Source organism: Phyllobacterium sp. (assembly GCF_037994405.1).
Lineage (GTDB): Bacteria > Pseudomonadota > Alphaproteobacteria > Rhizobiales > Rhizobiaceae > Phyllobacterium.
Genome location: NZ_JBBNAN010000291.1, coordinates 1 through 45,379, shown reverse-complemented (window position 1 = coordinate 45,379; position 45,379 = coordinate 1). Strand labels below are relative to the sequence as shown.

Below are 45,379 nucleotides of genomic sequence, written 5' to 3'. Positions count from 1 at the left end.
TCCACAAAATCCCGCCAACTGATCCAACACCTCCAAACCTCGTTTATCCTAACCGCGTCCTTGTCCTATGGGAACTGCTTCCGGAGCCATTCGAACTGGGGAGAGGATCGGCGCTTCGATGACCGCCCGTCTTCCCACCACCATTCAATGGCCACAAGCGAAAGCGGGCGTGGCGAAGGAAGAGGCTAATATCCACACCGGCGAGGTTGATCCAGCATCAAAGCTTGACTTCGCGCTTGGCTGTGGGCACATCGCGCGGCAGATTGGCAATTATAAAGCAACAATTGGAGGCATCTCCCATGTCCATTGCATTCACCTTTCCGGGTCAGGGAAGCCAGGCCGTTGGCATGGGCAAGGCTTTGGCGGATAATTTTGCCGAAGCGCGCGCGGTTTTCGACGAGGTGGATGATGCACTCGGCGAAAAGCTGTCTTCGATCATCTGGGAAGGTCCGGAAGAAACACTGACCCTGACCGCCAACGCCCAGCCGGCGCTGATGGCAGTGTCCATAGCGGTTATTCGGGTGCTTGAGTCCAAGGGCGTTTCCCTGAAGGACAAGGTTGCTTTTGTTGCGGGCCATTCGCTTGGCGAATACTCAGCGCTGTGTGCGGCCGGCACCTTTTCGCTTTGCGACACGGCGCGCCTCTTGCGCATCCGCGGCAATGCCATGCAGAAGGCAGTTCCGGCGGGGGAGGGTGCGATGGCCGCAATCATTGGTCTTGAGCATGAGGATGTCGAAGCCATTTGCGCCGAAGCATCAAAACAGGGTCCTGTTCAGATCGCCAATGACAATGGCGGCGGCCAGCTGGTAATTTCCGGTGCAAAGGCGCCTGTCGAGGCAGCCGCGGCGCTTGCATCGGCCAGGGGCGCAAAGCGCGCCATCATGCTGCCAGTGTCTGCTCCCTTCCATTCGGCTCTGATGGAGCCGGCCGCTGAAGCGATGCGCGCGGCACTGGCAAATGTTGTCAAGAATGACCCCGTTGTCCCGCTCATCGCCAATGTCCGGGCCACTCCGGTGAAATCCGCTGACAAGATTGCCGCTCTGCTGGTCGAACAGGTGACAGGACAGGTTCGCTGGCGCGAAACTGTCGAATGGTTTGGTGCAAATGGCGTGACCACGCTCTACGAGATCGGCGCCGGCAAGGTGCTGACCGGCCTCGCGCGCCGTATTAATAAGGACATTTCGGGAGTCGCTGTAAGCACCCCTGAAGACATCGATGCGGCCGTAGCTGCCCTGAACGCTTGAAAAGGAACGCCCAATGTTTGATCTCACAGGCCGCAAGGCTCTTATCACAGGTGCGACAGGTGGAATTGGCGAGGCGATTGCCCGCGCGCTTCATGCTCAGGGCGCGATCGTTGGCCTGCATGGTACTCGCGTTGAAAAACTCGAGGCTCTCGCGACGGAGCTTGGAGATCGGGTCAAGATTTTTCCGGCCAATTTATCCGACCGGGATGAGGTCAAGGCCCTTGGCGAGAAAGCCGAAGCTGATTTGGAAGGCGTCGAAATCCTCGTCAATAATGCCGGGATCACCAAGGATGGCCTATTCGTGCGTATGAGCGATGCCGACTGGGACAACGTGCTGGAGGTGAATCTGACCGCTGTTTTCCGCCTGACCCGCGAACTCACCCATCCGATGATGCGCCGCCGCTACGGCCGTATCATCAATATCACCTCGGTGGTTGGCGTAACGGGCAATCCTGGCCAGACCAATTACGTTGCGTCAAAGGCTGGGCTTATTGGCTTCTCCAAGTCGCTTGCGCAGGAAATCGCCAGCCGCAATGTCACTGTCAACTGTGTTGCGCCCGGTTTCATCGAATCGGCCATGACCGACAAGCTCAACGACAAGCAGAAAGAAGCCATCATGTCGGCTATTCCGATGCGCCGCATGGGGACTGGCGCCGAGGTCGCATCGTCGGTTGTTTACCTTGCCAGCAGCGAGGCTGCCTACGTCACTGGCCAGACAATTCACGTCAATGGCGGCATGGCAATGATCTGACGCCGATTTCGCCGGGTGCATGCCTGCGCCCGGCCGTATCGGTGGGTATCCGCGTCAATCACATTTATGAGATTGAGGCCGCGAATAAAGCGTGATAAGTCGCGCACCAGTCTGGGCGATCAAACCGATTTGATGCCCTTTCAATTCCGCAAGGAAAGAGCCGCGAGGATGGGTGTTTAAGCTGTTAAACAGGGTGAAACGACCATCTTATTGCTTGATTAGAGTCATCCGTGCCGCTAACCAAGGCATTGAGAAAAACAACAGGTTGAGGTTTCCACATGAGTGATACTGCAGAACGCGTCAAGAAAATCGTTATTGAACATCTGGGCGTTGATGCCGAGAAAGTCACCGATGGTGCAAGCTTCATCGATGATCTGGGCGCCGACAGCCTTGATACTGTCGAGCTCGTGATGGCTTTCGAAGAAGAGTTCGGCGTTGAAATCCCGGACGATGCTGCTGAGACGATTCTGACAGTCGGCGATGCCGTCAAGTTCATCGACAAGGCATCTGCCTGATTTTCGTTCGGCTCGCCATAGCATGGATCGTGATATAAGGTGCTCTGCCTTGCTCATTCATGCATGGGGCCGGAAACAATCATGTTGCAAATGACATTGAAGGATCGGCCATGAGGCGCGTTGTCATAACCGGCCTTGGGCTGGTGTCTCCTCTTGCATCCGGTGTTGAGCTCACCTGGTCACGGCTTTTGGCTGGCCAGAGTGGCGCCCGCCGCGTGACGGAATTCGAAGTCGATGATCTGCCTTGCAAAATTGCTTGCCGGATTCCGGTAGGCGATGGCGCCGATGGCACGTTCAATCCGGACCATTGGATGGAGCCCAAGGAGCAGCGCAAGGTTGATCCGTTCATCATCTACGCCGTTGCAGCTGCCGATCAGGCGCTTGCGGATGCCAAATGGGCGCCGGAAAGCGATGAGGACCAGATTCGTACCGGCGTTCTGATCGGTTCCGGTATTGGCGGTCTCGAAGGCATTGTCGAAGCTGGCTATACGCTGCGCGACAAAGGTCCGCGGCGTATCTCTCCCTTCTTCATTCCTGGCCGTCTGATCAATCTGGCTTCCGGCCAGGTCTCCATCAAGCATAAGCTGCGTGGCCCGAACCACGCAGTCGTTACCGCTTGCTCGACCGGTGCACATGCCATTGGTGATGCGTCGCGGTTGATCGCCTTCGGCGACGCCGACGTGATGGTGGCTGGCGGTACGGAATCGCCGGTGAGCCGCATCTCGCTGGCCGGCTTTGCTGCCTGCAAGGCCTTGTCCACTGCACGCAATGACGATCCAACCACGGCGTCTCGTCCCTATGACGAGGACCGTGACGGTTTCGTGATGGGCGAGGGCGCCGGTGTTGTCGTGCTTGAAGAACTGGAACATGCTCTGGCACGCGGGGCGAAGATCTATGCCGAAGTGATTGGCTACGGCCTTTCCGGTGACGCCTATCACATCACAGCACCCTCGGAAGACGGCGAAGGCGCACAGCGTTGCATGGAAATGGCCCTGAAGCGCGCCGGCATTACGCCGTCGGACGTCGACTACATCAACTCGCACGGCACATCGACGATGGCCGACACCATCGAACTCGGTGCGGTTGAACGCGTCGTCGGCGATGCGGCTTCGAAAATCTCGATGTCGTCCACCAAGTCGTCAATCGGTCATCTTCTGGGTGCGGCCGGTTCGACCGAAGCGGTGTTCTGCGTTCTGGCGATCCGCGACAATATCGCACCGGCAACGATCAATCTGGACAAGCCGTCCAGGGAAACCAAGATCGACCTCGTTCCGCATAAGCCGCGGGAACGCAAGATCGATATCGCGCTGTCCAATTCCTTTGGTTTTGGCGGCACCAACGCCTCGCTGGTGCTGCGGCGTTATCAACAGTAGATTGATCTGTGGCGGAAGCGCTTTCGCGCTTTCGCCATATTCTCAATCGATTCTACCGGCAATCCGACCGGATAAAGGTCTCGAGGTGCTTGCGTGAGTTCAGATCAACAATCTGGAGAGACAAACGGTTCAGCCGCTGGCAACGTGCCGGAGCGCAAGCCGATTGTTCCGCAATCGGCGTCGGAAGCATTGCGTCCAGAACCCGGTACACCGCCACCCGCGCCGAAAAAGCGTTCGCGCCGTGCGCGTAGCCAAACCGTTGTCTTTGCAAATTTCATGCTGTCTCTTGTCGTGCTGGTGGTGCTGGCAGCCGCTGCCGCCGTCTATTTCGGCAAGGTAGCGTTCAATGCGCCGGGACCAACGGATGTCACCACCAACTACGTCGTCAAGAGTGGCACCGGGATCGTTGAAATCGCCGATGGGCTCGAGCGGCGCGGTATCATTTCCGACGCGCGTGTGTTCAAGTACGGCGTCCAGGCCTATGGCTATCAGCGTGATATGAAGGCTGGCGAATATGAAATCAAAGCGCACGCGTCCATGCGCGATATCATGGATCTGTTGCGTAGCGGCAAATCGGTCCTCCATTCGCTGACAATTCCGGAAGGCCTGACCGTCGAACAGATTTTCCAGCGCATTCGCGAGGACGATGTGCTGACAGGTGAGCTGCCAGCCAGCTTGCCGAGCGAAGGCTCACTTTTCGCCAATACGCTCCGGTTCTCCCGTGGTACCACACGCGAAGAAATCGTTAAGAAGATGCAGGCCGATCAGAAGAAACTGGTCGAGGATATATGGGAACGCCGGGATCCCAGCATTCCACTGAAGACGATTGACGAGTTCGTCACCCTGGCTTCCATTGTCGAGAAGGAAACGGGCAAGGCGGATGAGCGTCCGCGCGTTGCCGCTGTGTTCATCAACCGGCTTAACAAGAAGATGCGGCTCCAGTCGGATCCAACAATCGTCTACGGGCTGTTTGGTGGCAAAGGTAAACCCTCTGACCGGTCAATTCTGAAATCCGATCTGGAAAAGCCGACCCCTTACAACACATACACGGTAAATGGTCTGCCGCCGGGCCCGATTGCGAATCCCGGCCGCGATGCACTGGAGGCAGTTGCGCATCCATCGCAGACGAAGGATCTCTATTTTGTCGCTGACGGGACCGGCGGACATGTGTTTGCTGAGACGCTGGACGAACACAATGATAATGTGAAACGCTGGCGTGAAGTCGAGAAGAACCGTCTGGACGAGGCGGCCAAGGCGGCAACCGGCGACAAGAATGCCTTGCCGGAAGCGGATAGCGGCAACTAGAACTGAAAAGGCCTGATCGAGATCAGGCTTTTGTGGGTTGTGGGGGAAAAATGTCTTTGCAAAGCATGACGGGATTTGCCCGTCACCTCCGAAATAGCGCCGGTGCGCAGATCTCGTGGGAAATCAAATCAGTCAACGGCAAAGGCCTGGACGTCCGGTTTCGCTTGCCTCCAGGATTGGAGGCCATTGAGCAGAAAGCGCGTAACCTGTTTAGCCAGCATTTCAAGCGCGGCAATTTCCAGGCGGCGCTGACCGTCGATCGTAGCGCCGGAGCCGCCAAGGCGCTCGTCAACGAACCGCTGTTGAAGGAACTGGCCGGCATCGCGGCACATTTGCGAGAAGAATATGGCCTTGCTGCGTCAACGCCCGAGGGGCTGATGGCGCTCCGCGGTGTCCTTGAGGTGCCGCAGGAGATTATTGCACCTGAGCATCACGCTGAGCTCGAAACGGCAGCTGTGGCGGTTCTGGATGAGACACTTATCCAGTTGGCGCACAATCGCCAGGTCGAGGGCAAGGCCCTTGGTGAGATTTTGAGGGTGCAGATCACGACCATAGAGATGCTGGTGCAACAGGCAAGGCTCGACCCCAGCCGCTCGCTCGATGCTGTTCGAGCCCGTCTTTCCGCCCAGGTCGCACTTCTCCTCGATGCTGCCCCGGCACTCGATGAGGCTCGCCTGCACATGGAAGCGGCGTTTTTGGCGACCAAAGCCGATATCCAGGAAGAGCTCGACCGTCTGGAAATGCACGTCGCGTCCGCCCGAGCGCTCCTCGATGAAGGAAATGGCGTCGGTCGCAAGCTCGACTTTTTGACACAGGAATTCAACCGCGAGGCAAATACGCTCTGTTCCAAGGCTAACGCGGCCTCAATCACGTCGATTGGGCTTGACCTGAAGGCGGTTGTGGACCAATTGCGCGAGCAAATACAGAATCTGGAGTAACCATGCCTAACAGCATTAAGAGACGCGGTCTCATGCTCGTCCTGTCGTCTCCGTCCGGCGCGGGAAAGTCGACGATTGCCCGACTGTTGCTGAATGATAAGGAGAAGCTCGAGTTAGCTCTGTCGATCAGCGTGACGACACGTCCGCGGCGCGCCAGCGAGATCGATGGTGTGCACTATCATTTCATTTCGGTCCGCGAATTCGAACGGCTGCGCGACAGCGATGAACTGATCGAATGGGCGGAAGTTCATGGCAATTTCTACGGCACACCGCGTGAAGCAGCGGAGAATGCGCTCGCTGACGGCCAGGACATGCTTTTCGACATTGACTGGCAGGGCGCGCAGCAATTGCAGGACAAGATGAAAGGCGATGTCGTCAGCATTTTCATCCTGCCTCCATCCATGGCCGACCTGAAGCAGCGGCTGCATCGGCGCGCCGAGGATACCCCGGAAGTGATCGACATGCGTTTGCGCAATGCCCGCAATGAAATCGAGCGTTGGCGTTCCTATGACTATGTCATCGTCAATGAAGATCTGAACCGGGCCTATCATCAGGTCCAGTCGATCGTCACCGCTGAGCGTCTGCGCCGTGACCGATGCCCCGGTCTGTTCGACTTTGTCAGCAATCTTCTCGATGAAAGGCTGGATTAAAAATTAGACCGCGTTGGCGAGCGCGACGAACTCGTCGATGGACAGCGTTTCGGCGCGGCGGGTGGGATCAATCCCCACCTTCGCCAGCAATGCTTCGCCGCCCAGCGGCTTGATGCTCTGGCGCAGCATCTTGCGCCTCTGGCCGAAGGCGGCCTGAGTAACCCGTCCAAGCGTTGCGGCATCGCAGGGCGGTGGAGCATTACGCGGGATCAGGTGAACGACGGACGAAGTAACTTTCGGCGGTGGGGTAAAGGCCTGTGGCGGTACGTCGAAAGTGATTTTTGCTTCCGTGCGCCAGCCAGCGAGGACACCCAGACGGCCATAGGCATCGGAGCCCGGCCGCGCAACTATGCGCTCTGCCACTTCGCGCTGGAACATCAGCGTCAGCGACGCATAGAAAGGTGGCCATGGCTCGCTGAGCAGCCAGCCGATGAGCAATTGTGTGCCGACATTATAGGGAAGATTGGCCACTATCTTCACCTTGCTGCCGTTTGCAAGCTGCGCGAAATCAATTTCCAGTGCGTCACCGGCGATCACGCGGAGCCTGCCTGGGTAGTAGTCCGCAATCTCCTGCAGCGCTGCCAGACAGCGCTCATCGCGCTCTATGGCTACGACGCTGGCACCTTGCGCCAGTAAGGCACGCGTAAGGCCACCCGGCCCAGGGCCCACCTCGATAACGGTCTGGCCCTGCAAATCGCCAGACTGGCGTGCAATCTTGGCCGTGAGGTTGAGGTCCAGCAGGAAATTCTGGCCAAGTGATTTCTTGGCCATCAAATCATGACGCTCGATGACTTCGCGCAGCGGTGGAAGGCTGTCGATGCTCATGCAGCCGGGCGCTTCTGCTGCTTTTGATGTGAGGCAAGCTCGTCGGCAAGACGCAGGGCCGCGATCAGACTATCGGGCCTCGCTTGGCCAGTGCCTGCGATGTCGAAGGCAGTGCCATGATCCGGAGATGTACGCACAAAGGGCAGACCAAGGGTAACATTGACACTGTCATCGAAACCAAGGGTCTTTACCGGAATCAAGGCCTGGTCATGATACATGCAGATAGCGGCATCATAGCCAGCCCGCGCAGCCGCGTGGAACATGGTGTCGGCTGGAAGGGGACCACGCGCGTCGATACCTTCCGCACGCAGGGTCTCGACCGCTGGACGCACGATGCGCTCATCTTCCATGCCCATCGTTCCATCCTCACCGGCATGGGGGTTGAGCCCGGCAATGGCAAGCCGCGGAGCTGCAATACCGAACTGGTCCTTCAACGCGAGCGCCGTGATGCGGGAAACTGTCAGGATAGATTGAGTGTCGAGAACGGCAGGAACCTTGCTCAAGGCAATATGGATTGTGACGGGAACAGCTCGAAGCAGCGGTCCCGCAAGCATCATGACGGGGGTCACTTCATACCCGAGGTGTTTGCTCGCGAGATGTGCCAGGAATTCCGTGTGCCCCGGATAGGTGAAACCAGCCTCGTAGAGTGGTTTCTTGGCGATAGGGCAGGTGACAACGGCTCGTGCCCGTGAAGAAAGTGTGAGGGATACTGCCGTTTCGATGGCTTCAACTGTCCCGGCTGCGTTGTCCACGCTTGGAATGCCAGGCAGGTCCGATTGGCGATTCTTGAGCGGAACGATCGGCAGGGCGCGCCGAAATACGTCCGTTGCCAATTCCGGTGTTGTAATTTCCAGGGGAATGTCCAAGCCGAGGCGCGCTGCGCGCGAGGCCATCAAATCAGGATCAGCCAGGAGAAAAAATGCGGCAAGGTGCATATCTTCACGCCGTGACCACGCGGAAATGGCAATCTCCGGACCAATTCCGGACGGATCTCCGGAGCTAACGGCGAGTGCGGAATTCATACGCAAGCAATCCAATCATTCGTTGACGATTTTCGCCTTGCTGCGCAGTTCATCGAGATACTTCTTGTCGACAGCTTCTGCTGTTGCGTCCTTCTTGCCGCCTCCCGCAGCGGCTGCATCTTCCTGCGAAAAGACCATGCGGGCAACACGGTCATCGGATACCTGCCGGGTCGCGCAAACACCTAGAAACTCGACACCTTTGTCCGTATCCTGTATCGCGGTTGCCTGGCCGACTGGTGTCGACGTCACCTGCTTCGACCATTCCGGCGGCAATTCCTGCTCGATGAACTTGCCAAGATCACGCACAGTAACGTCCAATGTGCCCTTGGCTATGTCGCGTGTGGTGTTGCAGCCATTGAACTTTGCGCGCATGGCGCTGGCTTCGCCGCGGCGCTTCGCAAGGATGCCGCGATTATTGGCTGGTACAACGAAAATCACCTGTTGCAGCTGATATTCGGTCGAAACGGGCTTCTTACCCCCGTCTTTGAGCATGCGTTGCACAGCATCCTGTTCGCTCACCTTTACGCCGCCCTGCGAGCGATTGCGAGTGGCCAGTGCACGCCCCCAGCTCATCTGGATACGGATATATTCTTTGAAATGTCCAGGCGTTACGCCTGCCTTCTCCAAGACGCCGTTGAGCTGGTCAAGCGTCATCTTGTTGTTGGACGCAAAGCGAGCAAATGCATCGTTCACTTCGCTGTCAGGAACAAGCAGATTGAGACGCTTCAGTTCCTGACGTTTGAGTGCCTCGGTCGTCAGTTCGTCGCGAGCTTCCTGGACAAGATTGCCCTTCTTGCGTTGCAGCTTCAGAAAAGCTGCACGCCGCGTAATATCAAAGTCAGTGATGGGGTTCCCATTGACGACAATCTTGATCTCGCTCGCTGCGGCAGGCAATGTTGCGCCAGCTGTCACAGCAGAGCTCAAGGCGGTAGCTATCGCCGCTGCAAGAATATGCTTCCTCACCATCATTTCTCACTATGTCCGATCGTTAATCCATCCGTTGCGAATGGATTGTAGTTTTATTGTTGGGTGTGCGTTTCCACTCTATTGTCGCTTTACTAAGGCAAAAGCATGACTAGCCGCAAGGGCGGCCAGTTCAAACAAAGCGATTAGATGCCGCCAATATCGACCGGCTTGCCAAATTCCCACAGGGTCCGGAATGAAATATTGAAGCCGAACTTGGTGGTCTTTTCGCCTTCGCCGCCACCAACGGTGACCGGCTGCTCCTGTTGATAGTACATCATATACGTGAAGCACTCATCGTCATAGGCCAGCGCAGCCGTGCGCTTTACAAGCGTATCGGAGACCATGTCGTAGGTTCCAGAGCCAAGAAGACGCCAATTCGGCGTCAGCTTGGCCGAGCCGCCGACAGTGATTTCCTGCCTGTCGTCAGAGAAACCATAGGTAGGTTGGGCGGCAATGAAAGCGTATTTTAGGAACAGCGCTCCATACTTGCCGGAGGTTGTGCTCGCGACTTCCGCGCGTTGGACTTCAAATGTATCCTTGTCAAAGCGGCCACCCGTTGTCAGCGTGAATGTGTCTCGCGTGGCGCCGATCATCGCAACATAGTCAGACCGGGCCGATTCCAGGCCGGATTCAGCGCCGGCATTGACGAAGTCAGGTGTCGCAAAGGAATTCAAGCCACCAAGCTGAAACGACTGTCCGGCAACACCATTGAGAGACCAGCCATTGTTGAACGTGCCCGAGTAGCGAAGACCGAGATTGGCGCGGGTACCGCCTTCGACACGATCGTACCCGGAGTACTTGTCACGATCGAACAGGCTCGACGCATCGAATACGAAGCTCTGCGCGTCCTCGTTCGGCATTTCTCCTGCATAGGGTTCATTGTTGCGAACGAAGAGCTGCGCCGTCGGCTCCAGCACGTGGGTAGCACTCGTGGATGAAAACAGGATTGGCCACTTCGTTTCCAGCCCGGCCGTCGCCATCGCCCGGAACGCTTCTGAACGCGTAACGCCGATCGAATTCGAATCGACGTACATTCCATCACCCCGCAGCGCGAGAAGAGGCGTTATCACCAGTCCGTTGTCAGAGATAAATGTACGCTTCCACTCCGCTTCGCCAGTAATACGACCATCATTGCCCTCAACGCCGGACAAATAGCCGCTGCGCGTCAGACCGGTTGGAGCGGTGCCGTCTTCTCTTTCACGGTGCAAATTCTGCAGATTGACATCGAAATTCAGTTCACCCCCCGCGACGGATTGCGTTGGAGTGTAAGCATAATCGAGGCTAGGGAGAACCCATGGCTGTTTCGGTTCGTACGCACTGGAACTGGAATTATCCACGCTTTCCTGAACATGAAAGTGGTAGAACCGAAGGTCGAAGTAATTCCGGTCATGGAGACCGGTCAAATAGATCTGATCTGTCACATAGTAATTCGAATAGTCCTCAATGCCATATCGATAGGCAAAGGCCTTGTCGGTCTGCGCCATGACATCCCAGCCGTATGACCAGCGCGGATTGATTTGAAAAGCGCCCCGCGTGCCGATCATGCCGCGATTCTTGGTCTCATCTTCGGGCTCGCCAGCAAACACACCAGGGTCCTGCTGGCTGATACCTGCGAGCTTGATGCTGTACGCACCATTGGCCAACCGGTGACGCCATTCAGCTTCGCCGAGGAATCCTTGCTTGGTGTAGTAGGTCCCGGTTGTCGTCAAATCGTAATTCGGTGCCAAAGCCCAGAAATAGGGGACGCTGACGCCAGAGCCAAGCTCACTCTCGTGCTCGTAGCCCGGCATCAGGAAGCCACTCTTGCGCTTCACGGTCGGATCAGCGATCTCGAATGCCGGCAAGAATGCCAGAGGCATTCCGAACATTTCAAAGCGGCCGCGTTCAAAGCGGATGGTCTTCTTCTTACCGTTCCAGACGATCTTCTGGGCGCGAACCTGCCACAGCGGGGCACGATCCGGTTTGGCGCGGCAGGGCTCGCAGGCCGTATAGATACCGTTATTGAACGTCGTCAGCTCGCCGCCGATGCGCTCGGCACTTTCAGCCGCAAAGCGGGTATTGTCTGCGGCTTCCACGCGCAGTGCATTGACGAAGCCTTCACGGAAATCATCGGTGATATCGAGATTGTCCGCATAGATCCGGTTGCCGTCCTTTTCGACGAGTTCAACCTTGCCCATCGCTTTCAGACGACCGGTCTTCTGATCATAGGTGACCTGGCGCGCAACCAGCCTGTTTCCATCATAGTCGATCTGCACGCCGCCAACCGCAGAGATGGTCTTGGCGTTGATGTCATAGACGAGTTCATCCGATTCCAGCAGCAATTGTGCGTTTGGATTCGTCTGAATATTGCCAACGAGCGCATCGCCCGTCTGGGAATAGGCTGGGAGCGAAATCCCGCCCGCAAGGCATAGCACCGCCGTTCCGCACGCAAGGCGTGCGAACCACGTCGGCAACACCGAGCGCGTTACATTCAATCCCACTCTAACCATCCTCCTTGTGCAACAGAAAGGAGACCCCAAAGAATGTTGCAATCAACACGGGTGTCCATGCGGCGATGAAAGGCGGGACGAATCCCGCATTGCCAAACGCCTTGACCACAACAGTGACGACATAAAGCACGAAGCCTGCGAGGACGCCACCCAGAATCATCGTCCCCGATTGTCCAAAACGAACAAATTTCAAAGAAACGGTTGCAGCGATTAGAGTCATCGCCATCAGGAGAGCCGGCAAAGCCAATAAAGACTGGAAATGCATGTCAAAAGCGTTGGCTGGATAGCCAAAAGAGCGAGCTGCGGCAATTTTGTTACGCAGTTCAAAAAAAGGAATTGTCTCAGGTCGAGCGAGGCTTTCTTCAACGAATTCAGGGCGAAGATGGGTCGCAATTTGCACACTGTCCTCAGAAACAGGCGTCTGCCCCAACACAAATTTCGTCACATTGTTCAATTGCCAGAAGCCATCCTGAAGATCGGCAGTCTTTGCATCCAGCCGTTCGAGAATGTCCTGATTCTTGTCGAGCCGAATGAACGTGGCGTCGACGAGTCGCAACCCGCGGTTGACGATCGATTTGGCGCCGATGATGGTCTCGCCATCTTCCGTTTTCTGCCGCAACCAGGGCACACGATCAGCCGAAACGTCATTGGCTTTCCCGGCGCGCCAGGTCGCCTTTATCTGCTCACTCTTTTCAAAGCCGTAGGCGGCAAGTGGATTGACGATCAGCACAGCAGCGAGCCCAAACAGAAAAGCGCCGGTACAGGCCGGCAGAAGAAACTGCCAGGCCGAAACGCCTACCGAACGGGCAACAACCAGCTCATATTTCCGGTTGAGCGAAATCAGTGTCGCCATGGCTGCAAACAGGGCAATGAACGGGAACACCTGTTGCATGATGTATGGGACACGCATTGCCGAAAGGCCGAACGCCTGGATGGCGGAATAATCCGGCAAGGCCGACAATTGTCCCGACAATTCTGTGAAGTCGAGGATCAAGGCAAGAGCAAAACTGCCGAGGAGGAAATACGTCGTGATCGTGACATACCGCAGGAAGAAATAGCGTCCGAGGGTCCAGCCGATCATTACCGATGTCCTCCGCGTTTGCGGCCGAACAATCTTGCTCCAGCGCTGGCGAAAGCTGCTTGTTGTGCCGCAAATGTATCTCGAACCCAGTTACTCCATTTGACCGGCACACCGATCTGGCGATTGGTTACAAGCGCGTAAATTGCCGAGAGTCCCCCGAGAATCGGGAACGCATAGAGCAAGGGGATCATGGAGGCATTCTTGTCGCTGCTTTGGCCGGTCGAATATCCGAGCCAGAAGAGGATCAGGCTGAGAGTGATCGCCGTGAACGACGCGGATATCCGGGCCTCACGATGCGAGCGCGAATCGGCAGCCGCTGCCAGTGAAATCAAGGCAAAAACGATGGGATACATCCAGTCTGTCAGGCGCTTGGCAAGTTCGGACCTGAACCGCAGGGGGTTTTGCTGAAATAGCTTGTCATTGGGATCCGGGCTCAACAGGTAGTCGAGCGGCCGGTCCTTGGCAAAGATACTGGGTTCACCGTCGTCGGCGGGTGCCAACGCTGCGAGGTCGAGCGCATAGGTGTTGAACTTGATGATGGAAACACCGCCCGTCTGCACATCGCGGCGATCGACTTCGCCATCCTTCATGATCAGCAGGTTTTTGCTGCCCGTATCAACGACCAGGGCGTCCTTGGCGTAATAGATGAGATCGGTTGCCTTGTCGCGCGAATCGGAAAGGAACATGCCTTGTATCGCGCCATTTGCGTCGCGATTCTCGATCTGAAGATACAGGTCCGTGTCGATCTTCGTAAATACGCCTTGCTGAACCACCAGGTCGATGACGTCGGCACGCGCATCGGCCATCATCTGACGCATGTTTATCTGCGAATATGGAACAATAAAGTTGGCGATCAGGAAGGATGCGATGGCGATGACAACCGCAAAGAGCAGGACGGGCCGGATCACTGCCGAACGCGGCGCTCCGGCTGCGTTGATCACCACCAGTTCCGAGTCCTGATTCATCGTGGAAAGCGTCTGGGTCACCGCGATGACAAGCGCGAACGGCATGACGACAGGGAAGGCAGCCGGAAGCAGATTGGAGCTGAATTTCAGGAAATAGAAAAAGCTCTGGCCGCTCGTGGTGAGGAAGTTGATGCGTCCAAGCAGATTGACGATCCACGTGATTCCGACTGCGGAAAGCAGCACGGCAAAAAACATGACGACGATCCGTCGCAAGATGTATATCTCAATCAGGCGCATGTCATGTTTCGCAAAAGAGTTCCGCCACTTTGTTCGACCAGCCGCTCACGAATGCCCGACCGTTCAATTTATGCCATGGGATCCATGGCATTATTTTGCCGCACTATGGGACGAACCCGTTATATGTTCACTCTAGTCAGGCTTGGCTAAAAATAGGCGAAGAAAGCTGGTTAACAAGGCCTTAGCCTGCCCCTTCGTCGTTAACCCTTCCATTCATCAAATCTGATGATTGGGAAAGTCACATTTTCGTTCATCTGGAGATATCATGTCCAAACGCCCATCCATCAGTTTCGCAAAATTCGCTGCCGTTGAGAATGGCACTGCAATCTTGCTTGTAGCCACTGAAGGCAAAGCCGCTGCAGAAGCCGAATCTGTTATCGGACAGGCGTTGCTGTCGCGTATCATTGATGTCGCGGATTTCAAGGGAAAATTGGCGGCAAGCGTTTCGACGATTGCGCCAGCCGGCACGGAACTGGAACGCGTGGTGCTCGTGGGTACCGGAGATCCGGCAAAGCTGAAGGCCGATGACTGGCTGAAGATTGGTGGCGCGGCGCTCTCAAAGATTGGCAAAGCCAAGCACGTCTTCGTGATTCTCGCTTTGCGTGACACAGAGATTTCAGCTGCAAACGCGGCCGAATTTGCCCTTGGCATGCTGTTGCGCTCCTACACATTCGACAAGTACAAGACGAAACAGGGCAAGGACGACGGCGAGAAACAGGAAAAGTTCGCCGCCAATATCACAATCCAGGTTGCCGATCCTCAAGCGGCCAAGAAAGCCTTCGGGCACGCCGAAGCCGTGGCAGAGGGCGTCATTCTCGCGCGCGATCTGGTCAACGAGCCAGCCAATATACTCGGACCTGTCGAATTTGCCCAACGCGTCGAGGAACTGAAGAAACTCGACGTAAAGGTTGAAATCCTTACCGAAAAGGACATGAAGAAACTCGGCATGGGCTCGCTTCTCGGCGTCGCCCAGGGCTCTGCGCGCCCGGCTCGTCTTGCCATCATGGAATGGCACGGCGGGAAGGGCAAAGACAAGCCGATCGCCTTTGTCGGCAAGGGCGTCACATTCGATTCCGGCGGTATCTCGATCAAGCCTGCCGCGGGCATGGATGAAATGAAGGGTGACATGGGCGGCGCTGCAGCCGTCACTGGTCTCATGCATGCGCTCGCCTCCCGCAAGGCCAAGGTCAATGCCGTTGGTGTCATTGGCATCGTTGAGAACATGATCAATGGCGACGCGCAGCGCCCCGGCGATGTTGTCACTTCCATGTCGGGTCAGACTATCGAAGTGCTCAATACCGACGCCGAAGGGCGGCTGGTTCTTGCCGACGCCCTTTACTATTGCAACGACCGCTTTCAGCCGAAGTTCATGGTCAATCTCGCAACGTTGACCGGTGCAATCATGGTGGCGCTCGGAGTCTATAACGCCGGGCTCTTTTCAAATGACGACACGCTCGCCGAACAGCTCTTCGACGCGGGGCAGGCTACGGGTGAAAAGCTGTGGCGCATGCCGCTCGGCGATGAATATGACAAGCTGATCGATACCAAGAACGCCGACATGAAGAACATTGGCGGCCGTCATGGCGGCGCGATCATCGCTGCACAGTTCCTGAAGCGGTTCGTCGGTGACACGCCGTGGGCACACCTCGACGTTGCAGGCACCGCCATCGGCGCGCCGGCAACTGAATATAGCCAGTCCTGGGCGTCGGGCTTCGGCGTCCGGCTGCTCGACCGGCTGGTTCGGGACAATTTCGAAGGATAGCTCGGTGGAGGTCAAACTCTACGGAACCGAGGAAAGCGTCTACACGCGCATGGTGCGGCTCACCCTCCTGGCGAAGAAAATTGCCTTCGCGCTGATTGAAGCCGATCCGTTTGATGGAGGCGCTTTGCCGGAGGATTACGATCTCCGGCATCCCTTCAAAAGAATTCCGGCCATTGAAATCGATGGAGTGCGTCTTTACGAGACTGATGCCATCGTCCACTACATCGATGCTGCAATTGAGAACCCAAAACTGACGCCATCCGCCATCGAAGATGCTGCTCGCATGCGTCAGGTTATGCGGATCGTTGACAATTATGCCTATCGACCGCTGGTCTGGGGGATTTATGTTCCAGTCTGGTGGCGCGACGGGCTGGAGCCGGCACAAAACGACATCGAGAAATCCCGTCATGCTTTGGGTGTGCTTGAGGATTTCGTTGATTCGTCGCCTGAAGCCTGTTTCAAGGATTGGACCCTGGCCACTTTTTATCTCGCCAGCGTGTTTGGCGCTGCTGACAGCGTAGCGCAGGGATCGGCACTTATTGACGAACGGTCCAGCTTGCGCGATTGGTGGAACGGCTTTCGAACGCAGCCAATCATGGTGCAGACCAAATCGAAACATACGAAATTCTGACCTTAGGCGACCATGACCGAAATCCTCTTCTACCATCTGACCGAATCGACGCTGGAAAACGCGCTGCCTGGTCTGGTCGAACGCTCGCTGGGGCTTCAGTGGAAAGTGGTCATTCAAACGGGTTCGGAAGAGCGGCGTGACAGTCTCGACAACCATCTGTGGACTTGGTCCGACGCCTCCTTTCTCGCCCACGCCACAGATCAGGAGCCATATCCCGAGGAACAACCCATCATTCTGACGACAGGCAGCGGCAATCCAAATGGTGCAACCGTGCGCTTCCTGGTCGACGGTGCCTCGCCGCAGAATGTCGAATCCTACGAGCGGCTGGTGCTGATGTTCGATGGCCACGACCAGCAGCAACTCGAACAGGCGAGGGCGCAATGGAAACTGTTGAAAGCGCAAGGCCACACGCTGACTTACTGGCAGCAGAACGCCGAAGGGCGTTGGGAAAAGAAGGCTTGAGAGATCGCTGATGCGCCGCTTGCTGTTACTTCTTTTGGTTGCGGGAATAGCGCTCGCAATTGGGTATCCATGGATTACTGGAAATCTCTCCGGCGAGGAAATTGGTTCCTGGCGGGTTTATGACCGCCCGGATTCCTATAAGCCGGTGACGGTCGCGCTGATGGCCGAAGACGCGCCAGTGCGTGCGTTCGTGGACATGCAACCCTTGCAGAATTTCATCCCTGCCGAAGGTCGTATGGCTCTGACATCAGTCGTGACGCGTCAGGGCAAGGACGTTCTCGTCAAGACATTGAATTTTGCGAATGCCAAGGCGGCCAACAGGGGCTCGCCACAAGGGCCGCTCGTCTATCGCGACAGCATCGGCGATATCGATCCCGTCCAGACCGGCGAATACATGTTTACGATCGGCCCCGGGGACATCGACGGGCTAAAGGTGGCCCAGGTCGATCTTGTCTTGCGCAAAGACGTCATGGCAATCGACCGGCGTGCGATACCTGCAGGCGTTGCCTTGATTATCGTGAGCATTTTCGGCCTTATCCGCTTGCGCCGGAATCGCAAGGACGATGCAAGTGATACGCCCCCACCACCAAAATGGGGAAGATGATGGCGGATCACGCGGGGAGTTTTCCGACGATCCTTACGGAACGATTGCGCCTGCGCCAGTTCGAGTTGAAGGACGATACCGGTTTGCACGCTTGCCTCGGCAATGAAGAACTGGTGCGCTATTGGGATTTTTCGGCCTGCGAGAACATTCAGGAAACCCGGCGCTGGGTGCGTGTTCTGGCCAAGACGACATCACCATACGAATCGATCGCCTGGGCCGTAGCGGACGCGGAAACGGACGAGTGCATCGGCATGGTCAATTATCATCACCGCGAAGCCCGCAATCGCAGGCTGGAAATCGGCTATATCCTCAATGCGAAATGGCATGGGCACGGCCTGATGACCGAGGCCGTACAAGCCCTGTTGGCCCATTGCGTTGATAATCTGAAAACACGCCGCATCGCCGCGATCATTCACCCTGAAAACGCGCCGTCCATCCGCCTGGTGACGCGCCTCGGATTCGAATGTGAAGGCGGACCGCTGCGCGACTACTGGCGTGTCGGCAATAGCTACATGAGCCCGATGCTCTACAGTTTTATCGCCAGCTGACGGTCGTCTCTCGTCTTCTTGGTAATGCGATAGGCACAGCGCCGTGCGCCTTTCAGAATATGCTCGAACCGCTCTATTTCCACATTTGGCCCTAGTGCTGTCTGAAATACATCGAGCTCCGAGCGGCACAGTTTCTGGCAGGCCTTGGCGGCGACGCAGATCGGGCAGTGGTTCTCGATCAGGATAAATGCACCGTTCTCATCGCGTTTGGCTTCGGCCATGTAGCCTTCTGCAGATCGAATTTCGGCTAGACGCTCAACTTTGGCCTCAACGGAGCCAATTGGTTCGAGCGCGGCGCGGTATTGATTCAGCGTTGTCATTTCCCGGTGGGAAATAAGGCGATCAAGCCCGGCATCGCCGAACACGGCAGAGACCGATGCCAATAGGTCGGCGGTCAATCCAGCGTGATTGTCGGGAAACTGGGCGTTTCCGCTACCGGTCAAATGCCACAATCGCTTTGGTCGGCCCACGCTCTCGCGGCTGTCTTCGAAATCGACGAGGCCATCCTCGTGCAGCCGCCCCAGCATCTGCCGTACCGCCACAGGGGTGATGCCGAGTCGTTCAGCCAGCGCAGCTGCAGTCTGTGGTCCAGCAACCTTGAGCGAATAGAGCATGCGATTTGTGGTTCGATCCTGCATGGTCGTAAGATAGCAAGAAAAATTAAAATAGCTATTGCTTGTTTTATTAAGGGGAATATAAAAACAGAAAACTTGTTAAATTGAGGAAATGCCATGCGTGACGCGACGGAAACTAGCGGTACCAGCTGGTCGGAACTCTTGAATCCACGTTATTCCGCAGCGACAACCACGCTATGCCTCGGCGTGGCGCTGTTCGCCTTCAATGGCTTCCTTGTCTCCACGTCGCTTCCGACGGCGGTTCGCGAGATTGGTGGCTTGGAACTCATTTCCTGGGCATTTACCCTTTATCTCGTCCTGTCGATTGTCGGCGGGGCCAGCGGTGCATTGCTCAAGGCGCGGCTCGGCGCGAGGACGGCATTGGTCGGCTCTGCGCTGGTATTCCTTGCCGGAACGCTCATAGCGGCATTTGCCTCGTCCATGACGGAAGTCCTGGTCGGCCGCGCGCTGCAGGGCCTGGGCGAGGGAATCATCGCCGCCACCTGTTATGCACTCATTCCCGAGCTTTTTCCCTCGCGTCTCGTGGCCAAGGTATTTGGCGCTGAAGCTGTCGTTTGGGCGGTCGCAGCCTTTGGCGGGCCGCTGGTGTCCGGGCTACTTACCGAACATTTTTCATGGCGCGCAGCGTTCCTCGTCAATGTGCCTCTCGCGCTGATCTTCATCGCTCTGGTCTTTCGCATCGTTCCGAAATTTTCAGGTGAGGTTGCGCGACTGTCAGTGCCGTTCCTCCGGCTGGCGGCTATCGGTTGCGGCATCATGCTGGTTGCGCTCGCCAGCATCATGCAGACGCTTGCGATCGAGCTGCTGTTCGTCCTTGGCGCGGCGGTCGTGCTAGCCTCGGTCATTGGCGTTGACCGGCGCAGCCGCTCACCACTCTTCCCGTCCGATGCCTTCGCGCTGAATTCCACGGTTGGTATTGGCCTTTGGATTGTCCTGCTTATGCCAGTCGCGCAGGCTTCAACCTCGGTCTATCTGGTCATGACGCTGCAAGACCTTTGGGGTTATGGTCCGACCAGGGCGGGTGCCTTCAACGCTACCTTCGCCATTGCATGGAGCACCTGCGCGATCTTTGTCGCCAATATTCAGGAGCAACGCTACCGCACCTGGTTGATCCGGCTGGGACCGACACTGCTCGTCACCGGCCTTGCCGTCATCGTCTTTGGCTTCTCGATCGATGTTCCGCTGGTCGTGATGCTGGGCCAGATATGCATCGGCACCGGCTTTGGCGTCAGCTGGGGCTTCCTCAGTCAAACCGTCATGGAGTCCGCGCGCAGTGGTGAGCGCGATCGTGCTTCGGCGCTGCTGCCGACGCTGCAGTCCGCCGGTTACGCGATCGGCGCCGCAGTCGCCGGGCTGGTTGCCAATGCCGCAGGCTATCCGGAGGCGACGACGCCAGATGCCCTGCGTGATGCAACGATTGCGATCTTCGTCGTCTCGACGGTCATCGGCCTTGCTGCACTTGTGGCAGGATATGCCTTGCCAATTGGCAAGAAAAATCTGCTGGCGATCGAAATGCAGAAACAGCTATAGATTGCCGATGGCAATTGATGAACGCAATTTGAAGGCCGATCCTGCAATCGTCAGGACATGGGTCAAGGGATGGGCGCTGACACGGCAGGTGGCGGCGCCCGTTTTCGAGAATGGGGGCTACCGTGTCGAAGTCGGTCTCCCGGATCAGAAGCGACGGCATGTATTCCCGGCCTATTCCGACCTTGTTCGCCAGCATGCCGAGGAGATCTCTGAGCCGTTTGTCTTCCTGAAAGTCTGCGCGCCGCCAGAACTTGTCCAGCCCAATCTGCCGCCGCATTGGCGTATTGAGGCGCCGGGCTTCATGATGTCGCTATCGGGAACAATGCCTGGCGGGATGGCCGCGTTGCCGGACGGGTACACGTTTGTGCATCAGGATTTTGGTCGCATGACCCTCGTGAATGTCCTTGACCGGGAGGGCGAGGTTGCCGCAACGGGACGGATCGCTTTCCCGGGTGAATTTGCCGTCTATGACCGGATCCGAACGCACGAAGGTCATCGCCGCAAGGGGCTTGGACGAACGCTTATGAAGCGGCTGGAAGTGCTTTCACACGAAAAGGGCATCGACCGCGCCGCGCTGGTGGCAACCCCGGATGGCCGGGCACTGTACGAGACGCTCGGCTGGCAGTTGCATTCGCTTTATACGACCGCCATCATTCCGGCCATCGCCGCCTGAGCCGCTGCTGGCGCTATTGCGCCAGCTCAGCCATCGCTTCTTCATATTCACTGGAAAGCGTCAGCCATTCTTCTTCAGCGCGAGCGAGCGAGGATTTGGCATAGCCGATTTCCTTGCCGATCTGCGTCGCCTTGGCTGGCTCGCGCGTATAGATGACCGGATCGGCAAGCTGCGTCTGCAGCGTATCGATCTTCTTCTGGAAGCGGTGCACCTGCGCCTCGGCTTCCTGGATCTTCTTCTGCAGCGGCTTCAATGCCTCGCGCTTCTGGGCGGCAAGCTTGCGCTGCTCGGCTTTCGTCAGCTTCTGGCCTTCATCGGCAACAACCTTGCCGTTGCCGGCGCGTTCTGCCTTCGCATCGGCCAGAACCAGTGAGCGATAGGCGTCGAGATCCCCGTCATAGGGTGCAACGCCACCATCGCGCACCAGCCAGAGCCGGTCCATCGTCGCCTCGATGAGGTGCCTGTCGTGCGCGATCAGGATGACAGCGCCGTTGAAATCGTTGAGTGCATACATCAGCGCTTCGCGGCTATCGATATCGAGATGGTTGGTCGGCTCGTCAAGGATCAGCAGGTTGGGTCCATGGAAGGTGGCGAGGCCCATCAGCAGGCGCGCCTTTTCACCGCCTGACAAGTCTTTCGCCGCCGTATTCATCTTGACTGTGGCAAGACCCATCCGCGCAACGCGTGCACGCACCTTGGCTTCCGGCGCGTCTGGCATCAATTTGCGCACGTGCTCGATCGCATTGTCTTCCGGAATCAGGTCGTCGAGCTGGTGCTGGGCGAAGAACGAGATCTTCAGATTAGGTGCCACCGTCATTCGGCCATTCTGCAAGGGCAGGCGTCCGCCGATCAGCTTGGCCAGCGTCGACTTGCCGTTGCCGTTCGAGCCGAGCAGGGCGATCCGGTCATCCGCATCGATGCGCAGATTAAGATGCCTCAACACCGGCTTGCCTGGCGTATATCCAACTTCACCGCTTTCGATCGCAATGATCGGCGATGCCACCACCTTTTCCGGCTCCGGAAAATGGAACGGCTGCACGTGATCTTCGATGACCGCGGAAATTGGCTTCAGCTTCTGCAACGCCTTGAGGCGAGACTGCGCCTGCTTGGCCTTGGATGCCTTTGCCCGGAAGCGTTCAACGAAAGCTTCCATATGTTTGCGCTGCGCTTCCTGCTTGGTGCGCTGCTTCTGCTGCAATTCCAGCGCTTCGCTGCGCAACCGCTCGAACTGGTCATAATTGCCCTGCCAGAGCGTCAGCTTTGTCTGGTCAAGATGAATGATCGAGTTGACCGCCGAGTTCAGGAGATCGCGGTCGTGGCTGATGAGGATGACCGTATGCGGATAACGCCGCACATAATCTTCGAGCCACAGCGTGCCTTCGAGATCGAGATAGTTTGTCGGCTCGTCAAGGAGGAGTAGGTCGGGTTCGGAAAAGAGAACCGCAGCGAGGGCCACGCGCATGCGCCAGCCGCCCGAGAAGGAAGAGGCCGGGCGCTTCTGCGCTTCCGCGTCGAAGCCCAGACCGGAAAGGATCGCGCCCGCGCGTGCTTCCGCCGAATGCGCGTCGATATCGGCAAGGCGAATGTGAATATCAGCGATACGGTGCGGGTCCGTCGCCGTCTCGGCTTCCGCCAGCAGCGCCGTACGCTCGGCATCGGCGGCAAGCACGATTTCGATCAGGGAATCCTCGGTGCCCGGCGCTTCCTGCGCCACTTGTCCGATGCGGACGTTCTTCGGCAGGAAGAAATCGCCGGTCTCCGCGTGCAACTCGCCGGTGATCACCTTGAAGAGGGTTGATTTACCCGCGCCATTACGCCCGACCAGGCCCGCCTTCGTGCCGGATGGCAGGTTCAGGCTGGCGTGATCGATCAGCAGGCGGCCGGCCATACGCACGGATATGTCGTCAAGAATAAGCATGGCCGCGCTTTTGCACGGGAAATGCCTTTTCCGCAAGACGGTCGTGTTGCAGATATGTGCCGTCAGCCTTGGAAAATGACCTCAGGAGTAAGGCCGGCCCTCTTCAGTCCTTTGAAACTGGATAAGATCAAATGAGGGCGCAGATTTTCCGAGCGCGGTCAAAATAGCGTGAGCCTGGCCCCGATGGTGGGTCTGGTGGTTGAAAAGATGCGCAAGCGCCGGCGCGAGCCGCTGGCTGATCGTCCTCATATCGCTGATCGTCGTATAGGTGAAGCGTCCGGCTATTGCCGAACTGTCCAGCCCGTTGATCCAGTCGATAATGCGGGTATCCTCTTTCGCGCGTGCAGCCGTCAACTCCTCCAATCGATGGAAAAGGATCGCGTCGAGTGCCCTCGGTGCTTCGCCTTCGCCGGTGAAGCGGTAGAGCCAGATGCGGTCGGTAACCAGCAGATGGTTCAGCGTACCATGCAGCGACGAAAAGAACGCGTGCATGTCGCGCCGGTATTCGTCGTCGTTGAGCGCGGCCGCCGCCGCATATAGCCGTTCGTTCGCCCAGCGATTATAGGCCGCAAACATGCGAAAATGCTGTTCCATCACATTGACTTTCTGTCGATAAGAGTCAGTCTTGCTGACATATTATCTGAAGGAGGACGCCAATCCATGGGAATCATTCTGCACGAACTGGTTGGAGCTGACAAAGGCCGTCCTTTCAGCCCGCATTGCTGGAAAACTGTCATGTCATTGGCACACAAAGGGCTGCCATTTGACCGCAACACCGTCTCCTTCAAGGATATACCGCAGTTGGAGAACGGTTATTCCGCCAAGGTGCCGATCATTCGCGACGGTGACAAGGTCGTCGCGGATTCCTTTGAGATCGCGCTCTATTTGGAAGATCATTACCCGGACCGGCCATCGCTGTTCAAGGGTGAGGGCGGGCGCGCCATGGCCCGTTTCGTCGAGGGCTGGTCGCAGATGACCATCCACCCCTATATGAATGTCGTGATCCTCATGCCGGTCCACGATTTGCTCGATGAGCCAAACCAGGCCTATTTCCGCGAAAGCCGCGAGAAAATCTTCGGCCGCAAACTCGAGGACGTTGCTGGCGAGCGCGATGCGAAACGTAACGCCTTTACCAGAAGCCTCGAGCCCATGCGCAAAATGTTCCTGTCGCAGCCGTTTATCGGTGGGGAAGGGCCGTTGTTTAGTGATTATATTGTCTTCGGCGCATTTCAGTGGGCACGGGTTTTAACGCCATACAAGTTGCTGGATGACGGCGATCCGGTGCTCGACTGGTTCGAACGCTGCCTGGATCTGCACGGCGGTGTAGCGCGCCAGATCGGTGCTGCTGCGGCATAGACATGGATTGATAAGGGTGCTGTTGCTAACCCCTGCCCAAAAAGGGGGAGCGTTAGAAGCGGCGCAACCTTGATGTCCATCAGGGCGGATTGGCAAAAGGTCTATTGGCAAATGAGCCGCCTGCCGCTATAGAGCCGCCACCATTCCCCCTAATGACAAGGTTTCATTCCATGGCAATTGAACGCACTTTTTCGATGATCAAGCCCGACGCGACCCGCCGCAATCTCACCGGTGCCATCACCCAGAAGTTTGAAGAGGCCGGCCTTCGCATCGTTGCTTCCAAGCGCGTCTGGATGAGCCGCCGCGAAGCCGAAGGCTTCTACGCTGTGCACAAGGAACGTCCATTCTTCGGCGAGCTGGTCGAATCCATGTCCTCGGGTCCGACGATTGTTCAGGTCCTCGAAGGCGAGAACGCCATTGCCCGCAACCGCGAAATCATGGGCGCGACCAATCCGGCCAATGCTGACGAAGGCACGATCCGCAAGAATTTTGCTCTCTCGATCGGCGAGAACTCGGTTCACGGCTCTGACGCCCCTGAGACCGCTTCAGAAGAAATCGCTTACTGGTTCTCCGGTACCGAAATCGTCGGTTGATCCAATACAAACAAGAATGAGAAAAGCCGGGCAAATGCCCGGCTTTTTTATTGCTTGAGGTATTATCGTTCACTTCTCGCGGGACAAGCGCGCAACGATGCTTCCGGCCTCATCGCGCAGGAACAGTTTTCCGGTATCAGCTTCGACTGTATAGGAACGCGCGCGCTCCAGCGCCGACAAGAATTTCTGTTCCTGATCCATCACGGCGGGGGCGCACATCATGCGTGTTGCCGCCGCCGGTTTGAACGTGATCTTTGACCCCGCAATCGTGGCTTTGGTCGTAAAGCGGTTGCATCCGCCGGAGCCGCTTGCCGATCCGTCAGCCTTGATCAGCAGCGTGGTCTGCGCATAGTCGATCACGCCGCCGCTATTGATATCTTCGGCGATCCAGTTCACATCAAGGATTTTGCTGGCCGGTTCGACACTGCCAGCGGAAAATGACAACACCAGCAATACGAGCACGGCCGCGAAGCCGATAATTAGAGAGCCTATTGCGATACGGTTCATTTGGTCTTCTGCCAGCGCTTGAGCGCTTCCTCGTCTTTTGCCTTTGCCTCGACCCAGCCGCTATCCTCGCCGTTGACGAGGTGCTGTTTTTTCCAGAAAGGTGCGGCGTTTTTGAGGTAGTCCATCAGGAATGAGGCTGCCTCGAAGGCCGCCTGTCGGTGCGCGGAGGCTGCGACGACGAGGACGATATTTTCGCCGGGTTTGATGAAGCCGTGGCGATGAACGACGGTAAGTCCCGTCAACGTCCAGCGGTTCAGAACCTCTTCGGCGATCCGGCCGATTTCAGCCTCGGCCATCCCAGGATAATGTTCGATTTCCAGCGCCGCCAGCGTGCCAGCTTCGTCGCGGCAGAGGCCGCTGAATGTCACGACCGCGCCAATACCGCGGCGGTCCTTGGTCATGCGAGCTATTTCGGCAGCAGTATCAAAATCACCGCTCTGGATAAGGATGAGCGGTTTGACCGTGGTCATGACTCATCCCCCGGTCATGGGCGGAAAGAGAGCAATCTCGTGGGCGCCCTTGATCGGTGCATCATGATCCACATGTTCCTGATTGATCGCGACGCGGATCACATCCTGATATTCGAACGCGGCTTCATATTCTTCGCCGCGCGTTTTCAGATGTGCCAGCAGGTCGCCGACCGTCACGATCGAGGGTTCAAGGTCAATATATTCCTCACCCTTGCCGATCCGCTCACGCACCCATGCGAAATAGACGAGTTTGGTCATTTTAGAGCCCTTTCCGGCCATATCGGCCGTATTCTGTTTCCCGGCTGGCGAGACAATCCGCGCGGAAGGTGGCGAGGCCGATGCGGAACATCGGACGAAGCCGCCCGACAAAGCGGGTGTCCGTCAGCCGGAAACCCGAAGGGACGAGGCCTGTTGCGCCAATTCCAGCGCAAAGCCACTCGCCCGCACCAAAAGTGCGGGTTTTCCTGTCTTTGCTTGGTCTTGTCACAACATGCCTCCGTCAGAATAGGTCAATATGGCTGGAAAGGGCTCTCAGTCCACCACATGTTTCAGTCCGGCCCGGAAATAATCCCAGCCAGTGTACAGCGTTATCAGCGCCGCAATCCACAAAAGAATGATGCCGGATACTGTCACGATAGGAACGATCTCGTCGCCGGCGGGTCCCAGCAACAGAAATGCGATCGCAATCATCTGGATCGTCGTCTTCCATTTGGCGAGGCGGCTCACCGGCACGCTCACCTTGAGCTCGGCCAGATACTCGCGCAGGCCAGAAACCAGGATTTCGCGGCAAAGGATAATGATTGCAGCCCAAAGGGTCCAGCCGGCAATCGTCCCGTCCGCCGCCAGGAGCAACAGGCAGGCCGAGACCAGCAGTTTGTCGGCTATCGGATCCAGCATGCGGCCGATCGTCGATGTCTGCTTCCAGATGCGAGCCAGATAGCCGTCAAAGAAGTCGGTGATACTGGCGATCAGGAAGATCGCGACCGCACCCCAGCGGGCTGCATCGCTTGATTGCAGGCGGCCTTCGAGAAAGAAGCACAGGACCACAAGGGGAACCGCGATAATGCGTGCATAGGTCAGGATATTCGGCAGTGAGTAGGCGTTGTTTCTGGACATGTTTCCAACCGTTCAAATCAGTGCCGATCAAAGGGGCTCGACCGCCAAACGTCAAGCTCATCATCACGAAGTCAGGCGCATTTATGTCTGTTGAAGGCGCTATGTCCGGAAATGGTCGCGAATTGTTATCGCCATCGCTTCAGATATACCGTCGACCTTCATCAAATCTTCGACAGCGGCGCGTGAAACTGCCTTTGCCGTGCCGAATTGGTGCAGCAGGGCACGCTTGCGCGATGGGCCGATTCCCGCGATTTCATCCAGCGGGTTCTTGACCATTTCCTTCTTGCGTTTGGCTCTGTGCGTGCCAATGGCAAAGCGGTGCGCCTCGTCGCGCAGTCGCTGCAGGAAATAAAGGACCGGATCACGCGGCGGCAGAGTGAAGGATGACTTGCCCTCCATGAAAAACCGTTCCCGCCCCGCATCGCGGTCAACGCCCTTGGCAACGCCAATGGCCGTGACCTTGTCGGCAATGCCCATCTCCTGCAGGATGCCGCGCACGGCGTTCATCTGTCCTTGACCACCATCGATCAGGATAATGTCGGGCCAGGCCGGAAACGCGTCGGAATCCTCGTCGAATTCGTCGATCTCGATATCCTCCGCCGGCGCGTCCTTGGCTTCCGGCGTGCCATGTTCCTTGACGAGGCGGCTGAAGCGTCGCTCGATCACCTCGCGCATCATGCCGAAATCGTCGCCCGGGGTGATCTCGGTCGAGCGGATATAGAACTTGCGATATTGGTTTTTGACGAAACCCTCCGGGCCCGCAACGATCATCGCACCGATAGCATTGGTGCCCATGATGTGGGAGTTGTCGTAGACCTCGATGCGCCGCGGCGTCTTTTCGAGGCCGAAAGTCTCCGCCACACCCTTGAGCAGCCGCGATTGCGATGAGGTTTCGGCCAGCTGACGGCCCAGCGCTTCACGCGCATTGCTAAGGGCATGCTCGATCAGATCCTTTTTCTCGCCGCGCTGCGGAACGCTGATTGTCACCTTGCGATCGGATTTCGCTGTCAACGCCACGCCGAGCAATTCCTGATCCTCGACGGTCTCCGAAAGCAGGATCAGAGCCGGGCAGGGCTTGTCGTCGTAGAACTGCGACAGGAAGGCACCGAGAACTTCCGTGCCGCAGAGCGATGAATCCGCCTTCGGATAGTAGGCGCGATTGCCCCAGTTCTGGCCGGTCCTGAAGAAAAATACCTGGATGCAGGTGACGCCCCCATCCTGATAGATGGCAAAGACATCGGCTTCTTCCACCGACTGGGGATTGATGCCCGAGTGCGACTGCACATGCGAAAGCGCAGACAGGCGGTCGCGATAGACCGCCGCCCGTTCGAAATCCAGCTCAGCCGAAGCCTCGCGCATCGCGTCCGACAGATGCGTCTTTACCGCCTGGCTCTTGCCCGACAGAAAGGCCTTCGTCTCACTTACCAGCTCGTCGTAATCCGCATCGCTGATCTCGCCGGTGCACGGCCCGGAGCAGCGCTTGATCTGGTAAAGCAGGCAGGGCCGCGTGCGGTTCTCGTAGAAAGAATCTGTGCAGGTGCGGAGCAGAAATGCCCGCTGCAGTGCGTTGATCGTGCGCCCGACTGCACCTGCCGAAGCGAAGGGGCCGAAATAATCGCCCTTGCTCGACCGAGCGCCGCGATGCTTGAAGATTCCTGGCGCAAGCCGCCGGTCAGTCTGTTTTGGTGCCGTCAAGAGAATATACGGAAAGGATTTGTCATCCCGCATCAATACATTAAAGCGCGGCCGCAAACGCTTGATAAGATTCGCCTCAAGCAGAAGAGCTTCGGTCTCGGTGCGAGTGACCACGAACTCCATTTTCGTGGTTTCGCGGATCATTCGGGCAATGCGGTTGTTGTGGCCCTGACCGCGCGCGTAGTTGGACACGCGCTTTTTCAGACTGTGCGCCTTGCCGACATAAAGCACATCGCCAGCCTCGTTGAACATGCGGTAGACGCCCGGCTTGTTCGGCAGCCTTTTGACCAAAGCGCCAATCACGTCGGCTCCGCTCGTGCCGTCGCTGACGACACTGGAGTCCCACTCGATTGCGCTGATCAGCGCGGCGACATCGCGCGGCGGCTCGCCGCTCTCATCAAGCGTCTCATCGTCGTCCTGCGTGACAACATCGATATCCTCTCCCACTTCGTCGGAAAGGAGCTGCTTCGGATTGGAGGATTGGTTTACAGGGTCGTTCATTCTGGAATTCCTGTTACATCCGGCGTTTCCCACGCCAGATGCTGCCCGCCATCGAGCGCAATCATCTGCCCTGTAATAGAGGGCGTCTCCCACAAATAGCGGATTGTACGGCTGAATTCTGACAGATCAGGCCCGTGCTTCAACAGAAGCGCACTCACCTGGTTGTCGAAGTCGATTTTATCCTGCCGGGAGCTCGGCAAGGTTGGCCCGGGACCAATGCCATTCACGCGGATGCGCGGCGCGAGCGCCTGTGCCAGTGTCTGCGTCGCTGTCCAGAGCGCGGACTTTGATAATGTGTAGGAGGTGAATTTCGGCGTAAGCTTCCACACACGGTGATCGATCATATTGACAACCAAACCATCCTTGCCTGCCGGCAGCGCAGCCGCCATTGCATCGGCCAGGAGCACCGGTGCCTTGACGTGGATGGCAAAATGTCTGTCCCAGACTGCGTCATCTGCCAGATTGCCGATACCGTCTTCCTGGAAAATCGAGGCATTGTTGACGAGCAGCTGGACGGGCCCGAGCTGATCCCGCGCGTCGCCAACCAGCCTGCGTACGGCATTACTGTCTGTAAGATCTGCTTGAACGACACACGCCGTGCCACCCGCAGCATAGATATCCGTCAAAAGTTCCTCGCCTTCATTGTGCGAATGATTGCAATGAATCGCCACGGCAAAGCCATGCGCGGCAAGATCTTTGACAATCGCCTTGCCAATGCGCTTTGCACCGCCGGTTACAAGAACAACGGGCTGGTCAGACTTCAAGTGGTGCTCCTTCACTGTGCGATTCAGTCATGAATATAAGGATGGCGCCGCGAAAGCGCGAGGGTGAAAGGCCGGTACTGTTTCAGTAATGAACAGACGCAGTCCATCGCGAACTTCGATCAAAATCCGGGTTCACCGGCGGCCTGTTGTATCAGAATTTCCACGCCGCAATTTCAGGTGAGCGAAAACATTAAGCATCCATTAAGTATACTATATTGCGCTGCAATATCGAGTGACTTTCAAGCAAATTTCGCTCAAATATAGAGAAAATTCTATTTTATAGGGAAGCTGTCATACTATTGAAATCATTGGTAAATTCTAATTGTTGCATAAAAAACACATCGCACTTCCGCCATTTTCTCGTCGGTTTCTTTTCACAGTCCGGAGCAAGTGCCGCCACAATGCGGCGCAAATGTCCGTCTCGTTAAGCGGACGCAAATCAATGGTTTTCCCCCCGACCAGTGCCCGCTCCGTGTAAAAGAGTTCTAAAAAAGGAGATTGCCATGCGCACTCTTAAAACAACAATCCTCGCTTCGGCGGCTGTGCTGACGCTCTCCGCCCCGGTTCTTGCTGCCGACGTAATCGCCGAGCAGCCCCCGGCACCAGCTCCAATTGAACAGCCAGCACAAGCTGATTGGTCTGGCGCATACCTTGGCGCCTATGGCGGCTATGGCTGGAACAAGCACAAGACCGATGCTGGCAACCTCAATGCCGACGGCTTCCAGGGCGGTGCCTATGGTGGGTACAACTTCCAGAACGGTCAGTTCGTCTACGGTGGTGAAGCCGATCTCGGCTACTCCGGCGGCTCGGAAACCAACAATGGCATCAAGGCCAAGCAGGGTGTCGAAGGTTCGGTCCGTGCTCGTGCCGGTATCGCTCTTGATCCGGTTCTGCTCTACGGCACCGGTGGTCTTGCAGTGACGCAGAGCAAGCTGTCGACCCCAACTGACAGTGACTCCAATACCCGTATCGGCTGGACGGCCGGTGCTGGCGCGGAAGCAAAGATCACGCAGAACCTCGTCGGACGTGTTGAATACCGCTATTCCGACTATGGCCGTAAGGACTTCAGCCTCGACGGTGCGGATGTATCCAGCAAGCTCACCACGAATGAAGTTCGTGTCGGCCTTGGCTACAAGTTCTAAGCTGAGACCAACCTGAGAAAGGCCGGGCAGGAAACTGCCCGGCCTTTCTGTATCCAGATCTTATTTGGGCAGCAGCGCCGCAAGTTCGGGATGCAGCTCCTCGAAGCGTTTCTGCCAGCGCTTCAGCTTGGAACGGCCCTTTTCCCATTTGCCTTCGAAACGCAAGCTCGCATAGGCGAGAGCGGCTGCAAGTGCGATATGGCCGCCGTGGATCTTCTTGCCAAGCCGTGGCGGTGCGGCATTCAGATGGTCAAGCACGCGGACAGCCTTGCCCCATTGGCGATCGAGCCATGGCTGGTGGATTTTTTCTTCCGGGTGAAAGCGGCGCTCGTAGACGTGCGCGAGCAGGACATCGCAAAGACCATCGGCAATCGATTCCAGCTGTTCGGCTTCGAGGCGCTTTTCCGCATTGCGCGGGAAAATCTTGTTACCGGACAAGCGGTTCAGATATTGGGTGATTACCCGGCTGTCAAAAATCGCCTTGCCATCATCAAGAATGAGCGTCGGAATCTTGCCCAAGGGGTTGGCATTGATGAGCTCGGCTGGTTCTGCGTTGCTGTCGACCTGAACGGATTCGATAGGAACACCCGCATAGAGCGCAGTCATGCGGACTTTGGTGCTGTAGGGAGAAGCGGGAGAATAGAGAACTTTTGTCACGATGACGCTCCAGTAATTGGCGATTCGGCGCTGAACCCTAAACCGCGTCAGCGATTTCGCAAAGCGCGGCTGTTCATTGCGCAGCGGGCATTTCCACCGACCGCCGCCGGCATGTCGAGCGCTTGACTTCGGGGCAGCTTCGGAAATTCAGATCCTTCGTCAGGCAGACACGCACCTCGCGCAAGTATTCGCTGTCGCAGGTCACGGCGATTCCCTCTTGTTGCAAACCCGGATTTGCCGAAAGAAAGGCCTGTTCGAGAACGAGGGGATTAACGAGTGGACGCGGTGTTGGCTGGCGATAGGCGGGCGGAATCGAAACGCGCTCGACGGCGCGCCGCACTACGGAGAAATAGTCCTTCTGGGTCAAGCCTGTACAAGATCCATGCTTGCGCCACTCATAGGTGACGAGTCCGGTCGATGGCATGATGTCGGAAAGCTGTTTTGCCTGGGCGAATGGAACATCGCGCGGCTGCAATGTATCGCAATCCTGCGGATAGCCGCGTTCATATTGCGGCCAGAGTCCGTGTACAACGAAGCCATAGGGCCGGCCCGAAGCGCATTGCTGCCGGTTGGCGCGAGGGCCTTCGGCGGCGCAATAGCTCGGCGACCAGGAGAGGGCGAGGACATAGTAGTCGAAACCGGAGCCTGCGGGGGCAGCAGAGGTCGGCCGTAAATCAGGCTCCTCTTGTGCTGTCTCGGAAACGTCCGGTGCCGCTTGTCGGGCCACGCTCTGCGGTGCCAGGTCCTGTTCGCGCAGATAGGTAAGGATGGAAATCCCGATCAGGGCTGCCAACAGCGCAAGCCGCGCCAGCTTCACAATCGGCATGTTCTTGCAGAAAATCAGCGCAGGCTGCGGCAATTGCCATCATAGACGCGCCAGCGATCGAATCCGGCAACGCAGAACTCGACGTTGTTGCCGACGCCGACAAAGCCCTGACCTTCTTCGATAAGATACCAGACCGGGCGCTGGTCGCCATCGGAAAGGTGCACCGTTGCACGGCAATAGTGACGGGCGACTGCAGCCAGTTCAGGATCGCGGCTTGGTTCATAGCGATTCTGGCGCACATCGCTGAAATCCTGGATCGCCACCTGCGGCAGCCCCGGCACGTGGTGCACCTGGTAGGAGAACTTGTTGACGATGCGGCTGAGTACATACGACTGCCCGCAAGTATCATCATAACCCGGCCCGCTCTCGATGTAATCAGCAGCCCTTGCCGGAGCGCCCGACGATAGTGTCACGCCGACGGCGAAACATGCAGCAAGAAGAGATGATACGCGTGTCATGATGATCAGACTCCGTGAAATGTCCTTGTGTTACCAATCTCGACCAGCACTTGCGTTCGGTCAAGCACGATCTTCACCACGAATCCAATCGAGTGCGAAATCAGCACCCTGTGTCTCGCCAAGGATTTTAACCAATGCAGGTAGAATTGTCCGCAATTCGTCCTCGAGCGTATAGGGCGGGTTGACGACGATCATGCCGGTACCATCCAGCCGCGGTTCTGGCGAGGGCGCGCGAATCACAAGCTCCGTTCGCAATATTTTCGGGATGCCAGTCTCGCGCAACGCCGTGACGAACCGCCGAACCTCCTGGCGGTCCTTCACAGGATACCACAGCGCAAAGGTCCCGCCGGAAAAGCGCTTGTGCGCCCGTGCGAGACCATCGACGAGCCGGTCGAATTCGCCCGCCACTTCAAATGGCGGATCGACAAGAACAAGGCCTCGCTTCTCCTTGGGCGGCAGATGTGCGCCGAGCGCCAGCCACCCGTCAAGCTCGGTGACTCGGACCTGAATATCGCCGGCAAAGGTCTCCGCCAGCATTTCCGCATCTTCCGGATGCAGCTCAAGCGCCGAAAGCCGGTCCTGCCGCCGCAGAAGATGCCGCACGATCAATGGCGATCCTGGATAGTGCCGCATCGCGCCATCGGCGTTCTCGGCGCGAACGATATCAAGATAAGGCTGGATCAACTCTGCAACCTTGGCATCGACCTTGGCCTCGAGCAAGCGTCCGATGCCGCCTTGCCACTCATTGGTCTTGCCCGCTTCGATACCCTGCAAATCATAGCGGCCGATACCTGCGTGGGTATCGATGACGCGGAAGGCTTGATCCTTGCGCTGCAGATAAAGGACAATTCGCGTCACGATGAGGTGTTTGACCACATCGGCGAAATTGCCGGCATGATAGGCGTGACGGTAATTCATGGCCCTGCTTGTTTCACGATGTTCGCTTAGTCGCAAGCGTGCGGCTGCTCGTCCTGTTAGAATCGTTGATGTTAAGCTTCCAACTAACGAATTTGCCATCCGATACAAATCTGTCATACAGCGGCGGAAGCGCACGCAGTGACCGGCGCATTGGGGTCTTATAATGTCCGGAACCGTCGTCCTCGTTGTGCTGTTTGCGGCGCTCATGCATGCGAGCTGGAACGCTGTCGTCAAATCCGAAGGTGACAAGTTTCTGAATACTGTCGTGGTGGTCACCTCGGCCGGCTTGATCGCCGCGCTTTGCCTGCCATTTCTGCCGGCACCAGCCCGCGAAAGCTGGCCATATCTTGCTGCTTCAGGTGTCGCCCAGGTCATCTATCTTGCGCTTGTTGCCGCTGCTTACCGCAGCGGTGACATGAGCCAGGCCTATCCGATCATGCGCGGTACGGCGCCCCTCATCGTTGCCATCGCCAGCGGACCCTTGATCGGCGAAGTGCTTTCCTTGCAGAAATGGGCGGGTATCGCACTGATCTGTGGCGGCGTCCTTGCCCTGGCGCTTGAAGCGCGGCGCCGCGCGGGGTCGAATCGAGCAACAACGATCTTCGCATTGGTCAACGCAGTGGTGATCGCTTCCTACACATTGATCGACGGTGTCGGCGTCCGTCATTCGGGCGCGCCTGCATCCTACACGATGTGGGTCTTCGTGCTGAATGCCGTGCCGCTGTTCGCCTGGACGATCATCATGCGCCGGGGCGAACTCTGGCCGCATTTCCTCAAACGCACGCGCCTCGCAACAATCGGTGGCGTTGGCACGCTCGGCTCCTATGGCCTCGCATTGTGGGCGATGACCCTGGCCCCGGTGGCCGCGGTAGCTGCTTTGCGCGAAACATCTATCCTCTTTGCCGTCGCCATTTCAGCCTTCATCCTCAATGAAAGCGTCGGCCCGAAGCGTCTTGCTGCCGTGGCACTGATTGCCGCCGGAGCGGCAGTCATGCGGCTCGCATGAACTGCTATTCGGGACGCAGGCTGAAATAGGGCTTTGCTTCTTCAAGGGCCCGGGCGAAAGACGGGCGGTTCATCAGCCTGTCCAGATAACGCGAAACGTTGGAAGGTTCGGCCCCGAGCGGCACTGACAGATTGGCATAGAACAACGCCGGTGAGGCTGCACAGTCCGCCATCGTATAGCGATCGCCCGTCGCCCACGTGGTGTTCGCAAGTTCCTTTTCCAGGATGCCATAGGCAATCGCGAGCTTCTTCTTGCACTCTTCGACTCCAAAGGAGTCGTTCTGGCCCTCAGGCCGGAAATTGTCGGTCACGATCTTCTGCATCGGCACCTGCACGTGCAGATCGAAGAACCGGTCGAGTTGGCGTGCCCTGAACGCCATCTCGGGATCCGCGGGCAATAGCTGCATTTTGCCCGGATAATGCCGATCCAGATATTCGATGATCAGGCTGGATTCTGGAATTGTCGTGCCGCGCGCCTCGTCGCGCAGCACCGGAAATTGCCGGATCGGCCAGATTTCGGAGAAGCTCGCGCTGGCCACCGGGTCCATGAAATCGACTACCTCCTTCTCGAAAGCCAGGTCTTTCTCATAAAGCGCTGTCAGCACTTTCATGCAGAAGGATGACAGCGGGTGAAAATATAGCTTGAGCGACATTGCGGTTCCTCCGGCCAATACTAAAGTACATGCTTAACTATCAAGGCGTGAGCGCGACGTCAAGCGGTGACTGCGATGCGAACGAAACCTTGTCACGGAAACATTTGTCCCCTTTTGCCGCCCCTTACTTTTGCGCTATGCATACGCAATGAACAAAGCTGTCCTTCTCCGCACTGGCCATTCCGCCTGTCCCCACGATTGCCCGTCGACCTGCGCGCTCGACGTGGAAGTGCTTGATACCGGGCATATTGGCCGCGTCCGCGGTGCCAAGGAGAACACTTACACGGCTGGCGTCATCTGCGCCAAGGTCGCTCGCTATGCCGAGCGCATTCACCATCCGGAACGGCTTCTCAAGCCTGTTATTCGCGCTGGTGCCAAAGGCGAGGGCGTGTGGAAAGAGGCGAGCTGGGACGCCGCACTTGATCTGATTGCCGAACGTTTCCTGAAGGCGGAGGCGGAATACGGCTCCGAGAGCGTCTGGCCGTACTATTATGCCGGTACGATGGGCCTCGTGCAGCGCGATTCCATCCATCGCCTGCGCCACGCGAAGAAATACTCGAACCAGTTCGACAGCATTTGTACCAACCTCGCCTGGACCGGCTTCTTTGCCGGAACCGGCAAGCTGGGCGGCGTCGATCCGCGCGAAATGGCGAAGTCCGACTGCGTGGTCATTTGGGGCACGAATGCCGCCGCGACGCAGGTCAACGTCATGACCCATGCAGTCCGCGCCCGCAAGGAACGCGGCGCCAAGATTGTTGCCATCGATATCTACGAGACTGCCACTGTCCGTCAGGCGGATCTGGGCCTGGTTCTCAAGCCCGGTACTGACGGTGCCTTTGCCTGCGCCGTCATGCACGTCCTCTTCCGCGATGGCCTTGCAGACTGGGATTATCTTAATGCCTATACGGACGACCCGCAAGGACTTGAACGGCATCTGAAGGACCGCACGCCCGAATGGGCTGCCGCGATCACCGGTCTTTCTGTCGCCGAAATTGAGGAGTTCGCCCGCCTCGTCGGGACGACCAGGAAGACATTCTTCCGGCTCGGCTACGGATTTGCGCGCCAGCGCAATGGTGCAGTCAACATGCATGCTGCGTTATCGATCCCCGCGGTCACTGGCGCATGGAAATATGAAGGCGGCGGCGGGTTTCATTCGAATTCTGGCATTTTCCGCATGGACAAGCGGGAGATCGAGGGTCGTGCATTCGCCGATCCATCTGTCCGTCATATCGATCAATGCAAGATCGGTGCGGCTCTTAGCGGCGATCCGGCCGCGCTTTACGGCGGTCCGCCCGTCATGGCGATGCTGGTGCAGAACACCAATCCTGCCAACGTCGCGCCAGAGCAGCGTCTGGTAAAACAGGGCATGCTTCGCGACGATCTGTTCATGGCCGTGCACGAGCAGTTCATGACCGATACGGCGAAACTCGCCGATGTGGTGCTCCCGGCGACCATGTTCATGGAACATGACGATATTTATCGCGGCGGCGGCCAGCAGCATATCGTGCTTGGTCCAAAGCTGATCGATGGTCCCGGCGAGACCCGTCCGAATCTTTATGTCATCAACGAATTGGCAAAACGCCTTGGCGTTGGTGATCTTCCCGGCTTCGACCTCGACGCGAAGTCGCTTATCGACAACATGATGGAAGCCAGCAATCTTCCCGGCTTCGATGCGCTGAAGGAAGCGCGCTGGCTCGATATCCAGCCGGATTTCGAAACGGCGCATTATGAAAAAGGCTTCAGCTGGCCGGACGGAAAATTCCGTTTCAAGCCGGACTGGACCAATGGTCCATCGCCGAACCGCCCGCCGCAATCGATGGGCCTGCAAGGTCCGGTCGACGGCCTGCCACAATGGCCGGACTATTGGGAAGCAATCGAGGTCGCGGACGAGAGGCATCCATTCCGGCTTGCCACATCGCCCGCGCATAATTTCCTGAACTCAACCTTCTCGGAAACCCCGACTTCGGTTGTCAAGGAAAGGCGGCCGGAACTGCTGATCCATCCGGATGATGCAGCCGAACTCGGTATCAAAGACGGCGCGCGCGTCGAAATAGGCAATGATCGCGGCGCGGTCATCGTGCATGCTCGCGTGCAGGCCGTGACCAAACGCGGCGTCGTTATTTCCGAAGGTATCTTCGCCAATTCGGCCTTCGAACGCGGCGAGGGGATCAATGTGCTCACCGGCGCCGATTCCCCAGCACCCAATGGCGGCGCCGCGTTTCATGACAACAAGGTCTGGGTGAGGTTGGCTTAAGCGCCCCTGTTTTTTTCATACTAGCAAGCCCGGCCTCATCCTCGGGCGCGACCCGAGGATGCCGCGTAAAGGGTTCAATCGCTAAAAACCGTCCGCCCGCCCTTCATCACGGCCTTGCCCGTCGCCACCAGGGCCAGCGCGCAGGCATAGGTCTCGTGCTCCACGGGCAGGACGCGTTCGGCGAGCATTTCCGGCGTGTCGCCGGTCTTAACCGGAACGGCCGCCTGGGCGATGATCGGGCCTTCATCCATGCCTTCGGTCACGAAATGCACCGTACAGCCATGCACGCGTACGCCTGCTTCCAGCGCCTGATCATGCGTGTGAAGGCCCCTGAAAAGCGGTAATAAGGAAGGGTGGATGTTGAGCATCTTTCCCTCCCACTGACGCACGAATTCCGGCGAAATGATCCGCATATAGCCCGCAAGGCAGATGATGTCCGCTTTTGCCGCGTGCAGTGCCTCGGAAACCGCCGCCTCATGGTCATGCTTGGACGCGTAGTCGCGATGCGCAATGGCATGGGCTGGAATACCCTGCGCCCGTGCTGTTTCCAGCCCGCCGGCGTCGGCCTTGTTGGCGATGACTGCGACTATCTCTGCCGGGTAATCAGCCTGCTTTGCGGCTTCTATTAGCGCGCTCATGTTGGAGCCGCGCCCGGAGATCAGGACAGCAACCCGTTTCTTCGGCGTCCCGTTGTTCACAGCGCCAGCGTGCCCTGATAGACGACACCGGTGTCGGCGCGGGCAACCATCGTGCCAAGGCGCACAGCCTCTTCGCCCTGTGCTTTCAACGCACCGAGCACTGCATCCACATTTTCGGGTGCAACGACGGCAATCATGCCGATGCCGCAATTGAAGGTGCGCAGCATTTCATCCCGCTCGACGCCGCCGGTTTTTGCCAGCCACGAAAACACCGGCGGAACCTTGATGGCCGATAGATCGATGCTCGCGGTCAGGTTCTTCGGCAGCACGCGGGGAATATTGTCGGGGAAGCCGCCGCCGGTGATATGCGCAAGTGCCCTGATCGCCTTGGTTTCGCGGATGGCCGCCAACAATGGCTTCACATAAATGCGCGTCGGCGTCAGCAGGGCCTGACCAAGCGTCGTGCCGGATATGAACGGCGCGTCAACGTCCCAGCCAAGCCCGGACAGCTCGACAATACGCCGTACCAGCGAAAAACCGTTGGAGTGAACACCGGAGGAGGCCAGACCGAGAATGACATCGCCCTCGGAAATATCCCCGGAAGGAAGTAACTGGTTGCGCTCTGCCGCACCCACGGCAAATCCGGCGAGATCATAGTCACCGTCGCGGTACATGCCGGGCATTTCCGCCGTTTCGCCGCCGATCAGCGCGCACCCAGCCTGCAGGCAGCCTTCGGCGATACCGCTGACGATGGCCGCGCCCTGGTCGGGGTCGAGCTTTCCGGTGGCAAAGTAGTCGAGGAAGAACAGTGGCTCTGCACCCTGCACGACGAGATCATTGACGCACATGGCAACAAGATCGATGCCGACCTTGTCATGCACGCCCGCATCGATGGCGATCTTGAGCTTGGTGCCAACGCCGTCATTGGCTGCAACGAGCACCGGGTCGGTAAAGCCTGCAGCTTTCAGATCGAACAGGCCGCCAAAACCGCCAATCTCGCCGTCGGCACCCGGACGGCGCGTCGAACGCACGATCGGCTTGATCTTTTCGACAAGCAGATTGCCGGCATCGATATCGACGCCTGCCTGTGCATAGGTGAGGCCATTCTTGCCACCTTTGGTGGGCTCGCTTTTCACGCTCATGTGCTGCTCCGGGATTGTTGACCGCGAAATGGCACGACTCCGGCGCTGCTGCAAGGTCTGAGTACCCCGAAGGACCAAGAAAACGCCAATTATCGACAGTTTGCCAGTCGTTTGGACTTGAGCAACGCATTCAATCTCGCCATTTAGGAAGGAGACGCATGCATGAGGAAGCCGGACCGAGTGACCATACCCAATTACATCACCATCTTCCGCTTCATTCTTGTTCCCTTCATCGTAATGGCCTTGCTCTCCGACTACGTTGGCGCGGCGCTGATTGGCTTTACCGTGGCCGGTGTCTCGGACGGCGTCGATGGCTTCATCGCGCGACGCTACGATCAGCGCTCGGAACTCGGTGCCTATCTCGATCCGATCGCCGACAAACTCCTGCTTGTCTCGCTGTTCGTGGTGCTTGGCGTCCTTGAACAGGTACCGGTCTGGCTGGTTGTCATCGTCGTTTCGCGCGATATCTTTATTATCGGTGCCGTACTTCTCGGCGCGGTCATCGGCAAGCCGTTGGAAATGCATCCGCTGCTGGTATCCAAGGCGAACACGGCGTTTCAAATTATCCTCGTCGCAGTCACGCTCGGCGACATGGCATTCGATTTTTCGCTCACCGGCAGCCGAACGATACTCGTATGGGCCGTTGCCCTCTTGACCGCAGCTTCCGCGACTGCCTATCTCCTTGCTTGGACAAAACACATGGCTGGATATGAGCGAAAATAAGAGCGTCAGCACGACCAAGTCTGCGCCCGTGCCGGTGGAAGTGCCGGAGAGGGACATCCATGTCGATGTGCAGGTCAGCACGCTTGGCGCAAGCGTGCGCCGGCAGGCTGTGTTCTGGACCGGTGCGATGACGTTCCTAGCCCTGTTCCTCTATATCTTCTCGTCGATCCTCCTGCCGTTCGTGGCTGGTCTGGTTCTCGCCTATTTCCTTGATCCGGTTGCCGACCGGCTCGAACGTCTCGGTTTGTCACGGCTTCTTGCGACGATTGTCATCCTGGTGCTGTTCATCGTCACATTCGCACTGCTGCTGGTCATTCTTGTCCCCGTCCTGGCCTCGCAGATGAGTGATTTCATCGCGCGGTTGCCAAGCTACGTGGCGCGTCTGCAGGAACTGATCGCCAATCGCGACTCGCAATGGCTGAAGGATTTCATTGGTGTCGATGCTTCCGTCATCCGTAACAGCCTGGATTCGCTGTTACAGCAAGGGGCGGGCTTCCTCACCACCCTGCTGCAGTCGATCTGGAGCTCGGGCAAGACCCTGATCGATGTCGTGGCGCTCTTCGTCGTCACGCCGGTCGTTGCATTCTACATGCTGCTCGATTGGGATCGCATGGTTTCCAAGGTCGACAATCTGGTTCCGCGTGAACATGTTCAGACGGTGCGCGCCATCGCCCGCGACATGAACAAGGCTATCGCCGGTTTCGTGCGGGGGCAGGGCACGGTTTGCCTGCTGCTTGGGATTATCTACGCGGTAGGCCTGACCGTCGTCGGACTGAACTTCGGCCTGCTCATTGGCCTCTTTGCCGGCTTGATCAGCTTTATCCCCTATGTCGGCTCACTGGTCGGCCTGCTCGTGGCGCTGGGTGTTGGGCTGGTACAGTTCTGGCCTGAATGGGGCCACATTCTTGGCGTGGCGATCGCGTTCGGTATCGGACAGTTTATCGAAGGCAATATCCTCCAGCCAAAGCTGGTCGGTTCCTCGGTGGGTCTCCATCCGGTCTGGCTGATGTTCGCGCTGTTTGCCTTTGGATCATTGATGGGTTTCACCGGCATGCTTATCGCGGTGCCCACGGCCGCCGCCATTGGCGTGCTCGTACGCTTTGTCATAGGCCGTTATCAGCAATCCCCACTCTACACAGGCGAATATCGCAAAACCGACAAGACCAAACAAATCAGGTGACAGTCTACGCGTGCTGGCTGTATTTCATCGGCTATGACCAACGCCTCAGCACCACGGCAGCTGCCGCTCGATCTCGGCCACGAGCCGGGCTATTCCCGCGATGATCTGATCGTTTCCGCGTCCAACATGGCGGCAGTGGATATTGTAGACCGCTGGCCCGGCTGGATCTCGCCGGTTGTCGTTCTGGCTGGCCCGACAGGGTCGGGCAAGACCCATCTGGCCGCCGTCTGGAGGGCCGAATCTGACGCGACGGTCATCGATGCACACAACATCGGCGCGGCGTCGGGTAGAAAGGGGCCGTTCCTGATTGATGACATCGGCGATGGGCCGATCGATGAAGCCGGGCTGTTTCATCTGATCAACAGCGTGCGACAGAGCGGCTCCAGCCTGTTGATGACCTCGCGCAAATGGCCTGCAAACTGGCCGGTAAGCTTGCCGGACCTCGCTTCACGTCTCAAGGCAGCGACGACGGTGGAAATCGGCGAGCCGGACGACATGCTGCTGTCTGGTGTCCTCTACAAACTTTTTGCCGACCGTCAGATCGCCGTCGACCCCAATGTGATCAGCTTTCTGGTCAGCCACATCGAACGGTCGCTGTCCACTGCCAACCGCATTGTCGAGCGGCTTGATCGCGCAGCGCTCGAGAAGAAGTCAAAGATCACCCGTGCCCTGGCCGCCAGCGTCGTCACGGCAATCGACGAGGGCCAGGCTACGTTGGATCTGTGATGTGCACCTGCGACAGTGTGTCCGCATCCTGTTTTTATCCGTATTCGGAAATTTATAGCTTGCTTCTCGGCTGCGGAAACACTAGTCAGGCAACCGTTGAAGAACACGGAGCGTAGCGCAGTCTGGTAGCGCATCTGGTTTGGGACCAGAGGGTCGCAGGTTCGAATCCTGCCGCTCCGACCACTTCAACCAATTCCTGCCAAATTTGCTCTAGAGTTCGTCGAAAGCCTGTAATATATCGGCATTGCAGACAAAGGGATTTCTTCTATGGCAGCACGCATCTACCGCCCGGCAAAAACAGCAATGCAGTCCGGTAAGGCCAAGACCGACACCTGGACACTCGAATTCGAGCCGGAACAGCCGCGCAAAGTCGAACCGCTGATGGGCTATACCTCGTCGCGTGACATGAAGAGCCAGATCCGCCTGACCTTCGAGACGAAGGAAGAGGCGATCGCCTACGCCCAGAAAAACGGCATTGCCTATTCGGTGCAGGAGCCCAAGGAAACGCGGCGCCGCGTCGTATCCTATTCGGAAAACTTCCGCTTCGACCGCAAGCAGCCCTGGACGCATTGATCGTTACTGAATTTTGCAATTTCCCGGCAGAAAGTTCGTTCTGCCGAAACACAAATTGGTCCCGTAGCTCAGCTGGATAGAGCACCGGCCTTCTAAGCCGACGGTCGCTGGTTCGAATCCAGCCGGGATCGCCATCTTTTCAATAACTTAGGTCAGTCGAAATCGAAAAGTTTAGACTCGTTTCCGAACGGAGTTTAGACTTTTCGGCCTCATTTGTTCTGATCTCGCATCCTGCGACGCCCAATTTCGCGCGGTTCGTCGGCCTGTCTGACGCTTTCCAAATCCACCGGTTGATATGTTTTGTGGATCGCGTTCGCACTCGAAATGCTGTTTGCCATCTTGGCAGCTGTAGTGGATGGAGATGCACCTCCGGCATTGGCCTCTATAGCCCCCGATCGTCTCATGTCAGCCAAGGTGCGCTTGTCGCCAGGAAACGTCATTTCCCGAACCATGCCGAAGTCATCGGGAAGGGCGTACCGCGAACAAACAGATCCGCTGCGATTACGCAGGATGGCTCCGACCTCGCAAGGCTCTTTCTTCAAATACGCGTCCAGCAGAGCAAGAGAACGCTTTCCCACAGTTCCGATCGCGGCGCGGCCCGACTTGGCGCGCTCTATGGGGAAATGTCCGTCTTTTCCTTCGCCCTTTATTCCTGCGACAGTCAGCCCGCGCAGATCGGCCGGCGAAAGCTGTGTGTCCCATGCAAAGGCTATGTAAGGTGGTACCGGCGGAATTATACCGCTGAACCACGCCCCAAGGCTGCTGTCGTATGCCCGAGAAGCTGGCGTTGCCTTAAAATGCAAATGACTTTCTCCCGATCGAGGAGAATGCAGGATGAGCGCCGAAGCTGAGATCAAACAATTCATCGACCGTATCCTTCGCCTCAAGGAAGAGCAGGATACGCTCGGCGAAGATATCCGTGAGATTTATGCCGAGGCCAAGGGCAGGGGCTATGACAAGACCGTGCTCGGTAACGTGATTTCCCATCTGCGCAAGGTTGAGAAGCTCGGCCGCGATACGCTCAGCGAGCGCGAAGCAATCTTCTATATCTACCTGACCGCATACGAGACTGGAGGTCGGGCGCCCGCGCCTGCGCGTTGCCGGACAGGAAGCGACCACTGTGAGCGTCGCAACAGTGGTCGAGCGTGAACGTCGGCTGAGGCCAAGATAGAGGGGAAACCTTCGGCGACATTGGCTGCCAGCGCCAAAAGCGCAGCGGACGAACGGGATGTTGAAGCTACGGTGGAACAGCGTTCGTCCGCCACAAATTTCGAGCCACCGGCATTTCTGGTCAAAGATCGGGTGTCGAAGTCGATCCGCGACTACCGCCCCATTGCCAGAAACCTGATGCATGTGGCGCGTCCGGTCTGAAGCATTGCTATTTCTGTTCGAAGCTGATTGTGCCGAATGAAGGCGAGGCAGCATGACGGATTGCGCCTCATTTGACAGCGCGCCCGCGATTCTTAGCCGGTATTGCAACTACGCGTTGAGAAGCGGTATAGTTTCGGTTGCGCACAGTTCCTGCAGGGTTACCTCCGATGGAACCGCTAGCGAAATTGACGGAGGAAGCCGCGGCATTGATTTCCTCCGTCTCTTTCCTCGCTTCTTTAGCGCGGGACAGGATGTGCTTCGCGAGAACCCCAATATTTTCAAATCCATCAGCGTGGTGATCCCCATCGCTCTCGCTGACTTTGCTCGTCGCTTTTATGTCTGTTTCCGAACCATCCATGCGTTTGCTTTCCATGACAGCAACCGTATCGGAGAGTTTTTGTCATGGGTAACAAACGTTCTGTCGAGGACGACAAAATGAGTGATGTGTACGTCAACGAAGCCCGCGTAATGGGCGATTTCCTGTTGCGCCGCGAGTATCGGGGAATGGGTGATACAATCGAGGCTGCAGCGCATCGAGCGCAAAAGAAATGGGGTGCTCCCGCTACCATTCTCCTTCGCCTGCGCAACCGGCACGACATGAAAGACATGATGCTCTCCAGCTTCGCATCCATTGCAGAAGCCTATCAGAAGCATCCGCGAAAGCTGACCAACTCTGCGAAACTGAAAGAGCACGACATGCGCCTAATTCGAAAGCTCTGTGGCTTGCTGATTTTGCTGCCGGTCAGACCGATGCAACGGATTTGGCTGAGGCTGCGGAGGCTGAAGCGCCAAAAAAGGGGATCGTGAAATGAGCAAGACCTATGCCATAGCCGACCTGCACGGGCGATACGACCTCTTACTCGCCGCAATCGAACGCATCGAGCTCGCCGATCATTCTGGCGGGACGATTGTGTTCACCGGAGATTATGTCGACCGCGGGCCGCAGTCGCGCCAAATCATCGAACGGCTGATTGCCGGGCCATCCGA

52 protein-coding genes and 2 tRNA genes are annotated in these 45,379 nt (G+C 57.5%); 29 read left to right on the top strand and 25 right to left on the bottom strand.

Annotated features, from left to right (window positions below; translation table 11 throughout):
* The first annotated feature begins 299 nt into the window (after nucleotides 1-299).
* The 7 genes from fabD (at nucleotide 300) to gmk (ending at nucleotide 6,776) form a co-directional block, all read left to right on the top strand.
* On the top strand, nucleotides 300-1,244 hold the full coding sequence (fabD, locus tag AAAC48_RS16280; protein ID WP_340655175.1) for an ACP S-malonyltransferase: 945 nt from the start codon (nucleotides 300-302) through the stop codon (nucleotides 1,242-1,244).
* Between the two features lie 13 nt (nucleotides 1,245-1,257).
* The gene (gene fabG, locus AAAC48_RS16275) at nucleotides 1,258-1,995 is read left to right on the top strand and encodes a 3-oxoacyl-[acyl-carrier-protein] reductase (RefSeq protein WP_340655174.1); all 738 of its coding nucleotides are present in this window, start codon (nucleotides 1,258-1,260) and stop codon (nucleotides 1,993-1,995) included.
* A gap of 278 nt (nucleotides 1,996-2,273) precedes the next feature.
* Nucleotides 2,274-2,510, top strand: a complete 237-nt coding sequence (locus tag AAAC48_RS16270; RefSeq protein ID WP_091880344.1) for an acyl carrier protein — start codon at nucleotides 2,274-2,276, stop codon at nucleotides 2,508-2,510.
* A gap of 110 nt (nucleotides 2,511-2,620) precedes the next feature.
* Nucleotides 2,621-3,883, top strand: a complete 1,263-nt coding sequence (gene fabF, locus AAAC48_RS16265; protein WP_340655173.1) for a beta-ketoacyl-ACP synthase II — start codon at nucleotides 2,621-2,623, stop codon at nucleotides 3,881-3,883.
* A gap of 144 nt (nucleotides 3,884-4,027) precedes the next feature.
* On the top strand, nucleotides 4,028-5,188 hold the full coding sequence (gene mltG / locus AAAC48_RS16260; RefSeq protein WP_340655180.1) for an endolytic transglycosylase MltG: 1,161 nt from the start codon (nucleotides 4,028-4,030) through the stop codon (nucleotides 5,186-5,188).
* 50 nt (nucleotides 5,189-5,238) lie between these two features.
* Nucleotides 5,239-6,126 carry a YicC/YloC family endoribonuclease gene (locus AAAC48_RS16255; RefSeq protein WP_340655172.1) on the top strand — a complete coding sequence of 296 codons (888 nt, stop codon included), beginning with the start codon at nucleotides 5,239-5,241 and terminating at the stop codon, nucleotides 6,124-6,126.
* A gap of 32 nt (nucleotides 6,127-6,158) precedes the next feature.
* Nucleotides 6,159-6,776, top strand: coding sequence for a guanylate kinase (gene gmk / locus AAAC48_RS16250; RefSeq protein WP_340655179.1), 618 nt, complete (start codon nucleotides 6,159-6,161; stop codon nucleotides 6,774-6,776).
* 3 nt (nucleotides 6,777-6,779) lie between these two features.
* Here gmk and rsmA read toward each other — a convergent pair whose 3' ends face one another.
* The 6 genes from rsmA to AAAC48_RS16220 form a co-directional block, all read right to left on the bottom strand.
* Nucleotides 6,780-7,601 (bottom strand): 16S rRNA (adenine(1518)-N(6)/adenine(1519)-N(6))-dimethyltransferase RsmA, encoded by an 822-nt coding sequence (gene rsmA, locus AAAC48_RS16245; RefSeq protein ID WP_340655171.1) that lies wholly within the window; start codon nucleotides 7,599-7,601, stop codon nucleotides 6,780-6,782.
* On the bottom strand, nucleotides 7,598-8,623 hold the full coding sequence (pdxA, locus tag AAAC48_RS16240; protein WP_340655170.1) for a 4-hydroxythreonine-4-phosphate dehydrogenase PdxA: 1,026 nt from the start codon (nucleotides 8,621-8,623) through the stop codon (nucleotides 7,598-7,600). Before pdxA ends, rsmA begins: the two co-directional genes overlap by 4 nt.
* Before the next feature lie 15 nt (nucleotides 8,624-8,638).
* Nucleotides 8,639-9,592 carry a peptidylprolyl isomerase gene (locus AAAC48_RS16235; protein WP_340655169.1) on the bottom strand — a complete coding sequence of 318 codons (954 nt, stop codon included), beginning with the start codon at nucleotides 9,590-9,592 and terminating at the stop codon, nucleotides 8,639-8,641.
* 140 nt (nucleotides 9,593-9,732) lie between these two features.
* Entirely contained in the window at nucleotides 9,733-12,069 is a 2,337-nt protein-coding gene (locus AAAC48_RS16230) for an LPS-assembly protein LptD (RefSeq protein WP_340655168.1), read from the bottom strand.
* 1 nt (nucleotide 12,070) lies between these two features.
* A complete protein-coding gene (lptG, locus tag AAAC48_RS16225) occupies nucleotides 12,071-13,159 on the bottom strand; it encodes an LPS export ABC transporter permease LptG (protein ID WP_340655167.1) in 1,089 nt (362 codons plus the stop codon).
* Nucleotides 13,159-14,361, bottom strand: coding sequence for an LptF/LptG family permease (locus tag AAAC48_RS16220; protein WP_340655166.1), 1,203 nt, complete (start codon nucleotides 14,359-14,361; stop codon nucleotides 13,159-13,161). Before AAAC48_RS16220 ends, lptG begins: the two co-directional genes overlap by 1 nt.
* Before the next feature lie 265 nt (nucleotides 14,362-14,626).
* On the opposite strand from AAAC48_RS16220, the gene AAAC48_RS16215 reads away from it, so the two are divergent.
* Genes AAAC48_RS16215 through AAAC48_RS16195 form a run of 5 tightly spaced genes read left to right on the top strand, consistent with a single transcriptional unit; the run spans nucleotide 14,627 to nucleotide 18,368 of the window.
* The gene (locus AAAC48_RS16215; protein ID WP_340655165.1) at nucleotides 14,627-16,123 is read left to right on the top strand and encodes a leucyl aminopeptidase; all 1,497 of its coding nucleotides are present in this window, start codon (nucleotides 14,627-14,629) and stop codon (nucleotides 16,121-16,123) included.
* Between the two features lie 4 nt (nucleotides 16,124-16,127).
* A complete protein-coding gene (locus AAAC48_RS16210) occupies nucleotides 16,128-16,754 on the top strand; it encodes a glutathione S-transferase family protein (protein WP_340655164.1) in 627 nt (208 codons plus the stop codon).
* Nucleotides 16,755-16,766: 12 nt separating this feature from the next.
* Nucleotides 16,767-17,216, top strand: coding sequence for a DNA polymerase III subunit chi (locus AAAC48_RS16205; protein ID WP_340655163.1), 450 nt, complete (start codon nucleotides 16,767-16,769; stop codon nucleotides 17,214-17,216).
* Between the two features lie 10 nt (nucleotides 17,217-17,226).
* Nucleotides 17,227-17,820 carry a hypothetical protein gene (locus AAAC48_RS16200; protein ID WP_340655162.1) on the top strand — a complete coding sequence of 198 codons (594 nt, stop codon included), beginning with the start codon at nucleotides 17,227-17,229 and terminating at the stop codon, nucleotides 17,818-17,820.
* Nucleotides 17,817-18,368 carry a GNAT family N-acetyltransferase gene (locus AAAC48_RS16195; RefSeq protein ID WP_340655161.1) on the top strand — a complete coding sequence of 184 codons (552 nt, stop codon included), beginning with the start codon at nucleotides 17,817-17,819 and terminating at the stop codon, nucleotides 18,366-18,368. Before AAAC48_RS16200 ends, AAAC48_RS16195 begins: the two co-directional genes overlap by 4 nt.
* On the opposite strand, the gene AAAC48_RS16190 is transcribed toward AAAC48_RS16195, so the two are convergent.
* On the bottom strand, nucleotides 18,347-19,006 hold the full coding sequence (locus AAAC48_RS16190; protein WP_340655160.1) for a metalloregulator ArsR/SmtB family transcription factor: 660 nt from the start codon (nucleotides 19,004-19,006) through the stop codon (nucleotides 18,347-18,349). The two genes, AAAC48_RS16195 and AAAC48_RS16190, sit on opposite strands and share 22 nt — an antisense overlap.
* A 93-nt stretch (nucleotides 19,007-19,099) precedes the next feature.
* Between AAAC48_RS16190 and AAAC48_RS16185 the strand changes: the two genes are divergently transcribed.
* Complete coding sequence (locus tag AAAC48_RS16185; RefSeq protein WP_340655159.1) at nucleotides 19,100-20,533, top strand: MFS transporter; 1,434 nt, start codon at nucleotides 19,100-19,102, stop codon at nucleotides 20,531-20,533.
* Nucleotides 20,534-20,540: 7 nt separating this feature from the next.
* Nucleotides 20,541-21,206, top strand: a complete 666-nt coding sequence (locus AAAC48_RS16180) for a GNAT family N-acetyltransferase (protein ID WP_340655158.1) — start codon at nucleotides 20,541-20,543, stop codon at nucleotides 21,204-21,206.
* Between the two features lie 13 nt (nucleotides 21,207-21,219).
* Here the strand turns inward: AAAC48_RS16180 and AAAC48_RS16175 are convergent, their stop codons facing one another.
* The gene (locus AAAC48_RS16175) at nucleotides 21,220-23,124 is read right to left on the bottom strand and encodes an ABC-F family ATP-binding cassette domain-containing protein (RefSeq protein WP_340655157.1); all 1,905 of its coding nucleotides are present in this window, start codon (nucleotides 23,122-23,124) and stop codon (nucleotides 21,220-21,222) included.
* An 81-nt stretch (nucleotides 23,125-23,205) separates the two neighbouring features.
* On the bottom strand, nucleotides 23,206-23,718 hold the full coding sequence (locus tag AAAC48_RS16170) for a DinB family protein (RefSeq protein WP_340655156.1): 513 nt from the start codon (nucleotides 23,716-23,718) through the stop codon (nucleotides 23,206-23,208).
* 66 nt (nucleotides 23,719-23,784) lie between these two features.
* On the opposite strand from AAAC48_RS16170, the gene AAAC48_RS16165 reads away from it, so the two are divergent.
* Both AAAC48_RS16165 and ndk read left to right on the top strand, forming a co-directional pair.
* Nucleotides 23,785-24,480, top strand: a complete 696-nt coding sequence (locus AAAC48_RS16165; RefSeq protein WP_340655155.1) for a glutathione S-transferase family protein — start codon at nucleotides 23,785-23,787, stop codon at nucleotides 24,478-24,480.
* 170 nt (nucleotides 24,481-24,650) lie between these two features.
* A complete protein-coding gene (gene ndk / locus AAAC48_RS16160) occupies nucleotides 24,651-25,073 on the top strand; it encodes a nucleoside-diphosphate kinase (RefSeq protein WP_340655154.1) in 423 nt (140 codons plus the stop codon).
* Nucleotides 25,074-25,142: 69 nt separating this feature from the next.
* Here the strand turns inward: ndk and AAAC48_RS16155 are convergent, their stop codons facing one another.
* The 7 genes from AAAC48_RS16155 to AAAC48_RS16125 form a co-directional block, all read right to left on the bottom strand.
* The gene (locus tag AAAC48_RS16155; protein ID WP_340655153.1) at nucleotides 25,143-25,580 is read right to left on the bottom strand and encodes an META domain-containing protein; all 438 of its coding nucleotides are present in this window, start codon (nucleotides 25,578-25,580) and stop codon (nucleotides 25,143-25,145) included.
* Nucleotides 25,577-26,050, bottom strand: a complete 474-nt coding sequence (locus tag AAAC48_RS16150) for a molybdenum cofactor biosynthesis protein MoaE (RefSeq protein ID WP_340655152.1) — start codon at nucleotides 26,048-26,050, stop codon at nucleotides 25,577-25,579. Before AAAC48_RS16150 ends, AAAC48_RS16155 begins: the two co-directional genes overlap by 4 nt.
* Nucleotides 26,051-26,053: 3 nt before the next feature.
* On the bottom strand, nucleotides 26,054-26,308 hold the full coding sequence (gene moaD, locus AAAC48_RS16145; protein WP_340655151.1) for a molybdopterin converting factor subunit 1: 255 nt from the start codon (nucleotides 26,306-26,308) through the stop codon (nucleotides 26,054-26,056).
* Nucleotide 26,309: 1 nt separating this feature from the next.
* Nucleotides 26,310-26,537: a hypothetical protein gene (locus AAAC48_RS16140; protein WP_340655150.1), complete on the bottom strand. Its 228-nt coding sequence runs from the start codon at nucleotides 26,535-26,537 to the stop codon at nucleotides 26,310-26,312.
* 44 nt (nucleotides 26,538-26,581) lie between these two features.
* Entirely contained in the window at nucleotides 26,582-27,166 is a 585-nt protein-coding gene (pgsA, locus tag AAAC48_RS16135; RefSeq protein ID WP_340655149.1) for a CDP-diacylglycerol--glycerol-3-phosphate 3-phosphatidyltransferase, read from the bottom strand.
* Between the two features lie 99 nt (nucleotides 27,167-27,265).
* On the bottom strand, nucleotides 27,266-29,362 hold the full coding sequence (uvrC, locus tag AAAC48_RS16130; protein WP_340655148.1) for an excinuclease ABC subunit UvrC: 2,097 nt from the start codon (nucleotides 29,360-29,362) through the stop codon (nucleotides 27,266-27,268).
* Nucleotides 29,359-30,126 carry an SDR family oxidoreductase gene (locus tag AAAC48_RS16125; protein ID WP_340655147.1) on the bottom strand — a complete coding sequence of 256 codons (768 nt, stop codon included), beginning with the start codon at nucleotides 30,124-30,126 and terminating at the stop codon, nucleotides 29,359-29,361. Before AAAC48_RS16125 ends, uvrC begins: the two co-directional genes overlap by 4 nt.
* Nucleotides 30,127-30,629: 503 nt before the next feature.
* Here AAAC48_RS16125 and AAAC48_RS16120 point away from each other — a divergent pair.
* Nucleotides 30,630-31,268 (top strand): outer membrane protein, encoded by a 639-nt coding sequence (locus tag AAAC48_RS16120; RefSeq protein ID WP_340655146.1) that lies wholly within the window; start codon nucleotides 30,630-30,632, stop codon nucleotides 31,266-31,268.
* 60 nt (nucleotides 31,269-31,328) lie between these two features.
* On the opposite strand, the gene AAAC48_RS16115 is transcribed toward AAAC48_RS16120, so the two are convergent.
* The 4 genes from AAAC48_RS16115 to AAAC48_RS16100 all read right to left on the bottom strand — a co-directional run bounded on the left by AAAC48_RS16115 (nucleotide 31,329) and on the right by AAAC48_RS16100 (nucleotide 34,127).
* Complete coding sequence (locus AAAC48_RS16115) at nucleotides 31,329-31,925, bottom strand: glutathione S-transferase (protein WP_340655145.1); 597 nt, start codon at nucleotides 31,923-31,925, stop codon at nucleotides 31,329-31,331.
* Nucleotides 31,926-31,998: 73 nt separating this feature from the next.
* Complete coding sequence (locus tag AAAC48_RS16110; protein WP_340655144.1) at nucleotides 31,999-32,784, bottom strand: ribonuclease; 786 nt, start codon at nucleotides 32,782-32,784, stop codon at nucleotides 31,999-32,001.
* Nucleotides 32,766-33,209: a hypothetical protein gene (locus tag AAAC48_RS16105; RefSeq protein WP_340655143.1), complete on the bottom strand. Its 444-nt coding sequence runs from the start codon at nucleotides 33,207-33,209 to the stop codon at nucleotides 32,766-32,768. The genes AAAC48_RS16110 and AAAC48_RS16105 overlap by 19 nt, the downstream gene beginning before the upstream one ends.
* A 60-nt stretch (nucleotides 33,210-33,269) precedes the next feature.
* Entirely contained in the window at nucleotides 33,270-34,127 is an 858-nt protein-coding gene (locus tag AAAC48_RS16100) for a 23S rRNA (adenine(2030)-N(6))-methyltransferase RlmJ (RefSeq protein ID WP_340655142.1), read from the bottom strand.
* Between the two features lie 163 nt (nucleotides 34,128-34,290).
* Between AAAC48_RS16100 and AAAC48_RS16095 the strand changes: the two genes are divergently transcribed.
* Nucleotides 34,291-35,133 carry an EamA family transporter gene (locus tag AAAC48_RS16095; RefSeq protein ID WP_340655141.1) on the top strand — a complete coding sequence of 281 codons (843 nt, stop codon included), beginning with the start codon at nucleotides 34,291-34,293 and terminating at the stop codon, nucleotides 35,131-35,133.
* Between the two features lie 4 nt (nucleotides 35,134-35,137).
* Here the strand turns inward: AAAC48_RS16095 and AAAC48_RS16090 are convergent, their stop codons facing one another.
* Nucleotides 35,138-35,785 carry a glutathione S-transferase family protein gene (locus tag AAAC48_RS16090; protein WP_340655140.1) on the bottom strand — a complete coding sequence of 216 codons (648 nt, stop codon included), beginning with the start codon at nucleotides 35,783-35,785 and terminating at the stop codon, nucleotides 35,138-35,140.
* Between the two features lie 148 nt (nucleotides 35,786-35,933).
* Between AAAC48_RS16090 and AAAC48_RS16085 the strand changes: the two genes are divergently transcribed.
* Entirely contained in the window at nucleotides 35,934-38,039 is a 2,106-nt protein-coding gene (locus AAAC48_RS16085) for a molybdopterin oxidoreductase family protein (protein ID WP_340655139.1), read from the top strand.
* A gap of 74 nt (nucleotides 38,040-38,113) precedes the next feature.
* Here AAAC48_RS16085 and purN read toward each other — a convergent pair whose 3' ends face one another.
* Nucleotides 38,114-38,737 (bottom strand): phosphoribosylglycinamide formyltransferase, encoded by a 624-nt coding sequence (gene purN / locus AAAC48_RS16080; RefSeq protein WP_340655138.1) that lies wholly within the window; start codon nucleotides 38,735-38,737, stop codon nucleotides 38,114-38,116.
* Nucleotides 38,734-39,819, bottom strand: a complete 1,086-nt coding sequence (purM, locus tag AAAC48_RS16075; RefSeq protein WP_340655137.1) for a phosphoribosylformylglycinamidine cyclo-ligase — start codon at nucleotides 39,817-39,819, stop codon at nucleotides 38,734-38,736. The genes purN and purM overlap by 4 nt, the downstream gene beginning before the upstream one ends.
* Nucleotides 39,820-39,999: 180 nt before the next feature.
* On the opposite strand from purM, the gene AAAC48_RS16070 reads away from it, so the two are divergent.
* The 6 genes from AAAC48_RS16070 (at nucleotide 40,000) to AAAC48_RS16045 (ending at nucleotide 43,155) form a co-directional block, all read left to right on the top strand.
* Nucleotides 40,000-40,542: a CDP-alcohol phosphatidyltransferase family protein gene (locus tag AAAC48_RS16070; RefSeq protein WP_340655178.1), complete on the top strand. Its 543-nt coding sequence runs from the start codon at nucleotides 40,000-40,002 to the stop codon at nucleotides 40,540-40,542.
* Nucleotides 40,529-41,722 carry an AI-2E family transporter gene (locus tag AAAC48_RS16065; protein ID WP_340655136.1) on the top strand — a complete coding sequence of 398 codons (1,194 nt, stop codon included), beginning with the start codon at nucleotides 40,529-40,531 and terminating at the stop codon, nucleotides 41,720-41,722. Before AAAC48_RS16070 ends, AAAC48_RS16065 begins: the two co-directional genes overlap by 14 nt.
* Nucleotides 41,723-41,743: 21 nt before the next feature.
* Nucleotides 41,744-42,448 carry a DnaA regulatory inactivator HdaA gene (gene hdaA / locus AAAC48_RS16060; RefSeq protein ID WP_340655177.1) on the top strand — a complete coding sequence of 235 codons (705 nt, stop codon included), beginning with the start codon at nucleotides 41,744-41,746 and terminating at the stop codon, nucleotides 42,446-42,448.
* A gap of 106 nt (nucleotides 42,449-42,554) precedes the next feature.
* A tRNA-Pro gene (locus AAAC48_RS16055) sits at nucleotides 42,555-42,631 on the top strand.
* Nucleotides 42,632-42,715: 84 nt separating this feature from the next.
* Nucleotides 42,716-43,021 carry an ETC complex I subunit gene (locus AAAC48_RS16050; RefSeq protein ID WP_340655135.1) on the top strand — a complete coding sequence of 102 codons (306 nt, stop codon included), beginning with the start codon at nucleotides 42,716-42,718 and terminating at the stop codon, nucleotides 43,019-43,021.
* A 57-nt stretch (nucleotides 43,022-43,078) separates the two neighbouring features.
* A tRNA-Arg gene (locus AAAC48_RS16045) sits at nucleotides 43,079-43,155 on the top strand.
* 75 nt (nucleotides 43,156-43,230) lie between these two features.
* Here the strand turns inward: AAAC48_RS16045 and AAAC48_RS16040 are convergent.
* Nucleotides 43,231-43,824 carry a hypothetical protein gene (locus AAAC48_RS16040; protein ID WP_340655134.1) on the bottom strand — a complete coding sequence of 198 codons (594 nt, stop codon included), beginning with the start codon at nucleotides 43,822-43,824 and terminating at the stop codon, nucleotides 43,231-43,233.
* Nucleotides 43,825-43,855: 31 nt separating this feature from the next.
* Here AAAC48_RS16040 and AAAC48_RS16035 point away from each other — a divergent pair, with 31 nt between their 5' ends.
* Together AAAC48_RS16035 and AAAC48_RS16030 are read left to right on the top strand one after the other, a co-directional pair.
* Nucleotides 43,856-44,170 carry a GapR family DNA-binding domain-containing protein gene (locus tag AAAC48_RS16035; protein WP_340655133.1) on the top strand — a complete coding sequence of 105 codons (315 nt, stop codon included), beginning with the start codon at nucleotides 43,856-43,858 and terminating at the stop codon, nucleotides 44,168-44,170.
* A gap of 42 nt (nucleotides 44,171-44,212) precedes the next feature.
* Entirely contained in the window at nucleotides 44,213-44,392 is a 180-nt protein-coding gene (locus AAAC48_RS16030; RefSeq protein WP_340655132.1) for a hypothetical protein, read from the top strand.
* A gap of 67 nt (nucleotides 44,393-44,459) precedes the next feature.
* Here AAAC48_RS16030 and AAAC48_RS16025 read toward each other — a convergent pair whose 3' ends face one another.
* Nucleotides 44,460-44,765: a hypothetical protein gene (locus AAAC48_RS16025; RefSeq protein WP_340655131.1), complete on the bottom strand. Its 306-nt coding sequence runs from the start codon at nucleotides 44,763-44,765 to the stop codon at nucleotides 44,460-44,462.
* Between the two features lie 29 nt (nucleotides 44,766-44,794).
* Here AAAC48_RS16025 and AAAC48_RS16020 point away from each other — a divergent pair, with 29 nt between their 5' ends.
* A complete protein-coding gene (locus AAAC48_RS16020; protein ID WP_340655130.1) occupies nucleotides 44,795-45,199 on the top strand; it encodes a hypothetical protein in 405 nt (134 codons plus the stop codon).
* Between the two features lies 1 nt (nucleotide 45,200).
* On the top strand, nucleotides 45,201-45,379 hold a 179-nt coding region (locus AAAC48_RS16015; protein ID WP_340655176.1), incomplete at its 3' end, for a metallophosphoesterase.

Excerpts from the sequence above, each read along its gene's own strand:
- fabD (WP_340655175.1), top strand. The coding sequence starts at position 300 with ATGTCCATTGCATTCACCTTTCCGGGTCAGGGAAGCCAGGCCGTTGGC.
- fabG (WP_340655174.1), top strand. The coding sequence starts at position 1,258 with ATGTTTGATCTCACAGGCCGCAAGGCTCTTATCACAGGTGCGACAGGT.
- AAAC48_RS16270 (WP_091880344.1), top strand. The coding sequence starts at position 2,274 with ATGAGTGATACTGCAGAACGCGTCAAGAAAATCGTTATTGAACATCTG.
- fabF (WP_340655173.1), top strand. The coding sequence starts at position 2,621 with ATGAGGCGCGTTGTCATAACCGGCCTTGGGCTGGTGTCTCCTCTTGCA.
- AAAC48_RS16255 (WP_340655172.1), top strand. The coding sequence starts at position 5,239 with ATGTCTTTGCAAAGCATGACGGGATTTGCCCGTCACCTCCGAAATAGC.
- gmk (WP_340655179.1), top strand. The coding sequence starts at position 6,159 with ATGCTCGTCCTGTCGTCTCCGTCCGGCGCGGGAAAGTCGACGATTGCC.
- rsmA (WP_340655171.1), bottom strand. The coding sequence starts at position 7,601 with ATGAGCATCGACAGCCTTCCACCGCTGCGCGAAGTCATCGAGCGTCAT.
- pdxA (WP_340655170.1), bottom strand. The coding sequence starts at position 8,623 with ATGAATTCCGCACTCGCCGTTAGCTCCGGAGATCCGTCCGGAATTGGT.
- AAAC48_RS16235 (WP_340655169.1), bottom strand. The coding sequence starts at position 9,592 with ATGATGGTGAGGAAGCATATTCTTGCAGCGGCGATAGCTACCGCCTTG.
- lptG (WP_340655167.1), bottom strand. The coding sequence starts at position 13,159 with ATGATCGGCTGGACCCTCGGACGCTATTTCTTCCTGCGGTATGTCACG.
- AAAC48_RS16220 (WP_340655166.1), bottom strand. The coding sequence starts at position 14,361 with ATGCGCCTGATTGAGATATACATCTTGCGACGGATCGTCGTCATGTTT.
- AAAC48_RS16215 (WP_340655165.1), top strand. The coding sequence starts at position 14,627 with ATGTCCAAACGCCCATCCATCAGTTTCGCAAAATTCGCTGCCGTTGAG.
- AAAC48_RS16205 (WP_340655163.1), top strand. The coding sequence starts at position 16,767 with ATGACCGAAATCCTCTTCTACCATCTGACCGAATCGACGCTGGAAAAC.
- AAAC48_RS16200 (WP_340655162.1), top strand. The coding sequence starts at position 17,227 with ATGCGCCGCTTGCTGTTACTTCTTTTGGTTGCGGGAATAGCGCTCGCA.
- AAAC48_RS16195 (WP_340655161.1), top strand. The coding sequence starts at position 17,817 with ATGATGGCGGATCACGCGGGGAGTTTTCCGACGATCCTTACGGAACGA.
- AAAC48_RS16190 (WP_340655160.1), bottom strand. The coding sequence starts at position 19,006 with ATGCAGGATCGAACCACAAATCGCATGCTCTATTCGCTCAAGGTTGCT.
- AAAC48_RS16185 (WP_340655159.1), top strand. The coding sequence starts at position 19,100 with ATGCGTGACGCGACGGAAACTAGCGGTACCAGCTGGTCGGAACTCTTG.
- AAAC48_RS16180 (WP_340655158.1), top strand. The coding sequence starts at position 20,541 with ATGGCAATTGATGAACGCAATTTGAAGGCCGATCCTGCAATCGTCAGG.
- AAAC48_RS16175 (WP_340655157.1), bottom strand. The coding sequence starts at position 23,124 with ATGCTTATTCTTGACGACATATCCGTGCGTATGGCCGGCCGCCTGCTG.
- AAAC48_RS16170 (WP_340655156.1), bottom strand. The coding sequence starts at position 23,718 with ATGGAACAGCATTTTCGCATGTTTGCGGCCTATAATCGCTGGGCGAAC.
- AAAC48_RS16165 (WP_340655155.1), top strand. The coding sequence starts at position 23,785 with ATGGGAATCATTCTGCACGAACTGGTTGGAGCTGACAAAGGCCGTCCT.
- ndk (WP_340655154.1), top strand. The coding sequence starts at position 24,651 with ATGGCAATTGAACGCACTTTTTCGATGATCAAGCCCGACGCGACCCGC.
- AAAC48_RS16155 (WP_340655153.1), bottom strand. The coding sequence starts at position 25,580 with ATGAACCGTATCGCAATAGGCTCTCTAATTATCGGCTTCGCGGCCGTG.
- AAAC48_RS16150 (WP_340655152.1), bottom strand. The coding sequence starts at position 26,050 with ATGACCACGGTCAAACCGCTCATCCTTATCCAGAGCGGTGATTTTGAT.
- moaD (WP_340655151.1), bottom strand. The coding sequence starts at position 26,308 with ATGACCAAACTCGTCTATTTCGCATGGGTGCGTGAGCGGATCGGCAAG.
- pgsA (WP_340655149.1), bottom strand. The coding sequence starts at position 27,166 with ATGTCCAGAAACAACGCCTACTCACTGCCGAATATCCTGACCTATGCA.
- uvrC (WP_340655148.1), bottom strand. The coding sequence starts at position 29,362 with ATGAACGACCCTGTAAACCAATCCTCCAATCCGAAGCAGCTCCTTTCC.
- AAAC48_RS16120 (WP_340655146.1), top strand. The coding sequence starts at position 30,630 with ATGCGCACTCTTAAAACAACAATCCTCGCTTCGGCGGCTGTGCTGACG.
- AAAC48_RS16105 (WP_340655143.1), bottom strand. The coding sequence starts at position 33,209 with ATGACACGCGTATCATCTCTTCTTGCTGCATGTTTCGCCGTCGGCGTG.
- AAAC48_RS16100 (WP_340655142.1), bottom strand. The coding sequence starts at position 34,127 with ATGAATTACCGTCACGCCTATCATGCCGGCAATTTCGCCGATGTGGTC.
- AAAC48_RS16095 (WP_340655141.1), top strand. The coding sequence starts at position 34,291 with ATGTCCGGAACCGTCGTCCTCGTTGTGCTGTTTGCGGCGCTCATGCAT.
- AAAC48_RS16090 (WP_340655140.1), bottom strand. The coding sequence starts at position 35,785 with ATGTCGCTCAAGCTATATTTTCACCCGCTGTCATCCTTCTGCATGAAA.
- AAAC48_RS16085 (WP_340655139.1), top strand. The coding sequence starts at position 35,934 with ATGAACAAAGCTGTCCTTCTCCGCACTGGCCATTCCGCCTGTCCCCAC.
- purM (WP_340655137.1), bottom strand. The coding sequence starts at position 39,819 with ATGAGCGTGAAAAGCGAGCCCACCAAAGGTGGCAAGAATGGCCTCACC.
- AAAC48_RS16065 (WP_340655136.1), top strand. The coding sequence starts at position 40,529 with ATGAGCGAAAATAAGAGCGTCAGCACGACCAAGTCTGCGCCCGTGCCG.
- AAAC48_RS16050 (WP_340655135.1), top strand. The coding sequence starts at position 42,716 with ATGGCAGCACGCATCTACCGCCCGGCAAAAACAGCAATGCAGTCCGGT.
- AAAC48_RS16035 (WP_340655133.1), top strand. The coding sequence starts at position 43,856 with ATGAGCGCCGAAGCTGAGATCAAACAATTCATCGACCGTATCCTTCGC.
- AAAC48_RS16025 (WP_340655131.1), bottom strand. The coding sequence starts at position 44,765 with ATGGAAAGCAAACGCATGGATGGTTCGGAAACAGACATAAAAGCGACG.
- AAAC48_RS16020 (WP_340655130.1), top strand. The coding sequence starts at position 44,795 with ATGGGTAACAAACGTTCTGTCGAGGACGACAAAATGAGTGATGTGTAC.